Here is a 57,671-nt window from a genome sequence, read left to right as displayed (position 1 = left end):
CCACATGCACAAATAGAAAGGCAGCATCCAGCGCCGTTTTCGTATCAAGATGTATCACTTCTGATTACTTTTTTTACAAAGAAAGGAATGAAAGTGTTAGACCCATTTGGTGGGGTTGGTTCAACCGCAAAAGCTTGTGAACTTGAAGGTAGACATTGCACAAGTATAGAGCTACAAGAAAAATGGCATAACTTAGCGATAGAGCGGCTTGATACAGAAGTGTCTGAAGGAGCTTCTGCAAAACATACTTTTATACAAGGGGATTCTCGAATAATATTAAAACAGTTTGATGATTCTTCTTTTGATTTTATGGTGACCAGTCCACCATATTGGTCAATTCTTAATAAAAAAGCTGATCATAAAGTGAAAAAGGAACGACTGGCAAATAATTTAGCTACAAATTATTCAGAAGATGATAAAAATGATTTAGCAAATATTGAAAGCTATGAAGAATTTCTTAGGACCCTCGTAGATGATGTTTTTGTTGAATGTGGCAGAGTCCTAAGACCTAAGAAGTATATGTGCTTAATAGTATCAGATTTCAGAAATAAATCTGAATTTATCAGTTTTCATAGTGATTTGATCCAAGCATTAAATCATAGAGAGACTAAAGATGGGTATAAAATATTCTTACAAGGAGTAAAAGTTTTATTACAAAATCATAAAAGTTTATTACCATACGGGTATCCATTTGCTTATGTTGAAAATATTCATCATCAATATGTTCTGATATTTAGAAAGGATAAGAAGTGATAATTATGGAATACAATGGTGTAATTAATGGTGATTCGGATATCTTACTTAAGCAAATGCTAGACGATGGTATTAAAGTTGACTTGGTACTTACTGATCCACCTTATAACCTAAATAAGGATTTTGGTAATGATAGCGATAAATTGCCTTTAAAAGAGTTTCTCGATATTTCAAGAAAACGTATAGCACTATGCAGGGATTTATTAAAGCCACAAGGTAGTATTATATGGTTCGGTATACATCATTATATTGGTTTCATTCAAACTATAATGTATGAAGAGAATCTATATTATAGAAGAATGAATATATGGTATTATGAAAATGGATTTAGCAGACTAAGAACCGCACCTTTAACACAATATGAACCGTTTTTATGGTTTTCAAAATCACCTAAGAAATGGACATATAATGTTGATGATGTTAGAATACCTTACAAAAGTACCGAACGTCTGAAAAATCCTGTATATTATAAGAATTCAAAAGGCGAACGTGTAAAATGGGAGCCAAATCCACTTGGTGCAATGAGGGGCGACATTTGGGCTTTTCCAACGTTAGCTGGTAAAGTCTATCAGGATGAAAAGACAGAACATCCTACTCAAAAGCCGGAATCATTAATAACTGAAATTATTAAAGCATTTTGCCCCAAAAATAAAGATGGATTTTATGAGGGTGTTATACTTGATCCGTTTCATGGTTCAGGTACACTTGGTGTTTGTTGTGAAAAATTAAATAAGCAGGGTCACAAAATTCGATGGATTGGCATTGAACTTGAAGAAAAATGGTGTAATGTAGCAAAAGAAAGACTTTCTAAGATTAAATAAAATAAAATGAGGATGAATGGTTTTATTCCATTATCCTCATTTTTTATTTATTTAATAGGTTCCAAGATACCTAAGAATTTATCTGATAGATTTATTTTTCGGCCGATATGTCTTTCTAAAATTTTTCTTATATCCATATTATCGTAGTCAACATAATATGAAAAATCAGTGGGTTCAAAGTGTTTATGATTCCATAGTAAAATTAATAGAGCGCCAATGGTAATGGTATTAATCTGTATATTTTCTACAGCAAAAATGTCTTTAACAACCTGCCAATACCCTTGACGGGCATTTGGTAGCTGTAAACATACTACAACAGCCATATTATCATTTTTGGGGACTCCATATCTAGTATTTAGTACGGCTATATCATCTAGAATCCCACGCGATGCGTCTAGAGTATCTTTACCAAATTCAACTTCTATAGCCCCAAAGGAGTTTCTTTTTGATAAGTAAACAGCATCCATTCTAGTGTAGACATCGCCAATTCGTCTCATTGCGCAATTACAATTCAAACCGATAAATAGATTACGAACAACAGTATTGTGATAATTGCTTCTTAATGAAGTTAACTTATCATAAATAGATGTTAATAGAGTGTCAGTTTCACGAATAAAGCAACCTTTTCTCTCTAATGTAGATATAATATCTAATTGCTGTTCTTGTTTTACGAAATTATCTTGTGTAGCTGCTACAACATCTTGATATTTTGATTTTTCAGAAACCACTTTGATCGTACCATCATAGTAGAGAGCGCCAACAGGACATCTTTTTATGCATAATCCACAATTTAGACATTTGCTAGCATCAATTTTTGGATTCTCAGTTGTGAAATCCCATTCAATGGCATCAACAGGGCACACGTCAATAGATTTATCATTAGGGAAGTCCGGCAAATTACTACATTCAATTTCGTTATCATTATAATACATACAGGCCGGATTCTTACACCCGACACAAGCAGTGTTACACTTATCTCCATTTGAAAAAAGCATTTGTGCTGGAGCATTTTCATGATAAATTATAGAATCCGGCATTACATTGAAAGTTAATAGTCTTTTTCGACTTACATTTTCTTTAAATATTTGCATTCACTAACCCCTCCAATACATATAAATTTTCTTTATCAAACCCTTTTCCATCGACTAGTATACTAACTGCAATAGAAAGTAATGATTTTAAATCAATAACACCTATTTTATATCCATAGGTTTCCTTAAAATCAGAAATCAGCCTACTAACTTCAGCACGGTCATTAGGTAAATAATATCCAACAGCTAGTGTAGTAACTTCAGGAGAGGTTATGTGTGTTTTTCGTGATAATAAAATGATTTTATTTTCTAACGCTTGTCGTATAGCTTTTATTGATATGTGTTGTTCCTCAGTAGGAGATTTAATTTCTATAGGGATGCTTCTTGAAACATCGTCAATAATTGCATCCCATCTTGCGCCATTATCGCCCGGTCTAGAAAATGAACAGTTAAATCCCATTATTTTAAATAGAGTAGATATCAAGGGGTAAAACGTTGTCTGTGTAGCTGTAGCATTATTTTTAAATATCATATCTACAATTTCCTTACTCGAATTACCCGCAAGTTTTAGTTGATTGACTTCGTTGATAAATTCAATATCTTCAGCTTCAGTAAGAAGCTCCATGGCAGCTTCTTCAGAAACATTTAATGTCCATGTTTGTGCAATAGAAAGAGATTCTCTTTCATTTACTGTGCTTTCAAAAGTAGTAATGTTGTTTTGTGACGTTTCGCCTTTACCCATTTCGATTCCAAGGGCTTCTTCAATAAGATCTCTCTTAATTGTTTGATATGGAGAAAATAGTAATTCCTTTCCTTCCAAAATAGTAGAACACTTTTCTTTATCAGCTTGAATAATTGTTTCTACTTCAGTCATATCATAGCCGGAACGTTCTAACATAGAATAAATACCTAACCTTATAAGTGCCATTTGAATATCTTTTCCGTAAGACTTGAATTCATCTAAGCGTAAATCTTTCATTTCTCGTATTGCGTTGTAAGTATCAATACCATGTTGAGTGATTTTTAAACATGACAGTGATTTGTTATATAACTCACGTGTGGTATATGACTCCACAAAATTACAGCTCTTCATAAAAGCAATCGGTAGCCGGGTGCAATTATCTACTGGTGTGGTTTTCATTCCCAGACTATCTGCGAGATCCGAAAATGCAGTTTTAAGGTTTTGGTAGTTTCCACGTAACTCGGAAATTTTTTTTATCATTGCCTGGTATTCTATTTCATTTTCGTCATTTACACTCATTGGTCCTAAGCATAACTCGTGTTTGTACATAACACCACCAAGATCTATAAATGATCTCAACGCGCATTTGAAGAATCTTACTTTTTCATCATAACTCATACGGTCTGTAAGCTCAGTAGGGTTATTTATTCCTAATACACATTGTTCATATAACCTTGAGCAATCGCCCTTTGATAAAGCCACATGTATACCTATATATGTAAATACAAGTGGGTATGATTTTTCGCCATATGGTGTTACCCAACCAAGCATTCTAAATACTTCTGCATACATTTTGGCATTCATTAAAGCAGAGTTCATGCTTTCTTGGTCTGTATTACTGAGTCGTAAAGCATCGTCTCCGGCATATCCATAGGCAGTCATTAACTTTCCTTGTGCAATTACTATAGCCATATCTTCCAAAGTAAAATACGCCTGTGAGCCAAGACTATTATATAATTGCTTTATAACTTGTACTTGCGTAGAGTATTGTGTTCCTGGGTTTCTAAATCTTAACATTGTTGTACACCCCCGAATATTTTATTTTATAAGAGTTTTAGCCAGCTGAAAAACAACCAGTCATAAATTATAATCAATCATTGTCATCTACGATTTCCATAATATCTGAAATATCACAATTAAGAGCCTTACATACTTTTATTAAAATTTCAGTATTAACATTTTCATTTTTTCCGAGTTTAGCCATCGAGGCAGTACTAATACCAGCGGCTTCTCTTAAGTCCTTTTTCTTCATGTCTCTATCAATAAGAAGTTTCCATAGTTTTTTATAACTTATGGACATAATTGCCACCTCGCTTTGGTTACACATATTAGTTACAAATAAAAGTGTATCACAAAATCAGTGTTGCTACAATTAAAATTTGCGAACGCAAAATAAATATTGAGATGATCATAATATATGCTATAATTTACCTATGGGCTAATATTTTATCTGTTAAGATATATTTTCATATGGGGTGAGGAGGGAGTGCTTTGGCAGGTAATCGTTCATTTAAAGACTATGTGGCAGATAGATTCTATAATGAAGTATTTGCTGCTATACAAAGTTACACCGCGGATAACTACGATGATTTGGACTTAAGGCTATATAGGGTTCGAAATATTGGAGGCATAGAATTATCAGATATAGAGGTAAAGTTTGTATCTGTTAATGACTTGCCTGATATGAAAATAGAATTTGATGTTGTTGTGGAAGCCGAATTAGAAGTCCGTGAGTCGGACTATCATTATGATGAATCAGAAAACTGTAGACAGTGGTTTATACTGAAATGCACAGGTGATTTAGATTGCAATTTAGATGATTTTACAATCTCCAGTGTAACTGAGTATTCCAGCAAAAATAGGCAGCCCAAACCTATGTCGGACTCTCTGGTCCCTATCATTCACAAGGAACAACTGGAATCTGTTGCTACAGACTTTCTTCGCAGACATTACCCAGAAGCATTAAAAACCCCAATGGCAATTGAACCACAAGTACTAGCAGAAAATATGGGTCTTACAGTGGAAATGAGAGAAATTACAAAGGATTTCTCTGTTTTTGGACAGTTATACTTTCATGATTGCGATACAGAATTCTATGATAAAGACAGTGACGAAATGGTGCAGACCCATGTAGATGCCAGAACTATTATAGTTGATCCAAAAGCGTTCTTCCTACGCAATCTAGGATCGGTTAACAACACCATTGTGCATGAGTGTGTTCATTGGGATCAGCATAGAAAAGCATTTGAATTGGAGCGGCTATATAACAGCAGTGTCACACGAATCAAGTGTCAGGTAATTGGTGGCATAAAAGATAATAGTAGAGATGCTACTGATTGGATGGAGTGGCAGGCAAATGCCCTCACCCCGAAGATACAAATGCCAATTGCAATGTTTAAGACCCAAGCGTTTAAGTTTATTAAGCAATTTCGTGCGGAGCTGGGAACGTCTGAACTTATAGATGTAATGGAGCCAGTTATTGACGCTTTGGCTACTTTTTTCTGTGTTTCCCGAACCGCAGCTAAGATCCGTATGATTGATGCTGGGTATGAGGAGGCAATTGGAACCTTTACATATATAGATGGTCGTTATGTCAAGCCCCATAGATTCAAGAAAGGTGCACTTGAAAAAAACCAGACATTTTCCATTGGTGCGGAAGATGCGGCAATTCAGGGACTTACCAACCCTACATTAAGTGCTCTTGTAAGGGATGGTAGTTACCAATATGTTGATGCACATTTTGTTTTAAACCATCCCAAGTATGTAACTCAGGATATATTGGGGGAGACCGTACTAACTGACTATGCACGTAACCATATGGATGAGTGCTGCTTGATATTTGATTTATCAATAAAGTCGGGATGTAAGGAACGATATCATAGTGAATGTTTCTTAAATAGGGATGAAACTTCAGATATCGCCTTTGATATAGTATATGGAAGAGGATATCAGCATGCTTCGCCAGAAAAAAAGGCAGAAATGCTGGCAGCAAAACTTATGGAAGAGAATCGTATATATGGTGAACTGCCAACTAACTATCATACTAGTCTGAAAATAGTGCGTGAGTGGAAAGATGTAACATTTAAAGAATTAGCGGAGAGAACGATGGTTAACGAACGCACTATAAGGCGAATCGTTAATGGTGAAGAACAAGGGTCATTAAATTCAATCATTTTAATTTGCCTTGGATTACATCTCCCACCTAGAATCAGTTATCATATAATTAACAACTCTCCTTTTCGGTTGAATTTTCATAATAACAATAGTCATATCTGGTATGATTTTGCTCTAACATACCTTTACCCCCAAACGATGGACGAAATACGAGCTTTCTTACTAAAGCAAGGTGCAGATCCATTATAAAATTTCAAAATATTTTTGAAAAAGCGGACACGGAATGTCCGTTTTTTTAGCTGTTAGGCACATGAGCCATACATGAATCCTTTTAGGGGTTTGTGTATGGCTTTTTTTATTGCTGTTTTTAGGTATTTATGTGGAGAAAAGCATCATTTTGAGTCTGAAATTACCGGGCATGAGGTGTCCGCCAAGGCTGTCCATTTCTACCTTACAATAATATTAGACGAAGGAAAGGTCCTTCGTAAGTAGCTAGATTAAGACCGTCCCTCGTCTACAAAAAAATATCGAATGCCTGATTTGCAATAAGGGCAGAGGATACATATTGTTTCGCTCCAATCCGTAAGGATTGTTGCGGTGCAATAGAAGTACCTTACCTTATTGCGCTCATTTTCAGGATAAAAAGGTCTGTGTACTTCTGGTACAGGCCTATTTTTGTATCCTTTGCCGCCAATGCAATCCGGCGGAAAGGATGCAAAATGAAAATTAGAATTCAGCACGAAAACAAATCTATCTATCTGGAGGTACCAGACGAGGACTTTACCTTAATGATTGAGACGGATTATGAGGACAGGCTATCTTCTGCAGAGGACAAAGAAACTGTGACCCGGCGCTCTCCACAGGAGATAATGGACGAACGTTTCAACAAGCCGGAGTACAATAACTGGCATAAATTTGACAGACACAGAGGTATGCCAAAGAAACCATTCCGCAAGGATGACCAAGAGGTTGATGAAACCGACCATATGGACTACTTCCCTGACTACTCAGATGAAATTGATAGAGAGAAAGAAGAAGAGTATGAACATATCTGTGAAATTATTCGCAAGGCTCTCAAGGAAAAACAAGCAGAGCTACTGATTGCTATAGTCTTGGATGGTGTTTCGGTAACAGAGTATGCAGCACGTGAGGGAGTAAGTGTAAGTGCCATTTCACATCGCTTAGATACAGCTAAGAAGAATTTCAAAAAAATCTATCCAAAATCCTCAACTTTCCCCTCTTGCCATGGCTAATAGTTAGAGGGCAGCACATAAACGCTCTCGGAAAGAGGTGAATACATGAAGCACAACTTGAAAATCAGTGTTTCAAAAAAACCACAGTCTGGCGGGATTGTTTCCTGTCGAAACGTCACCATTAGGGAGCGTTTCCTTCGTTTCTTACTTGGTGATAAGCAGAAACTAACCATCCTTGTTCCGGGTGATACCGTACAGGAACTCGCCATCAGTGAGATTAAGGAAGGAGGAATAAGCCATGAGCAAGATCAAGCTACTCCTTGATGTGGTTTCCGATATGCGCTCTTTGGCAGACAGCATACAAGCGGTTGCTGATGTAATGGCGGGCAATGAACCTGTCGAAACAAAAGAACCGACTACAACTGTAAAAGAGCCTGAACCAAATAAAAAGGAAATCACTCTGGAGGAAGTCAGAGCAAAACTCGCTGAAAAGAGTCAAGCCGGTCTTACTGCCCAAGTAAGAGAAATAATCCAAAAATACGGTGGCTCTAAATTAAGCGAAGTGGACCCAAAACATTATGCAGATATGTTAAAAGATGCGGAGGTACTTGGGAATGAGTGATCATGCAGTTCTTTCCGCATCAGGCGCCCATAGGTGGCTGAATTGCCTTCCGTCTGCACGATTGGAACTGGAGTTTGTAAATAACGAATCCAGTGCAGCTGCCGAAGGCACCGCCGCCCATGCTCTCTGCGAACATAAACTCAAAAAAGCACTTCATATGAGAAGTAAGCGTCCTGTCTCAGTTTATAACTCCGATGAGATGGAAGAACACAGTGATGCATATGTGGAATTTGTAATGGAGCAGTTGGAGCTGGCAAAGCAGAGCTGCACAGACCCTTTAATACTAATCGAACAGCGTCTTGATTTTTCTTGCTATGTTCCACAGGGATTTGGAACCGGTGACTGCATCATTATTGCCGATAAGAAACTTCACATTATCGATTTCAAGTATGGCATGGGAGTATTGGTAGATGCGGTGGACAATCCACAGATGAAGTTGTACGCACTGGGTGCTTTAGAAATTTACGATAGTTTGTACGACATCGAGGAAGTTTCCATGACCATTTTCCAGCCACGCAGAGAGAATGTCAGCACATGGACAATACGGGTAGAGGATCTGAAAGATTGGGCAGAAAAAGAACTAAAACCAAGGGCTAAAAAAGCTTATGACGGTGAAGGTGAATATCTTCCGGGTGAGTGGTGTACTTTCTGTCGAGCGGCAGTTAAATGCCGTGCTAGGGCCGAGGAAAAACTGAAATTGGCACAATCGGAATTCAAGCTACCCCCACTACTTACGGACTCTGAAATCGAGGAAGTTCTATCTAAACTGTCCGATCTTACGAAGTGGGCAAATGAAATCATTGCTTATGCCACCGATGCAGCTGTTAATCACGGTAAAGAGTGGCATGGTTTTAAGGTTGTTGAGGGCAGATCTGTCCGCAAATTCAAGGATGAAGATGCTGTGGCTGAAGTAGCCAAAGCAAACGGTTATAAAGATATCTTTCGTCAGAGTCTCATCACTCTTACGGAAATGGAAAGGCTGATGGGCAAATCAAAATTTGAGAAGATACTCGGTGATCTTATATACAAGCCACCGGGAAAGCCGACTCTGGTCCCGTTATCGGATAAGCGTCCGGCTATGAACGTATCAAACGCAAAAAACGAATTTAACGAAATAACGGAGGAATGTGAATATGAATAATAAAAACAGAACGAAGGTTATTACTGGTGTAAACACACGTCTCAGCTACTTTCATGGCTGGGAACCGGTATCCATCAATGGTGGAGCAGAAAAGTATAGTGTATCGGTATTGATTCCTAAATCGGATAAGGAAACCATTAATGCCATCAATGCAGCAGTTGATGCTGCTATTGAAGAGGGCATTGCAAAGTTTGGTGGTAAAAAACCAAATAAGGCTGCTATCAAGCTGCCGCTTCGAGATGGTGATGTAGAACGAGATGATGAGGCTTATAAAGGACATTATTTTGTAAATGCCAACAGCACTACTCCGCCTCAGATTGTAGATAAAGCAGTCAAGCCCATTCTGGATCGCAACGAGGTATACAGCGGTTGCTATGCAAGAGTGTCACTTAATTTCTATGCTTTCAATTCTAATGGGAACAAGGGTGTGGCCTGCGGACTTGGTAACATCCAGAAGATTAGAGATGGAGAGCCTTTAGGCAGCAGAACCACAGCGGCTGATGATTTCACCACAATTGAAGATGATGATTTCCTAGCATAACAGCTAAAGTATGAATACAAACGGGGTGGTGGAAGTTGTTCTTCTGTCACCTCGTTTGCATTGGAAAGGGTGTAATACATGAATTCTATTTCAATTGATATTGAAACATTTAGTAGTGCCAATCTTCAAAAATGTGGAGTCTACCGTTATGCCGAGAGTGATGATTTTGAAATTCTATTGTTTGGTTATTCGGTTGATGGCGGTGCAGTTCAGGTGGTCGATCTTGCCTGCGGAGAGAAAATCCCAAATGAAATAATCAATGCTCTTATGGATAATTCCGTTACCAAATGGGCCTTTAATGTTATGTTTGAGCGTGTTTGCCTATCAAAATGGCTTAACCTTACTGATTATCTTGACCCTACATCCTGGAAATGTTCAATGATATGGTCGGCTTATATGGGACTTCCACTTTCACTTGAGGGCGTCGGTGCAGTCTTAGGATTGGAAAAACAAAAATTGACGGAAGGCAAAGACCTCATTAAATATTTCTGTACACCTTGCTCCCCTACTAAATCAAACGGAGGACGAGTTCGTAATCTGCCAAAACACGATATTGATAAATGGGAGCGATTTAAAGCATATAACCTCCGTGATGTGGAAGCCGAGATGTCAATACAGCAGAGACTATCTAAATTCCCGCTTCCAGAGAATATATGGTCAGAATATCATCTTGACCAGAAAATCAATGATCGTGGTATCGCTATTGACATGGCTTTTGTAAAACAAGCCGTCAAGATGGATGAACAGTCGCGGGAAAAGCTAATGGCTTTAATGCAGGATATAACTAATTTGGAGAATCCAAACTCTGTACAACAAATGAAAGAATGGCTTGCTGATAACGGATTGGAAACAGATAGTCTTGGTAAAAAAGCAGTTGCTGAGATGTTAAAGACAGCACCTGAACCACTAGGCACCGTTTTGGAACTTCGTCAGCAGCTTGCAAAATCATCGATAAAAAAATACACGGCAATGGAGAATGCAGTATGTAATGATGGTCGTGCAAGAGGAATGTTTCAGTTTTATGGAGCAAACAGAACTGGCAGATTTTCGGGCAGGCTTATTCAACTACAAAATCTCCCTCAAAACCATATGCTCGATTTGGAACAGGCTCGTGCTTTAGTTCGTAGCGGAAACTTTGATGCTCTTACCTTACTTTATGATTCTATCCCGGAGGTACTGTCGGAACTTATCCGTACTGCTTTTGTACCGCAGGAGGGCATGAAGTTTATAGTTGCAGATTTTTCAGCGATTGAAGCTCGCGTTATCGCCTGGCTTGCGGGAGAAAAATGGAGAATAGATGTATTCCAAAATGGCGGTGACATTTACTGTGCAAGTGCATCTCAGATGTTTAATGTACCTGTGGAGAAAAACGGTGTTAATGGACATCTTCGTCAGAAGGGAAAAATTGCTGAATTAGCCCTAGGTTACGGTGGATCTATTGGAGCACTGAAATCAATGGGTGCTTTGGAGATGGGAATTGAAGAAGAGGAACTTCAACCTCTTGTAACGGCTTGGAGACAATCCAATCCCAATATTACAAAACTATGGTGGGATGTTGACCACGCTGTAAAAACCTGCGTTAAGCAGAAAATTCCTACAGAAACACACGGCATTAAATTTATATATCAAAGTGGGATGCTCTTTATTGTCCTTCCTTCCGGCAGGCGGCTTTCCTATGTGAAACCTCGTATGGGAGAGAACGTATTTGGTGGTGAGTCAGTTACTTATGAAGGGATCGGCGGGACAAAGAAATGGGAAAGAATCGAAAGCTACGGTCCAAAATTTGTAGAGAATATTGTCCAGGCAATCAGTCGTGACATTTTGTGTCATTCCATGCAGACGTTAAAGAATTGTTCCATTGTGGCTCATGTACACGATGAAATTATAATCGAAGCGGATATGAGGATGTCACTTTCTACTATTTGTGAACAAATGGCTAGGACACCAACATGGGCAAAAGGACTGTTACTTAGTGCTGATGGCTATGAGTGTCAGTTTTATCAAAAAGATTAAATATATTTTTTCAAAATCCTCAACATTCATTACCTCCTGTGGCTATTAGGTAGAGGGGTTTCCTCTCTGACTATATTACAGGAGGTAATTCGTATGGACGAATTAGTAAGAATCAACTATGAAAAAGACCGCCCCACAGTACTTGGCCGTGATTTACATGCAGTTTTGGAAGTGAAAACACCCTATGATAAATGGTTTCCAAGAATGTGTGAGTATGGATTTGTGGAGGGTACGGACTTTTCGACATTTCTGTCGGAAAGTACAGGTGGAAGACCTGCTGTTGACCACCAAATAACAATTGATATGGCAAAAGAGCTATGCATGATACAGCGTACTCCAAAAGGAAAACAATGCCGCGGGTACTTTCTTGAAATTGAAAGACGATGGAACTCTCCAGAGGCAATCATGGCAAGGGCATTACAGTTTGCCAATCAGCAACTAAATCAAGTAAGGAATCAAAATAAATCACTTGAAGGTACGATTGCTGTTCAGAATCAGCAAATTGCGGAAATGAAACCGAAAGTCTCCTATTATGATGTAGTTCTAAATTGCAAAGACCTCATTTCTACATCAGCAATTGCCAAAGATTACGGTAAGTCAGCTATTTGGATGAACCGCTATCTTAATAAAAAGGGCATCCAATTTAAACAAGGTGGTATCTGGCTTTTATATCAGAAGTATGCAGAAAAAGGCTATACCAGCACCAAGACACATAGCTACATTGGTAGTAACGGCGAACTGCATACAAAAGTCCATACATATTGGACTCAAAAAGGCAGACTCTTCATATACGAACTGTTGAAGTCAGATGGTATTTTGCCCCAGATAGAAATGGAGGGTGTGTAATGGGAATCGATAAATTCAATCATGAAGGATACCATGACCCAACTCCCCATGAGGCACTGGCCAACATAATAAGAAAGAAAAAGGCAGAGAAAAAATCTGCCTTTAAGCCACTTGTATATATTTGTTCTCCCTATTCCGGTGATGTAGAAGGAAACGTTAAAAAGGCTTGCAACTTTTGTAGATTTGCCTTGGAGAATAATTGCATCCCAATTGCTCCCCACCTTATGTTTCCACAGTTTATGGATGATGAAAATCCAGAGGAACGGGAACTTGCCATATTTATGGACATCGTGCTTATGGGCAAATGCTCCGAGGTTTGGGTGCTAGGCAATACCATCTCAAGCGGGATGGCGAAGGAGATTGAAGTAGCCAAGAAACGCAGACAAACGGTCAGATATTTTAGTCCGGAGCATGAGGAGGTCGAAAGCTTATGAAAATCGCTGTGGGCAACAGCCGGATGGACAAGAAATGGAAAAACAAAGATATCTCGTGGGAGGATTTTTGTGCCCGTGTAAAGACAACACAACGTACTACGGAAACAGTAGATGAATATCGGAAATTAAAAAGAGGTCAACAAGATGATATCAAAGATGTGGGTGGTTTTGTCGGGGGGCATTTAAAAGGGGGAAGGCGAAAGAAGGGCAATGTTTTATGCCGTTCTTTGCTTACCCTTGATATGGATTACGGTAGACCAGACATCTGGGAACAAATCAGTATGCTTTTTGATTTCAAATGCTGTGTTTATTCCACCCATAAGCATACACCGGAAAATCCAAGACTTAGGCTAATCGTTCCTCTCGCTCGTGAAATCAGCGAAGAAGAATACGCAGCCGTTGGACGTATGGTGGCAAAAGAAATCGGCATAGATCTTTTCGATGATACGACTTATGAAGCCCATCGCCTTATGTATTGGCCATCCACTTCCTCTAATGGTGAATTTGTCTATGAAGAGCAGGATGGAGAACTGCTTGACCCTGATGTTTATCTTTCAAAATATCAAAACTGGCGGGATACATCAACTTGGCCAGTATCAAGCAGGCAGTCTGAAGTTATAAATCGCAGTCTTAAAGAGCAAGCGGACCCGCTTTTAAAGGAAGGTGTGGTAGGAACATTCTGTCGTGCCTATCCCGTTCGAGAAGCAATTGAGAAATTCTTAGGTGCAGTTTATGCCCCATCTGCTATGGAAGGACGATACGATTATATTCCAGCTGATAGTAGTGCCGGTGTGATTATCTATGATGATAAATTCGCATACAGCCACCATGCTACAGACCCAGCAAGTGGATTACTCCTCAATGCTTTTGATCTCGTTCGTATTCATAAATTTGGTTCTTTAGATGATAAAGCTTCTACCACTACAGCTCCTGGTAAGATGCCGTCTTTTGTGGCAATGTGCGAATTTGCTATAAAAGATGAAAAAGTAAAAGCTGAGTTTGCTAAGGAGAGACAGGCACAGGCTGAAGAGGAGTTTAGTGATGAGGATTGGCAGACAGCTTTGGAATTGGATAAGCAAGGCCGAATAAAAGACACTCTAGACAACATCGTTTTAATTATTCGTCATGACAAGGAATTACAGCATATAGCTTTTAATTGCCACCGTGATGGTATTGATGCCAAAGGTGGCCTGCCTTGGGAACAGATCAAGATGGGTTGGAATGATTCAGATAATGCACTTCTTAAAGTGTATTTAAGCAGCAAATACGGAGTCTATTCACCTACCAAGACCAAGGATGCTGTGTTAGCGGTAGCGGCTGAACGAGCCTACCATCCTGTTAAGGAGTATCTGGACTCCCTGCCAAAATGGGATGGAATTAGTCGAGTAGATAATCTATTAATTGATTATTTCGGTGCAACAGATAATTCCTATACAAAAGCAGTCATCCGCAAAACGATGGTTGCAGCGGTAGCCCGCATTTATAGACCAGGCACAAAGTTTGATAGTGTCCTTATCTTAAACGGCCCTCAAGGTATTGGTAAGTCAACCTTCTTTGCAAAACTTGCTGGAGATTGGTTTTCAGATAGTTTGACCATTACGGACATGAAAGATAAATCTGGAGCTGAGAAACTTCAGGGATATTGGTTATTGGAACTGGGTGAGCTTGCTGGTATGCGTAAGACGGATGTGGAAATTGTGAAGTCTTTTATTTCGAGGGCAGATGATAAGTACCGGGCAAGTTATGGAGTCAATGTGGAAAGCCATCCCCGTCAATGTGTGATTGTAGGTTCTACCAATGCAGAAAGCGGGTTTCTTCGAGATATAACTGGCAATCGAAGATTCTGGCCAGTCCGTATTAGTGGTAATGGTAAAAAGAAAGCTTGGCAGATGACTAAAGAGGAAGTACAGCAGATTTGGGCAGAGACACTAGTGCTATATGAAAAGGGCGAAAAACTCTACCTTGAAGGTGATGATGCATCCATGGCAACTAGTGAGCAGGCAGATGCCATGGAAACAGATGAACGAGAAGGATTGGTTCGTACCTATCTGGATACTCTTTTGCCGGATGATTGGGACACTATGTCTTTATACGAGCGTAGAAATTTCCTCGGCGGTAGCGAATTTGGCGGCGGCACCCGTGTTGGAACAGTAAAAAGAACCCTTGTCTGCAATATGGAGATTTGGTGTGAATGTTTTGGAAAAGATGCATCCTCAATGAGAACATCTGATTCTTATGCCATCGGTGCCATTATGAGAAAGATCGGTGGGTGGAACAAGTACACCGGGAACAAGAACGGAACAATCAATTTCCCTATCTATGGAAAGCAACGAGCTTATTCCCGAACCGAGGAACAAAGCTAGCTGTACCTTACCTTGTTCTCATGCTGGTTCTTTCCCCAAGGCTAGTAATCAAAAGGAAAATCTACGGTTCGGAACAAGTGGAACAAGAAGTATCCTATTTATTTATAAATAGTAAAAAAGAAGAAAGTGTAGCCTGTGCATACACGCATACGCGCGCGTATAGGAAAAATGGGTCAAAGTTGTTTTCTTGTTCCGAGCCTTTTTATATGGGAGGTATTTATGCTTGAAAAATATATCGAAAAGAAACTGGTGGCTGAGGTAAAAAAGATGGGAGGCATTGCAGCAAAGTTTGTTAGTCCGGGTTTAGATGGGATGCCAGACCGCCTAGTGCTTTTACCACTTGGAAAGATGGCATTTGTGGAATTAAAGGCTCCCGGAAAGAAACCTCGTCCACTACAGATTAGAAGAATAAAGCAATTACAAAAGTTGGGCTTTACCTGCTACGTCATTGACGATGTTGAGCAGATTGGAGGGATACTCGATGAAATACAATCCTCATAAATATCAAACATATGCTACGAATTTCATACTTGAGCATCCCATAGCAGCGGTGTTTTTAGAGATGGGTCTTGGCAAAAGCGTAATTACTTTAACTGCTATATTTGATTTATGTCTTGATAGTTTTGAAATTGGAAAGGTTCTGGTCATTGCCCCACTAAGGGTAGCAAGGGATACTTGGCCAGCTGAGATAAACAAATGGGAGCATTTAAAAGGACTGGAGTATTCAGTGGCTATTGGAACAGAACAGGAGCGGTTAGCAGCTCTTAGGAAACCAGCAAGTGTCTATCTTATAAACAGAGAAAATGTTGACTGGTTAGTAAACAAAAGTGGCATTCCTTTTGATTATGACATGGTGGTCATTGATGAATTGTCATCTTTTAAGTCCTATGGAGCAAAAAGATTTAAGAGTTTACTAAAAGTCAGACCTAGGGCGAAACGTATCGTGGGTCTTACAGGTACTCCATCCAGTAACGGGTTAATGGATTTGTGGGCAGAGTTTCGTATTCTCGACATGGGTAAAAGACTCGGCAGATACATAACTCACTACCGCAATTCCTTCTTTACTCCAGATAAACGTAATCAGCAGATTGTATTTTCATATAAACCGTTACCTGGGGCAGAAGATGCCATATATCGGCTAATTTCAGATATTACCATTTCAATGAAGTCGGTTGATTTTCTGAAAATGCCAGAATGCGTGATAAATGAAGTGTCGGTGTATCTAAATGATAAAGAACAATCAGTATACGATCACTTTCGTGAAGAGATGGTGCTTGAGCTTGCAAATGAGGAGATTGATGCCATGAATGCAGCAGTCCTTTCTGGCAAACTCCTGCAAATGGCTAACGGTGCTGTCTATGATGTTGATAAAAATACTCATATTATCCATGACCGCAAGCTGGATGCTCTTGAAGATTTAATCGAAGGTACAAACGGCAAACCTGTCCTTATTGCATATTGGTATAATCACGATTTAGAGCGTATTAAAGCAAGATTTAATGTTAGAGAAATTAAAACATCCAAGGATATCATGGACTGGAACAACGGTAATATTTCTGTGGCGGTTATCCATCCCGCATCAGCAGGACACGGTCTCAATTTACAAAGTGGTGGTTCAACACTTATTTGGTTTGGTCTTACCTGGAGTCTAGAGCTCTATCAGCAAACAAATGCAAGACTTTGGAGACAAGGACAAAATGAAACGGTGGTTATCCATCACATTATTACTAAAGGCACGATTGATGAAGATGTGATGAGAGCCTTGAAACGAAAGGAAAAGACACAGTCCGATCTTATTAACGCTGTCAAAGCAAATCTGGGGAAAGCGAGGGGTGTTGTATGATGGATGCATTTGAAAAACTGGCAAATGCCATTATTCTACAGGCGGTCAAGGATTATCGTTTTGCTCTGAAAAGACTAGCAAAATACCCTCGCAATGATTCTGCTAGATATACGAAACGTGAGATTGAGCGTTTCTTTCATTCCGGGTATTTCACTACCCTGACATCTCTCGATCCTGAGATGCTAATTCAAAAGCTACATGAGGAGGTGGTGCGATGACGGCAAAGGAATTCTTGAAACAAGCTTATCGCTTAAATGAGCTGATTAATTCCGATCTTGAGGAGTTGCAAAATCTAAGGGAACTCTCAAGAAGTGTTTCATCTCCTGTTCTTGAGGAAAAAGTCAGTAAAACAAAAAGTACTGATCCACCTTTTGAAAAATATGTGATAAGAATAGTAGATTTGGAGAAGCAGATACAACAAGAGGTGGAACGTTTAATAAAGCTTAAGTCAGATATTCGTGAAGCGATTAACCAGATGGAAAACGTGGATGAAAAGCTGCTTCTTCGCTACCGCTACATTAACTTTCTTAACTGGGAAGAAATTTGTGTCAACCTTAATGTTTCTATGAGAACAGTGCATAGACTCCACTCATCAGCCTTGCAGCATTTAAAAGTGCCTAAATAAAAGTTGGCACACTTTGGCACAGGTTGGCATACAATGACACTGTTTGTCCGTAGTGAAAGTTATATAATGGTAGTATGGAATATTAGCAAACAGAAGCCTTCACGGGAGCATTTCTCCTGCGAGGGCTTTTTCTATGGGCAAAAGGAGGTGTAGTATGCCAAGGAAACCTAAGCGACCATGCTCTTACCCTGGTTGTCCAGAGCTGACTGACAGACGTTTTTGTGAAGAACATGCTAAAAAGGAAGCCGCACGGTATGAAAAGTATGACCGCGATCCAGCAACTCGTAAGCGATATGGTCGTGCATGGAAAAGAATACGTGATCGCTACATTGCGGCTCATCCTCTTTGCGAGGAGTGTAAACGACAAGGAAAGCTGACCCCAGCAACCGAGGTGCATCACATTCTTCCTCTAGCAAGAGGTGGAACCCATGATAGAAGCAATCTGATGTCCCTTTGTACTTCTTGTCACTCTGCCATCACTGCAAAAGATGGAGACCGTTGGGGAACCCGGTAGGGGGAGTCAAATCTCCACAGCTTTTTAGATGTGCAACGGGCGTGGGGTAACGCGTGAAAATTCGCGGTTTCAAACAGGGTAATAGACCCATCAACGAAAAGAGGTGAGTGAATGGCCAAAGATGGAACAAATCGTGGCGGTGCCCGTATAGGCTCTGGTCAAAAAAAGAAACCACTTGCTGATAAAATTGCACAGGGTAATCCAGGTAAGAGAAAGCTAGAAATTATCGACTTCCAAAATACCGCTGATTTAAAGGGGCAGGAAATGCCAAAGCCAAGGGCCATGCTCTCAGCGGTGCAAAAGGACGGGAAAACCCTAGTAGCCAGCGAGATTTATGAAATTACTTGGAAATGGCTTGAGGAGCGAGGCTGTGCCCATTTGGTGCTCCCACAGCTTCTAGAACGATATGCCATGAGTGCGGCCAGATGGATACAGTGTGAGGAGGCGGTAACTGAGTTTGGCTTTCTTGCCAAGCATCCAACTACCGGCAATGCTATTCAAAGTCCTTATGTAGCTATGAGTCAGAACTTTATGAGTCAGACAAACAGATTGTGGATGGAGATTTATCAAATCGTTAAAGAGAATTGTGCTACAGAGTATTCTGGTTTAAACCCACAGGGCGATGTGATGGAGCGACTGCTATCTGCCCGCAGAGGAAAATAAAGATGAGGAGATATATAATGAGTAAAAGATATTTAACAGCTGAAAGTGTATGTGCTGGACATCCTGATAAACTATGCGACATCATAGCAGATAGCATTTTAGAAGCATGTTTACGTAAAGACAAAGCATCACGTGTCGCTTGTGAGGTAATGGCAACCAAAGGGAAAATTATCGTGGCGGGCGAAATCTCCTGCAGCGAGAAAATAGACATCCGATACATTGTTAGGAATGTCCTTAAAGAGATTGGATACAACCCTCTTAAATTCTTGATTTATGTATTTGTACACAAACAAAGTGTAGATATTGCAACTGGCGTGGATACTGCACTGGAAGTAAGAAATGGAATAAATGAACAGTATGGTTCGATAGGTGCTGGAGACCAAGGAACTGTGTATGGCTATGCTACAAAGGAAACGGGAGAAATGCTTCCCCTACCCCTTGTACTATCTCACAGGATTGTAAAGAGACTGGATGATTGCCGAAAAGGGAAACTGATAAAAGGTATTCACCCAGATGGTAAAGCACAGGTGACGGTGGAATATGAAGGGGACACTCCAGTGCGAATAAAGACTATTGTTATATCGGTACAGCATGATAAGAATAAAACACAGGAAGAACTTAAGACAGATATCCTTAATAATGTCCTATGGCAGTGCTTTGAGGATTTCCCATTTGATGATGAAACAGAAATTCTCATTAACCCCTCTGGTAGATTTGTCGAAGGTGGTCCCGCTGCCGATACAGGCTTAACTGGTAGAAAAATTATGGTTGATACCTATGGAGGACTTGCATCCCATGGAGGTGGCGCACTTAGTGGTAAAGACCCCACCAAGGTTGACCGAAGCGGTGCCTATATGGCTCGGTACATTGCAAAGCATATCGTCTGGTGTGGTTATGCAAAGAGATGTGAAGTTAGTATATCCTATGCAATAGGTAAGGCAAATCCTGTAGCCTTTTCTGTAAATACCCTTGGCACAGGTATTGTTTCTGACGAAATATTAACTCTTGCTGCACAGGAGATTTTCAATTTAAGACCTGCGGCAATCATAGAGAAGTTGCGTCTAAGGAATGTGATTTACTCTGATACAGCTGTTTATGGTCACTTTAATAGTTGTCTATTCCCGTGGGAGGATGTAAATAAGTACAGTGAATTTAGAAAGGCGGTGGAAAAGTATGTTGATAGAGAAGATAAAAACTAAACAACTCATCCCCGCTGAATATAACCCAAGGAAGGATTTAAAACCGGGTGATCCGGAATATGAGAAACTTAAACGCTCCCTTGAGGAGTTTGGATATGTAGAACCCGTAATATGGAATAAGACCACAGGCAGAGTCATCGGAGGTCATCAGCGTTTGAAAATCCTGCTGAGTATGGGCATGGATGAGATAGAATGCGTAGTTGTTGAAATGGATGAGCAAAAGGAGAAGGCGCTGAACATTGCACTAAATAAAATAAGTGGTGATTGGGATAAAGACAAATTAGCACTTCTCATCACGGACTTAAATGCTTCAGACTTTGATGTGTCTTTGACAGGTTTTGACCCGGGTGAGTTGGAGGATCTTTTCAAGGATTCCCTTAAGGATAATATAAAAGAAGATGATTTCGATGTAGACAGCGAGCTGAAAAAGCCCGCTGTTTCGCATTTAGGGGATATTTGGCTACTTGGACAGCATCGATTACTCTGCGGAGACAGTACAAAGAAAGACACCTTTGATGTCTTGATGGATGGGAAAACTGCTAATTTGGTAGTTACGGACCCTCCATATAACGTTAACTATGAAGGCACTGCTGGAAAAATCAAAAATGACAATATGGCTAACGAAGCGTTCTATGATTTCCTGCTTGCAGCATTTCAGAACACCGAAGCAGCGATGGCAAAGGACGCTTCTATTTATGTATTCCATGCGGATACCGAAGGACTCAATTTTAGAAGAGCATTCTCCGATGCAGGATTTTATCTTTCCGGTACTTGCATTTGGAAAAAGCAGTCCCTTGTTCTCGGTCGCTCCCCTTATCAGTGGCAGCATGAACCTATTCTCTTTGGGTGGAAAAAGAAAGGCAAGCATAACTGGTATTCCGATAGAAAGCAGACCACCATCTGGGAATTTGAGAAACCGAAGAAAAACAGTGATCATCCTACGATGAAACCAGTTGCACTTGTGGCCTACCCTATTTTGAACTCAAGCCTTTCTAATTGCATCGTGCTTGATCCTTTTGGTGGTTCAGGAAGTACACTGATTGCTTGTGAGCAGACAGATAGAATCTGCTACACCATTGAACTGGATGAAAAGTACTGTGATGTCATTGTGAAAAGGTATATTGAGCAAGTTGGAAACTCAGACAGTGTGTTTCTCCTAAGAGATGGTTCGAAAATAAGATATTGTGACCTGCCAGACGTTGCTACCGCCGATTAATGGAACAGTATTTTCTACAGAAAGATGCTCTAAATGACTTGATATTAACAGCCTTTAGAGTGATATATGTATGTACCGAAAATAGAAAGGCGGTATAAAAAATGCAGATAAACTATAATGTCACAGGAGAAAAAAGAAAAGAGCTAGTCAACGCAATCAGTCAAAAACTGAATGCTCCTGCAAGATATCTTGGAGCGCCTACATTTGCATATGAGGTGGCAGATTATAACATTGACAAAAACGGGGTGGTCAGAGGACCAGATAATTCTGAACTGGTTAATGATCTATTAGGCCTTCATGACTTTAAGGCGGTTACAGTAGAATTTGACACACCACTTCCAGCAGCAGAGCCTGTTCTTGAAAATATTCAAGTTCCCAATGAAGCGGCTCTTGGGGGTAGGGTAAGTCCAAATAGTGATTACGAAGAACCTCCCGTATACAGCGAATCAAATGAAACCGAAGAAGCTATTAGTTTGATTATTCAAATGCCGAGGGAGGGTTTTAGCGAAACTGCACTTGGTAACCTAAAAGGATTGGTAGAAAGCAAAGAAACCCTTATAAAGAAAGCACTTGATACTGACTCTATTCCCATTATCATAAATGAGGAATTTATAACCTTCCCTTGGTTCCAGAGTGAGTGTTCCGCAGAGGAGGTGAAGGCTTATACCCACTTTGTAACAGCACTTTGTGAAATGGCAAAGAAGCAGACCCGCGTCAACTCGACCGAGAAATCAGTGGAGAATGAAAAGTACGCTTTCCGTTGTTTCCTTCTAAGACTTGGATTTATCGGGCCAGAATACAAAACAGAACGAAAAATTCTCCTCTCCAAACTGTCCGGTAGCTCTGCCTTCAAAAGCGGAAGTGCCAAGCATGAGGAGGTGAGTGAATAATGAATATCATTTATCCAGAAATGCTAAAGCAACTTAGAAGTTATTACACTCCAGGAACTCGTGTCATGCTACTTAAGATGAATGACCCTTATACCAAGCTTCAGCCAGGAGATAAAGGTACGGTTACTAGTGTTGATGATATGGGAACTATCCACGTCAGTTGGGATTCAGGCAGTTCCCTTGGAGTGGTTTTTGGAGAGGATTTATGCAAGAAAATCGAAGAATAAACACACACATTTTAACCCCAATATGGCAGTAAATATGTAGATTTATATTGCAGAATTGTCTTGCTATATAAGCCTTTTAGAGTGATATATGTACATGCCGAAAGGACAAACACACTTTAAAAGGAGCGATACACGATGTTAAGTGCAAAATTCGGGATTGAGATTGAATTTACAGGGATTACAAGGGAAAGGGCAGCTAGAGTCGCTGCAGAATATTTGCAAGGCATTTACAGTGAAGGCGGGACTTACTACGACACCAAGAAGGTAAAAACTCCAGATGGTCGAGTGTGGAAGTTTATGTACGATGGGAGCATCAACTGCCAAAGAAAAGAAGGTAGAAGAAAAGTAGCTGCAGGTAGAGATTATAGCGTTGAGCTGGTTAGTCCAATCCTAACCTACCGGGAGGACATTGAAACTTTGCAGGAGCTAGTAAGAAAGCTTCGCAAATCTGGAGCCTTTACAAATACATCTTGCGGAATTCACATTCATCTAGACGGTGCTGAACATACCCCACGAAGCATTCGAAACTTTGTAAATATCATTGCAAGCAAAAACGACTTATTTTATAAAGCACTTCAGATTGCACCGCAGAGAATGAATTACTGCAAAAAGATGGACAGCATTTTGGTTGAGAAGATAAACCGTAAAAAGCCTAGAACCATGAGACAAATTGAGGACATTTGGTACGAGGGCTACAGCGAGAGTAGAAACACTCATTACCACAACAGCCGCTACCATTTCCTCAACCTTCACAGCTTTTTTACCGGAAACCATACAGTTGAACTTAGAGGGTTCAATAGCGAACTTCATGCAGGAAAGATAAGAAGCTACATTGTTCTAGCACTTGCCATCAACCACCAAGCCTTAACACAAAAGTGTGCATCAGCAAAGAAACCGCAGGTGGAAAACGAGAAATTTGCCATGAGAACCTATCTAAACCGGATTGGTTTCATTGGGGATGAATTTGCAAACTGCAGAGAACATTTGACAGCAGCACTTTCGGGTTCAGCTGCATGGCGGTTTCGGGCGGCCTGAGCTGCCCCTAACCCACAAAGCTAAGAAGGAGGATTACAATGAAGAATAAATTATACCTTGCCTATGGCTCCAACCTTAATCTAAAGCAAATGGCCGACAGATGCCCCACAGCGAAGGTGGTAGGAGCAAGTCAAATCAATGACCACCGCCTATTATTTAGAGGGGCACACGCGGGCGCTGTGGCGACAATCGAGCCTTTTGAGGGTGGCAACGTACCAGTTTTAGTTTGGGAGATTACACCGACCGATGAAGCGGCACTTGACCGTTACGAGGGATGGCCGTTCCTTTATCGAAAGGAAACAATAAAAGTGAAGTTGGGAAGCAAAACCGTCAAGGCGATGGTCTACATCATGAATGATGGTAGACCGCTTGGACAGCCGAGTTGTTATTATTACAGTACAATTTTAGAAGGCTATAAGAGTGCGGGCTTCGATGTGGAAATCCTGCGCAAAGCGACAACCGATTCAATAGAATCGGAGGAGGTAGCCAATGAATGAGATAATTAAGCAACAAATCCTTTCCATCCGAGAAAGTGGAGTCACAAATATGTTTGATGTGGACCGAGTACAGTATGAGGCAAATGAACGAGGGTTTTATGAATTGGTAGTCTATTTAATAGACCATAAAGCAGAATATGCCCATTTCATACTGACGGGTGAAGTGGATAAAAAGAAATAACTAAATCTAAATAGGATAGAGAAAAGGGCTTCATCTATAGGATTGAGGCTCTTTTCTTATGTCCTTTTCCATAAAAGGGGCGGTGTTTATGCGGAAACTGAAGAAATATAAGCCGACCGCCTTTATAGCTGAAGGGTCATATTACGATAAGGACGCTGCTGATTACGCTGTGGCTTTTATCGAAGCACTCTCCCATACGAAAGGTTCATGGGCAGGCAAGCCTTTTGAACTTATCGACTGGCAGGAACAAATTGTCCGTGATTTATTCGGTATCTTAAAACCTAATGGATACCGGCAGTTTAACACGGCTTATATAGAAATACCTAAAAAGATGGGAAAAAGCGAGCTTGCAGCAGCAATCGCACTTCTCCTCACTTGTGGAGATGGTGAAGAACGAGCAGAGGTATACGGTTGTGCCGCAGATCGCCAGCAGGCATCAATTGTATTTGAAGTAGCAGCCGATATGGTGCGGATGTGTCCGGCGCTGAATAAACGAGTGAAGTTGCTGGCTTCAACTAAACGACTGGTGTACCTGCCGACCAACAGCTTTTATCAGGTATTGTCGGCTGAAGCCTATTCAAAACACGGCTTCAATATACATGGTGTTGTTTTTGATGAACTTCATACTCAGCCAAATAGGAAACTATTTGATGTTATGACAAAAGGGTCCGGTGATGCGAGAACCCAACCGCTATATTTTCTTATCACCACTGCAGGGACGGATACCCAGAGTATCTGCTATGAAACACACCAAAAAGCGGTTGATATTATTGAGGGCAGAAAATACGATCCTACTTTTTATCCCGTAATCTACGGTGCCAAAGAAGAGGATGATTGGACTGATCCTAAAGTATGGAAGAAAGCAAATCCAAGCTTAGGAATTACAGTAAGTATCGATAAAGTTAGAGCCGCTTGTGAAAGTGCAAAGCAGAACCCTGCTGAGGAAAATAGCTTTCGACAGCTGCGTCTGAACCAGTGGGTTAAGCAATCTGTCCGTTGGATGCCAATGGCAAAGTGGGATGCCTGTGCGTTTCCAGTAAAACCAGAGAGCCTTGAAGGTAGAGTATGCTATGGAGGACTTGATTTATCCTCTACCACTGACATTACAGCCTTCGTGCTGGTGTTCCCACCGGAAGATGAAACAGATAAATATACCGTTCTCCCATATTTTTGGATGCCGGAGGATAATATTGACCTCCGAGTGCGACGAGACCACGTGCAATACGACCTTTGGGAGAAGCAAGGCTATATTTTAACCACCGAGGGAAATGTAGTCCATTATGGATACATTGAAAAATTCATTGAAGAACTGGGGGAAAAGTACAACATTCGAGAGATTGCTTTTGACCGCTGGGGCGCTGTTCAGATGGTGCAAAATCTTGAAGGGTTAGGCTTTACTGTAGTTCCTTTCGGTCAAGGTTTTAAAGATATGTCACCACCTACAAAGGAACTTATGAAATTGACATTAGAAGAAAGAATAGCACACGGCGGGCATCCAGTACTACGGTGGATGATGGATAACATCTATATAAAAACAGATCCGGCTGGAAATATAAAACCGGACAAGGAAAAAAGTACAGAAAAAATAGATGGAGCAGTGGCAACTATTATGGCACTCGACCGCGCCATCCGCTGTGGACCAGGTAATAGTGGAGACTCGGTGTATGACGAGAGAGGTTTAATAATTCTATAAATTTCAATGATTGTTTGTGGTGTAATTCTTTCAATTTGGAGGTGAGGCCTATGAATTTATTAAAAGGACTGTTTCGTTCAAGGGACAAACCGCAAAACCGTGTGGGTAGCGCATTTTCCTTCCTGTTTGGCGGTACATCATCTGGCAAAACAGTAAATGAGCGTACTGCAATGCAAGCAACAGCGGTGTATGCCTGCGTAAGAATACTAGCTGAAGCGATTGCTGGACTGCCACTACATGTATATAGATATCGTTCTGATGGAGGTAAAGAAAAGATTCCTTTCCACCCTTTGTATTACCTTCTTCATGATGAACCAAATCCAGAGATGACTTCATTTGTGTTTCGAGAAACACTGATGAGTCATCTTTTACTTTGGGGCAATGCTTATGCACAGATAGTTCGAAATGGTCGTGGCCAGGCAATTGCGCTTTATCCCCTACTTCCTAACAAGATGGAAGTAAGTCGAGCATCAAATGGTGAACTGGTTTATATCTACTACCGGGATACAGACGAAAGTGGCCTGAATCCAAAGGGAGGCTATGTCACACTTCGCAAAGATGATGTACTTCACATACCAGGCTTAGGCTTTGATGGACTCATTGGCTATAGCCCCATTGCTATGGCAAAAAATGCAATCGGTATGTCACTTGCTACTGAAGAGTACGGTGCGGCATTCTTTGCTAATGGAGCCAATCCCGGCGGTGTGCTGGAGCACCCGGGAGTAATTAAAGACATACAGAGAGTGAAGGATAGCTGGAATAGTGCTTACCAAGGCACAGCTAAGGCACATAAAATCGCTGTATTGGAAGAGGGCATGAAGTTTCAAGCCATCGGCATACCTCCAGAACAGGCTCAGTTTTTAGAAACACGGAAATTTCAAATCAATGAGATTGCGAGGATTTTCCGTGTGCCTCCTCATATGGTGGGAGATCTTGAGAAATCTAGCTTCTCCAATATCGAGCAGCAGTCGTTGGAGTTTGTAAAATACACTCTCGATCCGTGGGTGGTGAGATGGGAGCAAAGTCTCCAGCAATCGCTTATTTTGCCTTCTGAGAAAACATCAGTATTCATCAAGTTCAATTTAGATGGTCTGCTGCGCGGCGATTATCAAAGCCGAATGAATGGCTATGCTATTGGGCGGCAAAATGGCTGGATGTCAGCTAATGATATCCGTGAATTGGAGGACATGAATCGTATCCCAGCTGAGGAAGGTGGCGATTTATATCTGGTTAACGGAAATATGACGAAATTGGCTGACGCAGGAGCGTTTGCCAAAACCGAAGGAGGTCAGTAAATGAAGAAGTTCTGGAATTGGGTGCGAGATTCTGATGAAGGGCGCACTCTCTATTTAAATGGAGTGATATCCGAAGAAACGTGGTGGGGTGATGAGGTCACACCTAAGATGTTCAAAGATGAACTGCTGGCTGGCACCGGTGATATTACAGTGTGGATTAACTCTCCTGGCGGGGATGTGTTTGCAGCAGCTCAGATTTACAACATGCTTATGGACTATACAGGAAAGGTCACTGTAAAAATTGACGGGCTTGCGGCAAGTGCAGCTTCCGTTATTGCAATGGCGGGTGGAGATGTATATATGTCGCCGGTATCCATGATCATGATTCATAACCCTTCGACCATTGCCATCGGTGACAGCGAGGAAATGTTGCGAGCAAAGGCTCTATTAGATGAAGTTAAGGAAAGTATTATTAATGCCTATGAGTTAAAGACTGGTCTTTCCCGAACAAAGCTTTCTCATCTGATGGATGCAGAATCATGGATGAATGCAAATAAAGCCATCGAACTGGGTTTTGCAGATAAGATCATGTTTATGGAAAATGAAACACCGGATTTGACGGATAGCCTTATCTTTAGCAGGATGGCGGTTACCAACTCACTTATTAGCAAACTACCTAAAAAACAAAAACAAAAAACAGGTACACCTATAGAGTCGCTGGATAAGCGGCTTTCTTTAATTTCTCACTAATTTAAAGGAGGAAATAACAATGAGTAAAATTCTTGAATTGCGCGAGAAACGCGCTAAGGTTTGGGATGCGGCGAAGGCATTCCTTGATTCAAAACGTGGCGGTGATGGATTGTTATCCGCAGAGGACACACAAACCTATGAAAAGATGGAAGCTGAAGTTGTTGCACTTGGTAAGGAAATAGAACGTTTGGAACGTCAGGCGGTTATTGACTTAGAACTTTCAAAAGCCACGAGTAGCCCTATTACAAACACACCGTCCAAACATGCTGAAGATAAGACAGGACGCGCGTCTGCAGAGTACAAGAAAGCATTCTGGAATGCTATGCGTACTCGTGCAGGGGAAGGCCTTGATGTAAACGTAAGAAATGCCCTTCAAATTGGTACAGACTCCGAAGGTGGTTATCTTGTGCCTGACGAGTTTGAACGTACCTTAGTAGAGGCTCTTGAGGAAGAGAACATTTTCCGTTCACTGGCCAATGTTATCAATACATCTTCTGGCGATAGGAAGATTCCTGTTGTAGCTACAAAAGGTACTGCTTCCTGGGTGGATGAAGAAGGCACTATCCCAGATAGCGATGATAGCTTCGGACAGGTTTCTATAGGAGCTTACAAACTCGCTACCATGATCAAAGTTTCCGAGGAGCTTCTTAACGATTCTGTGTTCAATCTTGAAGCCTACATCTCTAAGGAGTTTGCAAGGCGTATCGGTAACAAAGAGGAAGAGGCGTTCTTTACCGGTGATGGATCTGGAAAACCGACAGGTATCCTTGCTTCTACAGGTGGTGCCCAAATTGGTGTAACTACTGCAGGTGCTACGGCAATCACTATGGACGAGGTTCTTGATCTGTTCTATTCATTAAAGGCACCTTACCGTAATAAGGCTGTATTCGTTATGAACGACGCCACTGTAAAAGCAATCCGTAAACTAAAGGATGGTCAAGGACAGTACCTATGGCAACCTTCCTTACAGGCAGGTACACCGGATACTATCCTCAATCGACCATTGTATACTTCTGCATATATGCCAACTATTGCTGCAGCTGCGAAGAGTATCGCATTCGGTGATTTTAGTTATTACTGGGTAGCTGATCGTCAGGGTCGTGTATTTAAGAGGCTTAATGAACTTTATGCTGTTACTGGTCAAGTAGGCTTTGTTGCTACTCAGCGTGTGGATGGAAAATTAATTCTACCTGAAGCCATAAAAGTACTTCAGCAGAAAGCTTAATGGAGGTGCGTTATGAGCTATAACACTAAGAATTATACCGAACAAGGCGGAGAAAAAACTGTTATAGGCGGAACACTTGAAATCAAGGAAGGAGCCTCGGTAACGGGGCTCTCCGCCGATCCGCTTCTCGTGGCAACAGAGGAGACTCTTGGTGGTGTAAAAGCCGCCGCTGCTGATGAGGGTGATACTGTCGAAATCAAAATTGGTGAAGATGGTAAGCTGTATGCTCCAACATATCTTACCGATGCTACGGAGTCGGTCTCTGGGCTGGTAAAAATGGCTGCTAATCAAGCCGACAGCATAGCTGAGGATACAGCCACTCTTGTCACGGATTTTAATGCTCTGCTCGCTAAACTAAAAGCGGCTGGGTTAATGGCTGCAGACGAAGAATGACCGGAAGGAGGCGGACGGCATGACAACTGATAATCTTCTCCCTAAAGTAAAAGCAAATCTGATCCTGACGCATGACGCAGACGATGGACTTCTGCTGCATTACATCAAAGCCGCCGTCTCTTATGCGGAAAGTTATCAGCATGTTGCTGAGGGTTATTACACTGAGAACATCATGCCCCCAACTACTGAACAGGCTGTAATCATGCTGTCGAGTCATTTCTACGAAAGCAGAGATGGCTCGACGGCTGGTTTCTTCGCCGATAGCGTACAAGCGGGGCAGCAGGTTTGGAACACAGTGAACCTACTTCTTAGACTAGACCGGGATTGGAAGGTGTAAATTATGAGTTTTGGAAAGATGAACACCTTTATTGATATCATCAGTACAGAGCCTATTAAAGACAAGGATGGTTTCGCTGCTATAGGCGATAACATACTTGCCAGTGTACGTGCCTACAAGGAAGATCGGCATGGCAGTGAGCGGTGGGCGAATAGAGCATCATTTTCTTCTGCAACTTCCCTATTTAGGTTTAGGAAAATTTCTGGCCTTAGGGTGACCAGTGAAATGGTCATCGTTTGTGATGATGGCAGATATCAGATTTTAAGTGTTGATGATGTAAGAAAACGAGGCATGTATGTCGAGGTTTTAGCAGAAAAGATAGAACCAACTGTGAGGTGATGGATATGGCAAAAGTGAATATAAAGATGCCAGAAGAATTCCTTTTAAAGGTATCACGATTAGCTGACCAGACCGATGTAATTCTTCCTAAGGTTCTGGAAGTTGGCGGTGAAGTGGTATTGGATAAAGTTAAGGGGAATCTAAGTAAAGTAATTGGTAAGAACACAAAATATCCATCCAAAAGTACTGGGGAGCTACTATCTTCACTAGGACTTTCAAGTGCAAAGCAAGATAGAAACGGAAACTTCAATGTTAAAGTTGGCTTTTCCGAGCTACGTTCTGATGGTGAGAGCAATGCTAAAATTGCTACAATCATTGAATATGGTAAGCATGGTCAGCCTGCAAAACCCTTCCTAAAGCCTGCGAGAACTGCATCTAGAAAACCTTGTATCAATGCGATGATCGCAAAGCTAGAGGAGGAGATTGATAAAATATGAATATCTTAGAGGAGCTAAATACACTTCTGACAGCAATACCTATCCCCGTAGAAACCGGGGTTTTTTCAGGTTTGGCACCGGATGAGTACGTGGTGATACTCCCACTTTCGGATGTTTTTGAAGTTCATGCGGATAACCGCCCTGGCTTTGATGTGCAGGAAGCACGGATATCACTATTTTCCAAGAGCAATTACTTAGAGAGAAAGAGGCAGATTACAACGGCTTTGTTAAACGATGATTTTACAGTGACTGAGCGTAGGTATATTGGTCACGAGGATGATACTGGATATCATCATTACGCCATCGACGTGGCGAAAAACTATGGAATGGAGGAATAACATATGGCAACTATCGGTTTGGATAAACTGTACTATGCAAAAATAACCGAGGACTCAAATGGCGAGGAAACCTATGGTGTGCCTTCGGTACTCGCAAAAGCCATTACTGCCGAACTTTCGGTAGAATTGGTGGAAGCAATTCTGTATGCCGATGATGGTGCTGCCGAGGTTGTGAAGGACTTTAATAGCGGTACACTCACTCTCGGTGTAGATGACATTGGCCCGACAGTAGCAGCAGATCTAACTGGTGCGTCCACCGACGACAACGGGGTATTAATTTCTGCAAGTGAGAGTGTAGGTACACCTGTTGCAGTGGGGTTTCGTGCGCAAAAGGCCAATGGAACATATCGATATTTTTGGTTGTATCGCGTTAAGTTTGGACTACCAGCGACCAACTTACAGACAAAAGCGGATTCCATTACCTTTTCTACACCTACTATTGAAGGAACAGTTATGCGCAGGAACAAGCTGGATGGGTTGGGCAAGCACCCATGGAAAGCAGAAGTCACAGAAGGTGACCCCGGTGTTTCATCGTCCACCATAACAGGCTGGTTCACTGAAGTTTATGAACCGGTATATACACCTGAACCATAGGAGGAGAAATGATGGATAATGAGAGAAGTGCCACAATCAAAATAGGTGACAAAGAGTATGAACTGGTTTTAACTACACGTGCAACAAAGGCAATTGCTGGTCGTTACGGTGGTCTTGAAAATCTTGGAGAAAAACTGATGAAATCAGAAAACTTTGAGATGGCACTGGACGAGATAGTTTGGCTAATCACATTGCTTGCAAACCAGTCCATTTTAATTCGTAATCTTAAGAATAAGAACGCACCAGAAGAATTGTTGACAGAGGAAGAAGTGGAGCTTCTTACCTCACCGCTTGATTTGGCGGAATATAAAAGTGCAATCACCGAAGCAATGTTCAAAGGTGCTAAGCGCAACGTGGAAAGTGAGGAAGAAACTCAAAAAAACATGGAAGTCGGGTAACGGACGCTGAAGTCTTTACCCGACTTTATTATTATGGAACAGTTCAGATGGGCATGGATGCAGAGGAATTCTGGCTTATGCCAATTGGACTGTTTTTTGATTTATGGGCTTGCCACAAGCAATGGCATGGGATCGAAAAGCCGAAGAAAACTCGAACGATTGACGATATTATCCCACCAGGCATATAGGAGGAGGTGAAGGTATGGCGGACAATTTTGGATTGAAAATAGGCGTCGAGGGCGAGCGTGAGTTTAAGAACGCCCTGCGAGATATCAATCAGTCCTTTAAAGTGCTGGGCAGTGAAATGGCACTTGTGACCAGTCAGTTTGATAAAAACGATAAATCCATCCAGTCTGTCACTGCTCGTAATGCGGTTTTGAATAAAGAAATCGACGCACAGAAAGAAAAGATTTCAACCCTTAAGGCCGCTCTTGATAATGCCACCTCCTCTTTCGGTGAAAATGACCGCCGCACTCAAAACTGGCAGATTCAGCTGAACAGAGCTCAGGCAGAACTCAATAATATGGAGCGTGAACTTCAGCAGTCTGCGGTTGAAGCAGATAATCTCGGTGAAGAGTTAGACAACTCAGGCAAAAGTGCGGAAGATTCTGGAGGTAAATTTGAAAAGCTTGGTGGTATACTCAAGGGCATCGGTGTGGCTATGGGCACAGTTGCAGTTGCTGCTGGAGCTGCTGCTATAAAATTGGGTAAAGAGGTAGTTACCCAGTTTGGGGAATTGGAGCAAAACCTAGGTGGCTCAGAAGCAGTCTTTGGAGTGTATGCTGCTTCAATTCAAAAGACCGGTGAAGAAGCCTATAGAAATCTCGGAATTTCCCAAAGTGAGTATTTGGCAACAGCTAATAAAATGGGTGCATTGTTCCAAGGCTCTGGCATTGAACAGCGAAAAAGTCTTGAATTGACAGAAAAAGCGATGCAACGTGCAGCAGATATGGCATCCGTTATGGGTATAGATATGTCCGCTGCCATGGAAGCGGTTACGGGAGCGGCAAAAGGCAACTTTACCATGATGGATAACTTAGGTGTTGCCATGAATGCTACAAACATCGAAGCTTATGCTCTTGCTAAGGGACTAGATTTCACTTGGAATACCGCTACACAAGCGGAAAAAGCGGAAGTCGCAATGCAGATGTTTTTTGAAAACACACAGCAGTATGCCGGAAACTTTGCGAGAGAGTCAACTGAGACCATTTCTGGTTCTATTGGGTTATTACAAGCTGCACTTGGCTCTTTTACAGCAGGACTCGGTAACGCTAATGCAGACATGACAAATTTGACGGAAAATCTTGTGGATGCATTCCGTGCAGTCGTTAAAAATATCGTGCCTGTTTTAGAAAACATCGTAACCGCACTCCCACCTGCGTTCGATGCGATTTTAACAGCAATAGGTGACCTGCTTCCGATGTTATTGGAAACTGTCACGAGCCTGTTCACGCAGGTGTTGGAGACACTCTTGAACTTACTGCCTGAACTGATTCCAGCGGCAGTAGATGCAGTAATGACAATTGTTGGTGCGTTGATTGATAATCTGCCACTGCTCATAAATGCAGCAATAGAACTGGTAACCGCACTTGTGGAGGGTATTGGCATGGCTCTACCACAACTCATACCCGCAGCAGTTTCAGCGGTCACGCAGATTGTTCAAGGATTAATGGATAACCTACCACTTATTTTGGATGCCGCTTTGCAGTTGATTATAGGATTAGCACAGGGATTGGTAGATGCAATACCTCAACTAACATCATCCTTACCTGTCATCATAAAAGCAATAGTGGATTTTATAGTTGAATCCATTCCACAGATTATTGATGCAGGTATTCAATTATTGACTTCATTGGTTACAGCACTGCCTACTATCATCACTGCAATCGTGGAAGCAATCCCGCAGATTATCGATAGTATTATCAGTGCAGTTATTGGGTCAATTCCATTGATTATAGATGCGGGCATACGACTATTAATATCACTCATACAGGCACTCCCGCAAATTATCACTACTGTGGTTGGGGCTATTCCGGAAATAATAACATCTTTGGTAAACGCTATTGTAGGTAACATCGACAAGATCATCTTGGCCGGTGTCCAGCTGTTTGTGGCATTAATTGCGAATCTTCCAAGGATAATCGTAGAGATCGTCAAGGCTGTTCCTCAGATTATCTCAGGATTGGTCAATGCTTTTACAAGTTATATAAGCCAGATGGCTAAAGTAGGTGGAAACTTAATCAAAGGTCTGTGGCAAGGTATTTCAGATGCAGGTGCATGGCTATGGAGTAAAATCTCTGGATTTTTCGGCAATGTTGTATCAAAGATTAAGAATTTCTTCGGCATCAGTTCACCTTCAAAGCTATTTGCTGGAATTGGCCACAATATGGGTGAAGGGATCGGTGTAGGTTTTGAGGATGCAATGACAGCAGTTTCAAGGGATATGCAAAATGCTGTACCAACTAGTTTTGATTTTAATTACAGAGGTTTATCTGGGCAAGGGAATGCCAATGGTACAAGTATCACTCAAAATATCTCTGTTGTGTCACCAAAGCCTCTATCTGAAAAAGAATTAGCCAGGGAATTCAAAAATCTGTCTCGCAAACTGGCACTAGAATATTAAAGGAGGTCTGGCAGTGGAACTTACTTATATTAACTCAAGTGGTGAGAGTATCACCCTAAAACAAAGCCGCCCGTATTTTCTTACCAAGATAGACGGAACAGGCAACATACGCCAGACCGTTAATACATTTAAGGCACCGGATCAAGACGGTGCTTTTTATATTTCCTCCACACTGGATATGCGTAATATCACGCTAGAAGGTACGGTCGTAGCGGATTATCTTGACGAGGCTTATGTACGGAGACAGAGATTTCTTAAGATATTTACTCCAAAAATGCGAGGAACTCTTTTGTATCGTGGACGGCAAATTGCTTGTGTGGTAGAGGAAGCAGGATTTACTGTTTCTACTAGACAACGCATACCAAACTTCTTTGTAAGTTTACTATGTCCATCCCCTTTCTTCGAAACATTGGATGAGGTGAGAGAGGAACTGGCATCATGGATACCTCTATTTGAGTTTGAACTGGAGATACCAGTAAGTGGTATGGAGTTTGGAATGCGTCAGCCGAGCCAAATCATCACAGTAGAAAACATTGGTGATGTATCTTGTGGATGCGAAATCGTATTTCGAGCACTGGGTACGGTTACCAACCCTGAACTACTAAACATAGTCACGGGAGAATATATCCGGCTTCTCACTACAATGAGTGCTGGTGATGAACTTCGTGTGTATACCCATTTCGCTGGTAAGCGTGTGGTCCAGGTTGTAGGGTCAACGGTTACAAATGCTTTTTCACTATTGGACACCAATTCAACGTTTTTCCAGCTTGCTGCAGGTACTAACACACTGCGCTATGACGCTTCAGTTAATATGGAACTGTTGGAGGTCAGTATTTACTTTCGTCCACAATTTCTGGGGGTGTGAGTATGGAACTATATATCTTTAATACAAACCGGGAGCTTGTGGGCATCGTGGAATCTTTCGAATATCTTCGATGGACGCGGCGTTATTCTCAGTGTGGTTCATTTGAATTAAAAGCCATAGCCACACAAGAGAATGCCGAACTTCTAAAAGAAGGAAATATCATTTGGAAGAACGATGATGAAGAAGCTGGGATTATTGAGCATCTTTCCTTGTCTCAGACGGATCAGGAATTTATTACGGTAAGTGGTCGCTTTGCCACGTCCTTTCTTGCTAGACGCATTGTATGGCAAACGGAGAAATTGTCCGGTGACATTTCTGATTGTGTGGAGCAACTTATAGAAAATAACCTTATCAATCCTTCTGATGTAGCAAGAAAGATCAGCGGTATATCCTTTTCATCCCCAAGCCTGGATATACCCATTAGCACCCAAATTTCGTACCGCAACTTGATGGACGCAGTGACGGAACTATGTGAAGTTTCGGAGGTTGGTATCAAGACTATTTTTACTCCTGAAACAGGGGTTTTTACAATAATGCTGTATAAGGGGACTGAATCACAGGCAGTGTTCTCTAAGGAGTATGAGAACCTAACTGAGCAGGTTTATACAGTAAGTGCAGCAGATTTTGCTAACACTGCTCTTGTTGGTGGGGAGGGCGAAGGTGCAGAGCGGACATTTGTAGCAATTACAAGTGGATCGGGAGAAACTCGACATGAGATTTTTGTGGATGCTAAAGACCTACGGGCAGAAGATTTTGGAGTGGATTATATCAATACGCTGATTTTTCGTGGGCAGAGCAAGCTAAATGAGCAAGTAATACGTTATTCCTTTGATATATCAGTTAACCCACATGGCAACCTGACTTATAAGGTAGACTTTGACCTTGGCCAGGTTGTTAAGGTTATTTCCAAAGCATGGGGTGTATCTATGACAACACGAATCGCTGAAGTGGAGGAGACTTATGACGCGGACGGTCAAAGCATCAGCGTAGTATTCGGAAAGAGCGAGCTAACAATAGCTCAAAAAATTCGCTCTGATATGAGTGAGGTTAAAACTGCATTATCTGCCCCAACTGGCATCTCTGATATTGCAGAAGCATTAGGCAATGTGTCAGAAACACTTGGAGATATTCATGATCTTGACCCCAATATCCAAGGAGATACTGTTACCGATAGTATCAACAATCTGTTTGGGAAACTGCCCTCACTTGAGGTAATTGTTGGAGAAGGAGCTATATCGATCGGTCAGTATGCCCTGCACCATATGAGCCCTGGAGATGCTTTTTATTTCACCTCGTGGAGCGGCAACAAATTCAGTGATCAGCCAAGCGATGACGGGCATGTCTTTTTGGTAAAGCATAGCGGGGATAACACGGGAAACGGATATCAGCGGGCAATGGGATTTTTTATATCTCGCAACACAATGACGTTTTATGTGATATCTGTTTTTGTATTTAACAATCCGTCTGGTGAAGCGAACTGGTTGAATATTAATAACGATCCAATAACTACAGCACGGATTGCAAATGGAGCGGTCACTGGTGCCAAGATTGCAGAACGAACGATTACAGCAACTAAAATCTCCTCTGCGTTTACTGATTACTCTATGACAGAACAAAACACAGGGCGTCTATGGATAGATGGTAAGGCAATATATCGAAAAGTAGTAAACCTCGGCTCCCTTCCCAACGCTACTCCTGGGAGTGTAGCCCATGGCATAGCAAACCTAAGTACAGTTGTTAGTTTATCCGGCTTTGCAACAAATGGCACCAACTTCTTGCCACTACCGCTTGCACGGTATAACAACTTCGCTTCACAAATCGGTCTTTATGTGGATAAAACAAATGTCGTTGTTGAACCAGGTATTGACCGGACAGATTATACGGGCTACGTGGTTATCGAGTATACGAAAACCATCTAGGAAGGAGGAATTTTTGTATGGAGAAAAGCGGATTTTTCAATTCATCCGATGGAGATAGAGTCTATGATGCCACGGATTTTGCAGCATACTTTGGAAGTCTTGTTTCAAACGGGATATTTTATAAAACAGCTACAAATCTGCAGGTATCACCAGGGATGGGATTGGCAGTAAGCGTGGCGGCTGGAAGTGCGTGGATTAATGGATATAGATATGAGAATACAGATGCGTTAAATATGCCTCTCACTACAGCGCACGGTAGCAATCCACGCATTGACCGGATTGTTGTTCGCTTAAGCCAAATCAGCAGGAATATTCAGCTTGCAGTTGTTACAGGGACTCCAGCTGCTACACCAGTGGCCCCAGACTTAACAAGAACCAGCGATGTATATGAACTCGGTATTGCAGACGTTCTTGTACCTGCTGCAGCTACATCAATAGCAGCAAATAACATTACTGATACCAGATTAAACACCAGCCTTTGTGGGTTAGTGAACTCATTGGTATCGGCGGTTTACGAGTGAGGTGAATTTCTATGGCAACCTATCAAGCGATAAATGCTTGTACATGGCGTAATGGCAGTTGGATTGCGGGTGTAACCGACTACGTTCGACAAGGGGTTTATGCCCCAGCCAATAATTATGAGAATGTTGGTGCCATGTTATTTGACCTTACAAGTATTCGAAATACCTATGCAAACTATTATCCTACCTCTGCCAGTATTCGTCTTGTTAGGATAGCTGCAGGTGATTGGGGTTCAGCCAGAACGATAACACTATATGCTGGAAATGCATATGGTTTGCCATCTCCTAGTTCGGGTACCAGCATATCCGGGAGTAGACCTACGAAAGTTACTTCTGGATATAGCTATACTGTTTCTGCCGGACAGGGTACAAAGGATATCGCAATTTCCACCGCACTCATTGATTCCATCGGTAGTGGAGCTAGTAATTGTTTATTCATGGATGCTGGCTCCAGCACACTAAACTATATGGGATTTCGAGCCAGAGATGATTTAAGCCAGATAGTGTTAACCATTAACTGGGCAATAAGAACCACAGCTTGTAGTGCTCCGACATCCTGTTCATTGAGTGCAACCCTCTCGGAGGACAATGTTACATTATCATGGAGTGGTGCTTCCGGTGGTACAAATAATGCCATCTCCTCCTACGAGATACAGTATAGTGATTCTGCTGACAATTTGAATTGGGGATCGTGGACAGCACTAACTACAGTAACCACCACGGCCACTAGTGGCAGCTTGTCAGTTGCACCACCATCAACACGGGGTAATTATCGTAGGTTTCGGGTGCGAACTCGGGGGACAGCAGGAGCAAGTTATTATTCAGGCTGGAGAGTATCGTCGAACTCTGTTCGCAGAAACACAGTTCCTAGCCCACCAACTACAGTGACTGCTACTCCAATCAATTATAGTGATGAAACAATCACGCTTACTTGGAGCGGTGCTTCTGGAAGTACGAGTGCAATCAAGGGATACCAGATTGCCAGTAGAACATCTACGGATAACAGCACATGGAGTCCATGGAACGTTCTAACCATATTGGCCTTATCGGCCAGTGGAGGTAGTTATAATCCTAACGTGTCACGAGTTCCAGGAACATATACTCAATTTGGTGTATGGACGATAGATAATCTCGATGTCTATTCCTCGGAAAAAATCAGTAATAGCATTTACTGTGATATCACGGCTTGTGGAGCACCGACTGCTTGCTCGGTAAGTTCAACTTTAGCTGAAGGAAATGTTACTCTTTCGTGGAGTGGCGCATCCAGTGGAGCAGGCAACACCATCACATCCTATGAGATTCAATATAGTGACTCGGCAGATAACAGCACATGGGGAGCATGGACAGCATTAACAATAGCGGTTACCTCAACAACAAGTGGCAGCGTAGTTGTTAGCCCACCGACAACTCGCGGTTATTACCGTAGGTTTAGAGTTAGGACACGTGGCACGGTTGGAGAGAGTTTTTATTCTGACTGGACTATATCTAGCAACACTGTCCGCAGAAATACACTGCCCATTCCGCCTACTTCTTTCACTGCTACTCCTCCAATATATGAGACGAATACAGTAACTCTTATGTGGAGCGGAACGATACCGGGAACCAGTGCCATCAAGCAATATGTTATTCAACAAGCTACATCAACAGACGGTATAAATTGGTCGGTATATGAAGCATTGACTACTATTATTTCAAGTGCTACTTCAGGTAGCCATCAGGTAAATGCTTCCCCGGTACCTGGAATGTATACCCGCTATCGAATAAGCGTAACAGATACACTTGATGCAGTTTCAAGCCATGTGGTTAGTAACACGGTAAAGAAAAACAGTCCGCCTGCTGCTCCGATCATCGTCAGTCCTATGACCGGAAAGTCTACTTATAACACTACACCACGCTTTATGATTACTACAGGCACTGAACCAGACGGTCAGACACAGATTGTGGAAGTAAAGATTGATTCAGGTGAGTGGGTTAATAGTGTGGATAATTCTGAGAGATTTTCTACGAGTGGCTATCTGGGAAATGGTGTTAGTACGGTGTACCAAGCGGAACCGCTTGCAGTAGGAAACCATACTGTAACCTTCCGCTGTCTTGATAGTGATATTGAGTCGGCAAGCACAGAAGTTGTCAGGACATTTACTATATTACCGCCACCTTTTGAAACGATTACTGCAAATGAGACTGTTGTAAAGGCAGCACATATTCAGACGCTTCGAACCGCTTTAAATATAGTGCTAAGTTATTACAACTTATCCCCTGTAATTTGGAGTGAAGAGATTATTGCGGGAAGAACAACAGTTAAAAAATGGCCATTTCACATTACTGAAATCCGAAAGGCTATTGATACTATCATTACAGTGGTTAATGGTTTTGACTCTTCTGCAGCATTTGATATACCACCTGTGACATGGCTCCCTATTGGAACAGGGCGTCCAAAGGCGGATGTGATGCAACAAATCCACGATCTTATACTGATGCTGTAAGGTGCGTGATACGGCAACAGCACTCTTGTATTTTACAGGGGTGCTTTTTTAAATACACAAATTAATGTAATGGAGGTGTTTACAGTGAAAGAGATTTGGAATTGGATACAGTTAGCTTTTGCGGCTGTTGGTGCTTTTCTTGGATGGTTTCTCGGTGGGTTTGACGGATTTCTATATACACTGGTCACTTTTGTAGCTATTGATTATCTGACAGGTGTCCTTTGTGCGATTACAGATAAAAAGCTATCCAGCGAAATTGGTGCCAAGGGAATTTTCAAAAAGGTGCTCATCTTTGTAATGGTAGGTATCGCTCATATTCTTGATACACAAATTTTGGGGAGTGCAGGATACGATGGCAGCGCTTTGCGAACAGCGGTAATCTTTTTCTACCTAAGTAACGAGGGTGTATCCATTTTGGAGAATGCAGGTCATATTGGACTACCCATCCCAGAAAAACTAAAGGCGGTTCTTAAGCAACTACATGGTCGTGATGAGGAACCTCCTAAGCCAGGTGATGAAATATGATTGACTTAACGAAAGCGGTAACGGTATTCATTGGTCGACGCGGTGAACACAATTACCGAAATATTGAGTTTGATGTATCAAGCCTACTGGAAGATAACTACCCAAGTGCCTCCTTAAATGCGATTTACAAAAGGCCTGATGGGGTTGCATATCCGGTAGTCACGAACTACGCTGATGGTGTCCTTACATGGCAGCCCAATGCAACGGACACATCATTTGTTGGTGTTGGTCGGCTTGAAATAAGGGTTACTTATGGTGATGTGGTTGGAAAGAGCGCAAGAATACTAACCATAGTCGAGGATGCTCTTGTGGATGGAATTGCTGAACCACCAGAACCTCCAGCACAGGAATGGTTAAATAAAGTGCTTTCAGCTTTAGCTGAACTGGATATTGATGAAATAAATAATCTGCTCAACCTCACTTACAATCTATTAAACAACAACTATGATTTGCTAAATACAACACACAATTTGGTTGAGGATACCCGCGAAAATTTATATATGCGGACAGGTATTCTACTAAACCATTTGCATCCAATAGAAACAGCTAGTGCACCGGATATGATTAGCCGGAGGGCAGCCATCACATTTAGCAATATAGCAAATGGAAACAATGTAGTGATTGGCATGATAACATATACCTTCGTTACAGCTTTGGGTAGTCCAGCTGCAAATAATGTGCAGGTTCTAATTCAAGACACCCTTCGTAATACAGTTAAGACACTTGCTAGAGCTATAAGGGGCATTGATGACGAAATGAATATTGCCTATGGAATTGGGACTGATCCAAATCCAATTTGTACAGCTTACTGGACAAGTCAAAGGTTTTCCATAGGTAGTACTACCGTTGAGGCAGGTGAGAGCCTTTTTCTACTTGAAAGAGCAGAAAATGTGACTTCCGCAATACCTCTCTCATCCACTGCAACCACTATTATTAGTGACTTCACCCGTTCGGCCTATTCAAGATATATTTTGTCGGGTAATGTCTCGGGTTCAGGCGGTGCAAACAGTGTCCGTGGTCCTTTGCACACGATATTACCTATTAATAGTGTGGTTATTGGCGGTCAGGGCGGAGAATTGTATACGACGGCTTATGATTGCCATTTGATAACTCTTTGTCGTCAATCGGATACTAGTGAAAAGGAACTGGACTTGTATATTTCTAATGATGAGGAGACGTTCACCAGAATTCAACGGAGTACACCTGTCGGATCGAATACTTCAGCAGAATCCTTGCACATTCATATTCAAATGCGGCAGGCCAGAGTTCCAGCCGGTTATGGACTGTATATCTGTATGGGAAGTGATGGAACATCATCAAATGCTTATTGTGATTTAAAGTTTACCTATCACCTGTACCCTGTCCATCTTACACCTGAGCCAAATGATTAAATGTTGAGGTGATTATAATGAAATTATACAAACTAATACTTACGAACAATGCCTGCTACAAAGCAGGCAAAACAATAAAACCGAAGGGTATAATGGTTCATTCAACAGGGGCTAACAACCCATGGTTGAAGAGATATGTTGGTCCAGATGATGGTTTGCTCGGAAAGAACCAATACAACAATCATTGGAATCAGGATAAACCCGGAGGTCGTCAAGTTTGTGTCCATGCTTTTATTGGTAAGTTAGCAGATGGCTCCATTGCCACATACCAAACATTGCCTTGGAATCATCGTGGTTGGCATGCTGGAGGGGATGCGAATAATACCCATATAGGTTTTGAAATTTGCGAGGACGGTCTAACCGATGCCTCGTATTTTTCTGCTGTTTATAATGAAGCAGTAGAGCTTTGTGTACATCTTTGCAAACTCTATGGACTAAGTGAGAAGGATATCATCTGTCATAGTGAAGGCTATAAGCAAGGTATAGCCAGTAACCATGCGGATGTTATGCACTGGTTTCCTAAGCATGGCAAGACCATGGATACCTTTAGAGCAGATGTTAAGAAACTTCTAAGCGAAGAAGAAAAATCAGCAAAACCAGCAAAAAAGAAATACTATCGTGTACAAATAGGTGCATACACTGTCAAAGCAAATGCTGAGGCACAGCTTGCCAAAGCTAAAAAGGCAGGATTTACGGATGCATTTATTAAGTATGATTGATCAAAGGGAGCGAGTAAAAAAGCATTTTTGCTTTAGCTTCACAGAGTTTCCCTAAAAAATTAACTATTAGTTGTATATAGCCTGTGGGGGTTATTCCCTTGCAGGCTCTTTTTTTATGCTCTGATTTAATTTAATTATTACAAATCCTCAACTTCGACCTGTTCCCGCGGCTATTAGGTAGGAGGTGATTCTAAGTGAATCAGAATGAGGATAAAAAAGTCATGAAGATCTCGGACGAGGTTATAGACAAAAGCATCGAGTTAAAGAAAATGTCACAGGAGCAGCTACAGCGTGAGTTTGATTATATTCAGGCAGAGAAATTACTTAAAAAGATGCTTCAAAAAGGTTTAATAACAGAGGCAGAATTCAACAAGATAGACGCACTCAACCGCCAAACTTTCTCTCCTTTTTTAGCAGAAATAATGCCCTGAAGTCGTTGATATATAAGGGTTTCAGAGGTAATATGTGACCTACCAAGAAGGAGGTGAGGCGATGAAAAAGATAACGAAAATAGAAGTAAATCAAGATTATATTTTTAAGCCAAAAACACGAGTAGTTGCCTACTGTCGAGTTTCTACAGATAGCGATGAACAACTAGTCAGCCTGCAAGCACAAAAGGCTCATTATGAGACCTACATTAAGGCAAATCCAGAATGGGAATATGCAGGCTTATACTATGACGAGGGTATCAGTGGTACGAAAAAGGAGAATCGTTCTGGCTTACTTAGAATGTTATCAGACTGTGAAACCAGAAGCATTGACTTAATTATTACAAAGTCCATCAGTAGGTTTGCTAGAAATACTACAGACTGTTTAGAGATGGTTCGCAAACTGATAGACCTTGGGGTTCATATTTATTTTGAGAAGGAAAACATCAATACGGGGTCAATGGAAAGTGAATTGATGCTCTCCATTTTAAGTGGCCTTGCAGAGAGTGAGTCAATTTCTATTTCAGAAAATACTAAATGGGCAATTCAAAGACGATTTCAAAACGGAACATTTAAAATTTCCTACCCACCCTATGGCTATCAAAACATTGACGGTCGCATGATAGTAAATGCTAAGCAGGCTGAAATTGTGAAGTATATTTTTGCAGAAGTATTATCAGGCAAAGGTACACAGAAAATTGCAGATGATCTTAATCGAAAGGGTATCCCTTCAAAAAGAGGTGGTCGTTGGACAGCTACTACCATTCGTGGAATCTTGACCAATGAAAAATATACTGGCGATGTTATTTTGCAAAAGACCTATACTGACAGCCATTTTAACAGGCACACCAATTACGGTGAGAAAAATATGTATCTAGTAGAAAATCATCATGATGCAATTATCAGCCATGAAGATTTTGAAGCTGTGGAAGCTATTCTCAATCAGAGGGCAAAGGAAAAAGGAATCGAAAAGCGCAACAGTAAATATCTAAACCGATATTCTTTTTCCGGTAAGATTATTTGCTTGGAATGTGGCAGTACCTTTAAAAGACGGATTCATTCATCTGGAAGAAGAGAGTACATTGCTTGGTGCTGTAGTAAGCATATAAGCCATATAACGGAATGTTCCATGCAGTTCATACGAGATGAAGATATAAAGACTGCATTTCTTACGATGATGAATAAACTCATTTTTGGTCACAAGTTCATATTAAGACCACTTTTGAATGGGCTACGCAGCCAGAATAATGCAGAGAGTTTTCGTAGAATCGAAGAGTTGGAAACCAAGATTGAAAACAACATGGAGCAAAGTCAGATGCTGACGGGCTTAATGGCCAAAGGATATCTGGAACCTACTCTGTTTAATAAAGAAAAGAATTCATTGGAAGCAGAAAGAGAAAGTCTTTTTGCGGAAAAGGAACAACTTACCCATTCTGTCAACGGAAATTTTACAAAAGTAGAGGAAGTTGACCGACTGCTTAAGTTTACGACTAAGTCCAAAATGCTCACAGCCTATGAGGATGAGCTGTTTGAAAATTATGTAGAGAAGATTATTGTCTTTTCACGGGAGGTAGTTGGGTTTGTATTAAAATGTGGAATCACACTGAAAGAAAGGTTGGTGAATTAGATGGGTCACACACCCTTTGGATATAGAATTGAAGATGGAAAGGCTGTTGTAGATGATATAGCAGCAGAACAAGTAAAAGAGTTATTTTCAGGTTACTTGTCAGGATTATCCTTGAAGAATGCTGCAATAAAAGCTGGGATAGATTGCTACCATGCCACAGTAAGTAGGATGCTACAGAACAAGCAATACCTTGGAGACGAATTCTATCCTCCAATTATTGATGAGGAGATATTTGAAAAAGCAAGGTTAGAAAAACAAAAGCGAGCAGAAAAACTCGGAAGGATATGGGAGCCTAAAGATGTACCAAAAACGGATTATCCTGTAAAGTTCAAAGCAAAACCTCTGGTACAAAAATATGACGATCCATATAAGCAGGCAGAATATGCTTACAGTTTAATAGAAAGTGAGGTGTAACCAGTGGCAGTAAGTAGGAATGTAACAGTAATTCCAGCAATTAAACGAATCGGAAATAATAAAAATAGTGAGAGTAAACCCAAAATACGAGTGGCGGCTTACTGCCGAGTTTCAACGGATAGTGAGGAGCAGGCCTCAAGTTACGAAATTCAGATTGAGCATTATACAAACTATATTAAGAGGAACAAGGAATGGGAATTAGCAGGTATTTTTGCGGATGATGGCATCACTGGTACCAATACGAAAAAGCGTGATGAATTTAACCGAATGATTGAGGAGTGTATGGCAGGCAATATTGACATGATTATCACAAAATCAATCAGCCGATTTGCCAGAAACACGTTGGATTGCCTTAAGTATATCCGTCAGTTAAAGGATAAAAACATTGCTGTGTTCTTCGAGAAAGAGAATATCAACACCATGGATTCTAAGGGTGAAGTTTTACTGACTATCATGGCATCCCTTGCCCAGCAAGAAAGCCAATCCCTAAGCCAGAACGTTAAGCTGGGTATTCAGTATCGATACCAGCAAGGTGAAGTTCAGGTCAACCACAAGCGTTTCCTTGGTTACACCAAGGATGAAAACAAGCAATTAGTGATTGATCCAGAGGGTGCTAAAGTTGTTAAACGGATTTATAGGGAGTACCTAGAGGGAGCCAGCCTTTTGCAGATAGCAAGAGGACTAGAAGCAGACGGTATTCTAACAGCGGCAGGCAAAGCCAAATGGAGACCAGAAACACTGAAAAAGATACTGCAGAATGAAAAATACATCGGTGATGCTCTTCTGCAAAAAACATATACGGTTGATTTCCTTTCTAAAAAGAGGGTCAAAAATAACGGCATCGTTCCCCAGTATTATGTAGAAAACAGCCATGAGCCTATTATTCCACGCGAGCTTTTTATGCAGGTTCAAGAAGAGATGGTTCGAAGAGCGAATATCCGAGGAGGTAAAGGTGGTAAAAAGAGAGTCTATAGTAGTAAGTATGCTTTATCAAGTATTGTTTACTGTGGGCAATGCGGTGATATTTACCGACGAGTACATTGGAATAACCGAGGTTACAAGTCTATTGTTTGGAGATGTGTTAGTCGTTTAGAGGAAAAAGGCTCTGAATGTACGGCACCTACCATAAATGAGGAAACATTACAGGCAGCAGTGGTTAAGGCTATTAACGAACTTTTGACTAACAAAGAGCCCTTCCTCTCAACGTTACAGAAAAACATAGCTACCGTCCTCAATGAAGAAAATGATAATACCACCGATGATATTGATAGAAAACTGGAAGAGTTACAACAACAGCTCCTTATACAAGCAAAATCAAAAAATGACTATGAAGATGTGGCTGATGAAATATATAGACTTCGGGAGTTAAAGCAAAATGCAATTGTAGAGAATGCAGATCGAGAAGGGAAAAGGCAACGAATCGCTGAAATGAGTGATTTCTTGAATGAGCAATCCTGCGAGTTAGAGGAGTATGATGAGCAATTAGTAAGGCGGCTAATTGAAAAAGTTACGGTATTTGATGAAAAGCTGACCATTGAATTCAAATCAGGTATTGAAGTAGATTCATAAATATATGCTTGGATGGCCAAATCGTCAATCAGGAGAGACATTTTCTTGATTGATGATTTTATTTTGTAATTGACTAAAGTTGGTAATATGTATATAATCTTATCAACAATGTTGTCAATATTGTTATTGGTAAGGAGAGAACAACGTGATTGATGTTAACGAGCTATTAGAAGAAGCTATTAGAGAAACAGAAAATTTGAATGAAGGTGAGGTCTTTCTTGTTAAAGATTTGTTCAAGGGCTATATATGGAACAGGATACCAAGAAAGGATCGGCTTCTGCTTGGAACTTTATTTCTTAACCGAGTTAGCAAAATGAAGGGCAATATAAAGGCTATTGAAAAGACTTCTTCAAATCAACAGAAGTATAAAAAAGTCTAAAGTAACAGTTATAAAAGGTAGTGAAGAACTATTAATATTATAAGTCTGGATAGGGGTGAATGATTAAATGGAGCAAGCTAATACTGTTGAAGATTATTTAAAAAAGCTATCGCGCTACGATATTTATAATAATGTATTTTATAGAGGACAGTCAGAAAAATATAAAAATATCACATCGAGTGTTTCCAGAGATGTAGGTTATACAATGAATGAAAGCTCTATCTACACGGAAGCTATAAAAATGAGAACTATGGAGTTTGATGGCTTAACTTCTCCAATTGAGTGCTTATCGAAAATGCAACATTATGGAATTCCAACGAGACTAGTAGATTTGACAATTGATCCTTTAATAGCACTCTTTTTCGCTGTCCAAAAAGTGGACTGTAAATCACATGGGAACGTATATGTATTTGTTCAACCAGAGCATTCCTTAAATGATAAGAGAGTTAAGCTGTTGTCACATCTTGCAACATTAAAATCACTTAAAATTGATGTGATAAAAAGTTCCTATATAGAACGCTATTCAGAAAATATAACAGAAGATGAAATATTAGAATTTGCTTCAAAAGGAGCATTTATAAAGCACTCCGTAGAACTTCAAAAATCAAACGAAAGACTATTCTGCCAGAAAGGGACTTTTGCAATCTGTGGTAATGAAATAATAGGTAGAGAGATAAAAAAAACTGTATTACCTCTTAATTCAATTGAACCAACAATGGTTATAAGGATTCCTTTTGAACATAAACAAGCAGTAAAAAAAGAGCTGGATGAAAAGTATAATATTAATGAGACAACAATATATCCTGAGTTACCGTCGGTTGCTGATTATTTGAAGGAAAAATATAAAAAAGTAGATTTTGATCTGGAGGGTACATATAGCATTCTTGAAGTAAAAGACATGTCTAATTCAGGTGCTAGACGCTGTTCTATAGTAGCAGTATTAAATAAAGTTTTGCGCATTGAAGAAATAAAAAATATTGGAATTCAGATTATTGATCAATATAAAAGTGCAAACGATGTTGTTTGGGTGTATATTGCAAAAAATGGCGACGATTATATTATGCGAAACTGGATGATAAGAGGGCAATGGATTAGAGAATCCTTAGACCCTAGATGCAAGCCACATCTTATTGGAGATATGGATGAATTAGGGTATATTTGGCGCTTTGAAAAGTCCTACAGTACACTGGCAGATTATTATGATGAATATTCCTTTACAGATGATAAAATTCTTTATACTCAAAATATGAAAACATTTGAAAAATTTGAACCTCACTATAAGTTTATGTTAAATGCCTTTGAGAGTGGAAATATGAAGGACTTAGAAGAGTATGCTATTGATAATGCAGGAGATATCACTAAGTTATTTCTAAAGTTTGGTGATTATGGCCACTCGAGAAATAATGAGTTTGACAAATACTTGAACAGTTTTCAAGAAGTGGCGTTACATTTGGATAACATAGTCTTGTGGGTGAAAAAGGAAGAATTAAATTCACATACTAAAAGATACCTGATTTCAAATTGTTTTAGAGATGCTAAGTTGCATTTTAATAGAATAAAGGAACAAGCTATGTATTGGAAAAAAACCATTAATCTTTCAGAGGACGAGTACAATAAAATTGATCCCGAAAAAATAAAAAGACAAGAATATCAGTATAAACAAACAATACCACTAAACCCGGATGGTTTGGATGTTACCTTTAATCTTGATATTTCTCAAAACATCGACAATACATTGAATATAAGAGGAACGACTAATCTTTTTGATAAAGCATCATTAATGATATCTTTGAGAAATTCTAAAGGCTTACTATTAGCACAGAATAAATCATTAGTGGAAAATGGAATATTTGATTTTGGTAAACTTGGAAAGAAAGGTATTGGCTTCGATAAAGGAAAGTATAAAGTAGATATTACTCTTGCAATTCCCTCAGTTCAAAACGAAGAATTTTTGCTTAAAGCAGGATTAGAGTATGAGAATTTAAAAGGAAAATATGTTGATAGAACCGGTATAGGACCAACGATTAGCTATACGGAAGAGTTCGAAATTTAGTTTGTTTGAGCCTATTTAGTGAAGTGGAGGATAAAATATGTCCGATGTAAAGAATGCATATGATCAGATTATTGATTTTTTAAGCAATGAAACAGAAAAAACATTATTGCTAAGAGGTATTGCTGACAAGGAAAAACATCAGGCTCTTCTTAAGGCCTTGAATGCTCATGGAAACTTGAAAGGGCTGATTAATTTAATTCATACAACAAAAGATGGAATGGAGAGCTTCTTCCGTTGGGCCGAACTCTATAAAGTTAACGTACCGAAAAAATATGGACAAGGAATGAAGTTATCAAATCTTACAATTTTCTTTGATAATTTAACCACTAAAAGCAATAGTGAAAAATACGATGATTATGCATTTGACTTTATGATTATATGGCCAATTCAAAGTGTAACAAAAAATGAAAAAGAGATTCAGATGTTAAAAGAAATGGCTGAACGTCAAAAAACCAAAAAGATCATATATTAGTGTTAGTATAGTTTTGTAGACACAGAAATTCGAACGATTTAAAATAAGAAGTGAAAGGAAGTGTCTACAATGGGAAGAGGTCAAAAACATTACACCAAAGAATTTAAAGATACTATAGTAGAGCTATATAATTCAGGAAAGCCGCTAGCAGATTTAGCTCGTGAATATGGCATACCAAAATCAACAATGGTGACATGGTTAAACAAAGCCAAACCAGTAGTAATTGATAAAGATAAAACCGTGACAACAGCCGACTATCAAGTCATGTTAAAGAAGATAGCAAGGCTAGAAGAGGAAAATGAAATACTAAAAAAAGCCATGGCCATATTCGCGAAAAAGTAGATTCTATATTTAAATTCATAGATGATAACAAGGACAAGCATGATGTTAAACTAATGTGTAAACTGCTTAAGGTTTCAAGAAGCTCTTATTACAAAAGCCTTAACCAAGTTGAAAGTAAAAGAAGCATTGAGAATAAAAGGTTAAAAGAAGAAATTCTTAAAATATATAATGATAACAAAAAACGTTATGGAGCTCCGAAGATCCATAAAATACTAATAAGACAGGGGGAATCTATAAGTTTAAAGAGAGTTCAAAGGTTTATGAATGAATTAGGGATAAAGTCAATAGTTTGTAAGAAGTACAAGCCCTATTCATCAAAAAACAAGGTTGAGGAAAGGGAGAACATCTTAAAAAGAGATTTTTCCACAATTACAATCAATGAAAAGTGGGTTACTGATATTACATATATCCATACACTGCGTGATGGATGGTGCTACCTAGCTTCTGTGATGGACCTTCATAGTAGGAAAATCATAGGCTGCGCCTTTGATAAGGTTATGGATACTGATTTAGCCATTAGAGCTGTAAAGAATGCCTATGAATGTCAAAAGCCTAATAAGCAGGTTATATTACATAGTGATTTAGGATCACAGTATACAAGCTCTAGATTCTCAGAATATATATCAGAAATTAAATTCATTCACTCATTCAGTTCTAAGGGAAATCCCTATGACAATGCCTGTATTGAGTCTTTTCATGCTGCCCTAAAAAAGGAAGAGGTTAACCTAGTAACCTACTACGATTTTAATGCTGCAAGACTGGCAATTTTTGAATACATAGAATCCTGGTACAACAGAAAGAGAATCCATGGTAGCATTGGGTATATTACCCCTCAGCAATGTGAGGATATGGCTAGAAAATCAGCATAGTAAATCCGAGTTTTTGTGTCTAAAATATTGACATAGGTCCATATCTTACAATAAAGGAACCTTGGTACAACCCAGATTCTTTAGAACCTATTTCCGACCGAGTAATTAAACTAGATTGTGAGAATGATGATCCAAAAGAGTACCAGCGAATTTTAGCTGCCTACGAAGAGGATATGAAAAGGCGCTATTAAGTGAGATTAAATGAATTAACAGTATTACTTGGGAGGAATTTAGCATGGCTACTTTTCAGGATTTTATGAAATTAGATAGGAATTTGAACGGAGGGATTGCATGGTAAGCAAAACAGATGCTATTGAGATAATAACATACGCTGAAGAAAGTGGAATTAACATATGGATTGATGGTGGTTGGGGGGTAGATGCATTATTAGAAGAAGAAACAAGAGTACACAATGATATTGATTTATTTGTGGAAGAAAGTAATAGTAAAAAGTTTATTGAAATTATAAAAGAAAAAGGCTTTGCTGAAGTTACAGAAGCATATACCACCACATCTCACACAGTTTGGAAGGATACTAAAGGTAGGATAATTGATCTTCATATATTTAAATTCAACGAACAAGGATACATTGTTTTTGAAGGAGAAGCATATCCCCCAAAAGTGTTTAGTGGTATTGGGAAAATAGGCGATAAAATGGTTAGATGTATTGATGCTGAAAATCAAGTATTATTTCATCTGGGATATGAGCATGATGAAAATGATATACATGATGTAAAACTATTGTGCGAGAGATTTAATATTCCTGTTCCGGGTGAATACAAGTAACTGACAAATTCCAATTTGTCTATCAATAGTGCAATAAATTAGAGTTAAGAGGAGGAATAGATGTGGCACGTTCTATTAGAGATTCCCTTTCGGGATTTGGAAGTGAACTGTTGGAACGAATAAGAGAAGATAGCAATGCAAGGCTAGATGAAGCTGCCTTTGAAGAAAGAGTCATTGGGATTGAAAAGGCAACTGCGGCTCTGAAGGAAGCCAAAGTTGAAGATGAGAAAATCATTTACCTTTTGCAAAAATATTGGGATTTACGCCTTAGCGAGGCAAAGGAATTTTTGCAGCAAGAAAGATACACTGAAGAGAAGTAAAGGATTCCTGTAGGTAAACATCTCAAAGATAAATTCAGTTTAACGATACTAACTACATGAAAGGGAATCGACAATACTGTGCACAGATTGTCGGATGGATAAATGCATCCTCTGATAATATTGATGATGAAAGGAGGTTGTTTGATGGATTCTTTAAGAAGTATGAATAATGCATTGGAGTATATTGAAGAGCACTTAACAGAGGAAATTGATTATAGTGAAGTATCTAAAATCGCATATTGTTCAGAGTATCATTTCAAGCGGATGTTTTCTTTTTTAGCAGGCATAAGTTTATCAGAATATATTCGGAGAAGAAGACTGACGTTGGCTGCACTTGATTTGAAAGATAGGGATTTGAGAATAATTGATGTAGCCGTCAAATATGGCTATAATTCGGCTGATTCATTTTCCCGTGCTTTTCATTCCCTGCATGGCATTCTCCCTTCTGAGGCAAGGAGTGAGAATACACAATTAAAAGCTTATCCTCGAATGACCTTTCAATTATCAATTAAAGGAGGATGCGAAATGAACTATCGTATTGTTGAGAAAGGACCTTTTAAGTTAGTAGGATTTAAGAAGAGAGTTCCAATTATGTTTGAAGGTGTCAATCCAGAGATTGCAAAAATGACTGAACTTTTAACCCCTGAGGTTATTAAAGAATTAAAAGCACTTTCAAATGTAGAACCAACAGGGATTATTAGTGGATCTATTAATTTCTCGGAAGGAAGAATGGAAGAAAAGGGTGAGCTGGATCATTACATTGGGGTAGCAACATCAAGTGATGAGACAGCGGAATTTGATGTATTGAAAATAGATGCTTGTACCTGGGCAATATTTGAATCCATCGGTCCATTCCCAGAAACACTTCAAAATGTATGGGGGAGGATCTATTCAGAGTGGTTTCCATCTTCAGGATATGAAGCAGTTGAAGGTCCTGAAATTTTATGGAATGAGAGTCCAGACACTGGAAATCCAAAGTATCGAAGCGAAATCTGGATTCCAGTAAAGAAAAAAGACTATTAATTACATTAATGTTTATTATTGAGGGCGCTCCTAGTAAGAGTGCCCTTTTCGTAAACGGGTACGATTGGTGGATATGTTCCCGTCTACCGATAGCTCCAAAAACGCAGTGGATATGTTTCCGAGAACGGGCAGGTTCAAATGACATTCATTCTGTCCTCTCGAGCCACGTGGAGACGGTAGTCTTGATGTCAAGGGTTGAGAAATAGAAGTGTTCAAAAGACAGATAAATAAAGGGTTTTCAAGGTTGGAAGATTTTCTGCCTGATGTCTGGCAGTGCCTTTTAACCTTCGAAATCCTTATTTTTGTTTATGAGGAAATAGTTCAACTGTAAAAAATGTGTGTAGGGTTGAGTTGACAGGTTAGATAACGTTTATTTTTGTAGGGGTTGTGGAGACAGGATAGATGTGAAGTTTTTGATGTAAGGTATTTTTATCTTAATAAAAATTACTTTTTACAATAAAAAATTATATATTTTCAGTCCTTGACAACTAAACTTTCAAACCTATGTATGGCTTTATGCCATATTTCTTCTGCTTCGTCTCCCATGCTTTTTGCAAGCTGAAGTTTTGATCTTATTTTGGAAAGAATATTTTTTTTGCTCATCTATATTAACTTCTGGAACTAGAACGCGAAGTACATCATTTTCTTTATTAATTGCTGGGTATCCAGAACCACTACAAAACCTTTCAAATTGAGCAGTTACGATTTCGCTTCGGAGCATGTTGAAGTCGTAACACTGCTTACGAAGTAAGTAGATGTACGTCTCATGCCAGAAGTTCACAAGAAAGTGAGAAGAAGACGAAGCTTGATTGTTAGAACTTTACGGCTGAGTCAGTAGTATTGATTAAAAGAAAACACAGCTAAGAAATGTTGAAATTTCAATAGAAATAGAAGTTTTATAAAAAATGAATATGTTACCTTTAACGAGGATAGAAAACGGAAAGCTTAAAATTAAAAAAGAACAAGCTCTAAGTAGCCATCATTTTTATTTTAAGGTGGGGGTTATTTGAGTTTTACGAAAAATTTGACATGGGTTTATTCTTTAGTATTGCCCAGAAGATGACGGTGTTTGAAGGAGAAAAAATTATTGTAAGCCTACTTGATGGAACCGAGGTTGAAGTTGTAATTGAATAAAGGATTTAAGATGAGCCAGTTAGAGTGATGTATGGTCACTTTGACTGTTTTTTTTTGTTTTAAACAATAATATTCTGTCAATTTGTGTCGGAAAATATTTACAATGAAATTATTGACAAATTTGGAATGGGGGGTAGAATAATTATTGTAAGCAAGCTTGTTTATAGATTTGAAAGAATTATCTAAGGAAAAGTTCAAGGGGTGATTAAATCATGAAAAAATTGACAAGAAAAATTATTAGTTTTATACTTATGATACTGATGGTATCTAATATAAGTATTTCAGCTTTTGCAAGTGAAACTGAATTAAGTTCTAAAAATACAAATATTAATAAATGTAATATTGTTATTACTAATGATGGAGTGTATATTAATGATGTTTATTATACACAAGAACAGTTTGTGAAACTTCTTAATACTGCAGTAGAAGTAGATATAACTGAATTAAAAAACGATACTATTAAGAATAATAGTGCAATGAGAAGTGTTGGTGTGCAGAGTGCTACAGGAGCTCTTATTGCAGGTACATGGTGGATTCCAGGAGTTGGAGAAGTAGTGATTACTGCTGCTGGAGTAGTAATTATAGGTGGTACAGTAATAGCAGCAGGTACTTGGTTATATAACAAAGTTGTTGATTGGTTTGAAGCTAGAGCGGAAATAAAAGCTGTTAAACAAAAAATTCCTGAGCGTTTAAAGAACAAAAAAGGTGAAGTTGATTTAGGAAAGTTCAAGCAAAAAGTAAAAGGTAAAACTGCATATAAAGAAAAGGGAGGATGGACAATAGAGAAAGATACAGCACAACATGGAGGTAGAAAATGGAAATTAAAAGATAATTCGGGAAGAAGAGTTGCTTCTTTAGATGAGAATGGAAAGGTGTTAGGAAAGTAATGGAAAAGATATTAGAGTTTATTGAAATATTACAAAGTAGTGAATCTTATCATTATATTGATTGTTTACCCGAGAAAATCAGCAGTGATAGATATTTTGAATTGGAAGAATATCTTATGATAAATTACTTAGATGATTTTAGCCAAAAGATTTGTCGAATAATAATGAAAATGATTACATATTATGATGCTGAAATTTATTTAACAGAGTTTCCTGAAGAAAAGAGTAGATTTAAGTTTTATGAGTATGAATATAAAAATATTCGATCAAAATCGTTGCAAGAGATTCATAAAATAATTTCATATATCATAAAAAATGATATTTCATCAGCTCAAATAATCTTTCCCGAAAAAAATATTCTTGTTAGTATAGATGGTGGATTTTCTGTAACTATATATGGCAAGAATGATGAAGTATTAAAATTAGTTGAAAAACTTGTTAAGCAAGAGAATTTATTTCTAAAATTTGCTTTTTAGTTATTAATTGTGATAAACAATATATAAAAATAAATATACTATATTAGAATAAGTCCAGTAGATAGTAAATTTATAGGTTCTACTGGACTTTGAAATTTTAATATTTATTTTAATAAACCACAGAAAATTTTGTAAAATAAATAATATGATCAAAAACTATATTGTTGATTAATTGAGAAACAGTATCTGTAACATAAAAAATAAATGATAGTATATGGGGAATTATAGATATATAGGTAAATAATAAATAGAATAATATTTGAAAGGTTATGATGTACAATGGATTTAGATAAGTTAGAGAGAATTATAAAAAATGAAAAATGGGAGGAACTTATAGTTTTTTTCGATGCTATTAATGAATATTATTTAAAAACAGTTGAGAAATATGATCTTTTCAGAATTTCTTTTTACACTTGGTATGTTATGGCTGAATGGGGAAGATTATCACCAAAATTAGAAAAATGTTTAAACCAAGCAGAAAATATATTACTAGATGCCTTTAAAATAGCAACTGAGAAATATTCAAATGACGGAGATTATTTGTGGTTTTATGGTTATTTAATTAGTGTTTTTCCGGAACACTTTGTATCAGTATATTCTGATTATTTAAAAGCAGAAAATACAGGAAAACAAATGTTAAATGTGGCTTCACAAATGCAATATACTTTAGCAATTATTTTTAATGAAAAGTTTTCGGAAAAAGATGTTTTGGAAAGTGGGAAAAAAGACTTAGAAAACATATTTGATAAAAGTACAGAAGTATATAATTATTTTATTAAAATGATAGAACTGATAGAGTCTGAGAATAAAAAATAGAATATTTCAAATAGAAAAATATATAATGTTTCTGTTAAAGCAAAGTTATAAGCGTTCATCTTGAATTCATAGGGGGTAAAATTAAAATACTCCCTTATTTTTCTGTGAAAATTTATCACCTTTCTATCAAAACACATGTTGAGTGCGTCACATTGATGTCAAGGGTTTAGAAATAAAGAACAGAAAAGCTTGTAAATAAAGGGTTTCCAGACATTTAGTTTTTCCCGAGGCCGATCTGCCGGATGTGGCAATGTCAGGAAACCCTTATTTTGGTTGCTTGAGGGAACATATCAACCGTCCAGAAAATTAATAGTTGAGTTACCAGATTAGATAACCCCCTTTTTTACAGGGGGTTGAGGGTGCAGGATGGATGTATAATTTAATCTTCTCGCTCAGCATCCGTATCAAAAATTCTATCAAGTTCCTCGTTTGATGTAATGCCACGAACTTTATTTCTAACAGCTACTTTTGCCATATCAAGTCTATAGAAATGTTCACGACCGTCTAATCCTTTCTTTTGCCGGATAAGTTGAATTCTTCCAAATTTATCCCAATGTTTCTCTGCGAATTTTGCTAGGCCAACTGCCTTGGGATAATTGTCCTTACGGCTGGGGTCGTGTGGTTCTAGAATATCAAAAATGTAACCTTGTACATCAGCTCTCTCATAAGCCCCTAAATTGATTTGGACAATTGCCTATACATTTATTATAATGTAGAAAGTGATTGGAGGTAAGCCATGAGAGGAAGAACTTATACAAAAGAATTGAAGGAAGAAATATTAAGAGAA

At 39.7% G+C, this 57,671-nt stretch carries 61 protein-coding genes (1 of these 61 running past the window's edge); 57 read left to right on the top strand and 4 right to left on the bottom strand.

Annotated elements, in window-relative coordinates; all coding sequences use genetic code 11:
* Window positions 1-753, top strand: partial view of a DNA methyltransferase gene (locus CPAL_RS05160; RefSeq protein WP_106024221.1) — the 3' portion only. 384 nt of this gene lie to the left of the window's left edge; only the last 753 of its 1,137 coding nucleotides appear in the window; the start codon falls outside the window, past its left edge; its stop codon occupies window positions 751-753.
* A 5-nt stretch (window positions 754-758) separates the two neighbouring features.
* A complete protein-coding gene (locus tag CPAL_RS05155; RefSeq protein WP_106024220.1) occupies window positions 759-1,574 on the top strand; it encodes a DNA-methyltransferase in 816 nt (271 codons plus the stop codon).
* Window positions 1,575-1,621: 47 nt separating this feature from the next.
* Here CPAL_RS05155 and CPAL_RS05150 read toward each other — a convergent pair whose 3' ends face one another.
* The 3 genes from CPAL_RS05150 to CPAL_RS05140 form a co-directional block, all read right to left on the bottom strand.
* On the bottom strand, window positions 1,622-2,665 hold the full coding sequence (locus CPAL_RS05150; RefSeq protein WP_106024219.1) for a 4Fe-4S binding protein: 1,044 nt from the start codon (window positions 2,663-2,665) through the stop codon (window positions 1,622-1,624).
* Window positions 2,652-4,364: a hypothetical protein gene (locus CPAL_RS05145; protein WP_106024218.1), complete on the bottom strand. Its 1,713-nt coding sequence runs from the start codon at window positions 4,362-4,364 to the stop codon at window positions 2,652-2,654. The genes CPAL_RS05150 and CPAL_RS05145 overlap by 14 nt, the downstream gene beginning before the upstream one ends.
* A gap of 73 nt (window positions 4,365-4,437) precedes the next feature.
* Window positions 4,438-4,647 (bottom strand): helix-turn-helix domain-containing protein, encoded by a 210-nt coding sequence (locus CPAL_RS05140; protein ID WP_106024217.1) that lies wholly within the window; start codon window positions 4,645-4,647, stop codon window positions 4,438-4,440.
* A gap of 191 nt (window positions 4,648-4,838) precedes the next feature.
* Between CPAL_RS05140 and CPAL_RS05135 the strand changes: the two genes are divergently transcribed.
* From CPAL_RS05135 to CPAL_RS04875, 52 genes are all read left to right on the top strand, one after another.
* The gene (locus CPAL_RS05135) at window positions 4,839-6,710 is read left to right on the top strand and encodes a helix-turn-helix domain-containing protein (RefSeq protein WP_106024216.1); all 1,872 of its coding nucleotides are present in this window, start codon (window positions 4,839-4,841) and stop codon (window positions 6,708-6,710) included.
* A 470-nt stretch (window positions 6,711-7,180) separates the two neighbouring features.
* On the top strand, window positions 7,181-7,714 hold the full coding sequence (locus tag CPAL_RS05130) for a sigma-70 RNA polymerase sigma factor region 4 domain-containing protein (RefSeq protein WP_242976287.1): 534 nt from the start codon (window positions 7,181-7,183) through the stop codon (window positions 7,712-7,714).
* A 238-nt stretch (window positions 7,715-7,952) separates the two neighbouring features.
* Complete coding sequence (locus tag CPAL_RS05120) at window positions 7,953-8,276, top strand: rRNA biogenesis protein rrp5 (protein WP_050355253.1); 324 nt, start codon at window positions 7,953-7,955, stop codon at window positions 8,274-8,276.
* Window positions 8,269-9,417 carry a DUF2800 domain-containing protein gene (locus CPAL_RS05115; protein ID WP_044036309.1) on the top strand — a complete coding sequence of 383 codons (1,149 nt, stop codon included), beginning with the start codon at window positions 8,269-8,271 and terminating at the stop codon, window positions 9,415-9,417. Before CPAL_RS05120 ends, CPAL_RS05115 begins: the two co-directional genes overlap by 8 nt.
* Complete coding sequence (locus CPAL_RS05110; protein ID WP_044036310.1) at window positions 9,410-9,958, top strand: DUF2815 family protein; 549 nt, start codon at window positions 9,410-9,412, stop codon at window positions 9,956-9,958. The genes CPAL_RS05115 and CPAL_RS05110 overlap by 8 nt, the downstream gene beginning before the upstream one ends.
* A 78-nt stretch (window positions 9,959-10,036) precedes the next feature.
* Window positions 10,037-11,971, top strand: coding sequence for a DNA polymerase (locus CPAL_RS05105; protein ID WP_106024214.1), 1,935 nt, complete (start codon window positions 10,037-10,039; stop codon window positions 11,969-11,971).
* A 93-nt stretch (window positions 11,972-12,064) separates the two neighbouring features.
* Window positions 12,065-12,817, top strand: a complete 753-nt coding sequence (locus CPAL_RS05100) for a phage antirepressor KilAC domain-containing protein (protein ID WP_106024213.1) — start codon at window positions 12,065-12,067, stop codon at window positions 12,815-12,817.
* A complete protein-coding gene (locus CPAL_RS05095) occupies window positions 12,817-13,251 on the top strand; it encodes a DUF7768 domain-containing protein (RefSeq protein WP_106024212.1) in 435 nt (144 codons plus the stop codon). Before CPAL_RS05100 ends, CPAL_RS05095 begins: the two co-directional genes overlap by 1 nt.
* The gene (locus tag CPAL_RS05090) at window positions 13,248-15,614 is read left to right on the top strand and encodes a virulence-associated E family protein (protein ID WP_106024211.1); all 2,367 of its coding nucleotides are present in this window, start codon (window positions 13,248-13,250) and stop codon (window positions 15,612-15,614) included. The genes CPAL_RS05095 and CPAL_RS05090 overlap by 4 nt, the downstream gene beginning before the upstream one ends.
* A 219-nt stretch (window positions 15,615-15,833) precedes the next feature.
* A complete protein-coding gene (locus CPAL_RS05085; RefSeq protein WP_106024210.1) occupies window positions 15,834-16,115 on the top strand; it encodes a VRR-NUC domain-containing protein in 282 nt (93 codons plus the stop codon).
* Entirely contained in the window at window positions 16,096-17,457 is a 1,362-nt protein-coding gene (locus CPAL_RS05080) for a DEAD/DEAH box helicase (RefSeq protein ID WP_242976286.1), read from the top strand. Before CPAL_RS05085 ends, CPAL_RS05080 begins: the two co-directional genes overlap by 20 nt.
* A complete protein-coding gene (locus tag CPAL_RS05075; protein WP_207654917.1) occupies window positions 17,454-17,675 on the top strand; it encodes a hypothetical protein in 222 nt (73 codons plus the stop codon). Before CPAL_RS05080 ends, CPAL_RS05075 begins: the two co-directional genes overlap by 4 nt.
* A complete protein-coding gene (locus tag CPAL_RS05070; protein ID WP_035150326.1) occupies window positions 17,672-18,082 on the top strand; it encodes a DUF1492 domain-containing protein in 411 nt (136 codons plus the stop codon). The genes CPAL_RS05075 and CPAL_RS05070 overlap by 4 nt, the downstream gene beginning before the upstream one ends.
* 154 nt (window positions 18,083-18,236) lie before the next feature.
* Window positions 18,237-18,596 carry an HNH endonuclease gene (locus CPAL_RS05065; protein ID WP_074050016.1) on the top strand — a complete coding sequence of 120 codons (360 nt, stop codon included), beginning with the start codon at window positions 18,237-18,239 and terminating at the stop codon, window positions 18,594-18,596.
* Between the two features lie 111 nt (window positions 18,597-18,707).
* Window positions 18,708-19,259: a P27 family phage terminase small subunit gene (locus tag CPAL_RS05060; protein WP_106024207.1), complete on the top strand. Its 552-nt coding sequence runs from the start codon at window positions 18,708-18,710 to the stop codon at window positions 19,257-19,259.
* Between the two features lie 17 nt (window positions 19,260-19,276).
* On the top strand, window positions 19,277-20,458 hold the full coding sequence (gene metK / locus CPAL_RS05055; RefSeq protein ID WP_024400904.1) for a methionine adenosyltransferase: 1,182 nt from the start codon (window positions 19,277-19,279) through the stop codon (window positions 20,456-20,458).
* Window positions 20,433-21,674: a site-specific DNA-methyltransferase gene (locus tag CPAL_RS05050; protein ID WP_106024206.1), complete on the top strand. Its 1,242-nt coding sequence runs from the start codon at window positions 20,433-20,435 to the stop codon at window positions 21,672-21,674. The genes metK and CPAL_RS05050 overlap by 26 nt, the downstream gene beginning before the upstream one ends.
* A gap of 101 nt (window positions 21,675-21,775) precedes the next feature.
* Window positions 21,776-22,564 carry a virulence protein gene (locus tag CPAL_RS05045; protein ID WP_106024205.1) on the top strand — a complete coding sequence of 263 codons (789 nt, stop codon included), beginning with the start codon at window positions 21,776-21,778 and terminating at the stop codon, window positions 22,562-22,564.
* On the top strand, window positions 22,564-22,791 hold the full coding sequence (locus tag CPAL_RS05040) for a DUF4314 domain-containing protein (RefSeq protein ID WP_106024204.1): 228 nt from the start codon (window positions 22,564-22,566) through the stop codon (window positions 22,789-22,791). The genes CPAL_RS05045 and CPAL_RS05040 overlap by 1 nt, the downstream gene beginning before the upstream one ends.
* Window positions 22,792-22,926: 135 nt before the next feature.
* The gene (locus CPAL_RS05035; protein ID WP_106024203.1) at window positions 22,927-23,826 is read left to right on the top strand and encodes an amidoligase family protein; all 900 of its coding nucleotides are present in this window, start codon (window positions 22,927-22,929) and stop codon (window positions 23,824-23,826) included.
* A gap of 38 nt (window positions 23,827-23,864) precedes the next feature.
* Window positions 23,865-24,323 carry a gamma-glutamylcyclotransferase family protein gene (locus CPAL_RS05030; protein ID WP_018664387.1) on the top strand — a complete coding sequence of 153 codons (459 nt, stop codon included), beginning with the start codon at window positions 23,865-23,867 and terminating at the stop codon, window positions 24,321-24,323.
* Complete coding sequence (locus CPAL_RS05025) at window positions 24,316-24,504, top strand: DUF5049 domain-containing protein (protein WP_018664388.1); 189 nt, start codon at window positions 24,316-24,318, stop codon at window positions 24,502-24,504. Before CPAL_RS05030 ends, CPAL_RS05025 begins: the two co-directional genes overlap by 8 nt.
* An 88-nt stretch (window positions 24,505-24,592) precedes the next feature.
* Entirely contained in the window at window positions 24,593-26,197 is a 1,605-nt protein-coding gene (locus CPAL_RS05020; RefSeq protein ID WP_041700827.1) for a terminase large subunit, read from the top strand.
* A 50-nt stretch (window positions 26,198-26,247) separates the two neighbouring features.
* Complete coding sequence (locus tag CPAL_RS05015) at window positions 26,248-27,492, top strand: phage portal protein (protein WP_106024202.1); 1,245 nt, start codon at window positions 26,248-26,250, stop codon at window positions 27,490-27,492.
* Entirely contained in the window at window positions 27,493-28,182 is a 690-nt protein-coding gene (locus CPAL_RS05010) for a head maturation protease, ClpP-related (protein WP_092561612.1), read from the top strand.
* Window positions 28,183-28,201: 19 nt separating this feature from the next.
* Window positions 28,202-29,407: a phage major capsid protein gene (locus CPAL_RS05005; protein WP_012102984.1), complete on the top strand. Its 1,206-nt coding sequence runs from the start codon at window positions 28,202-28,204 to the stop codon at window positions 29,405-29,407.
* Between the two features lie 12 nt (window positions 29,408-29,419).
* On the top strand, window positions 29,420-29,800 hold the full coding sequence (locus tag CPAL_RS14170; protein WP_106024201.1) for a head fiber protein: 381 nt from the start codon (window positions 29,420-29,422) through the stop codon (window positions 29,798-29,800).
* Window positions 29,801-29,819: 19 nt separating this feature from the next.
* On the top strand, window positions 29,820-30,137 hold the full coding sequence (locus CPAL_RS04995) for a head-tail connector protein (protein WP_012102982.1): 318 nt from the start codon (window positions 29,820-29,822) through the stop codon (window positions 30,135-30,137).
* 3 nt (window positions 30,138-30,140) lie between these two features.
* On the top strand, window positions 30,141-30,476 hold the full coding sequence (locus CPAL_RS04990; RefSeq protein WP_106024200.1) for a head-tail adaptor protein: 336 nt from the start codon (window positions 30,141-30,143) through the stop codon (window positions 30,474-30,476).
* Between the two features lie 5 nt (window positions 30,477-30,481).
* Window positions 30,482-30,913 (top strand): HK97 gp10 family phage protein, encoded by a 432-nt coding sequence (locus tag CPAL_RS04985; protein WP_106024199.1) that lies wholly within the window; start codon window positions 30,482-30,484, stop codon window positions 30,911-30,913.
* Window positions 30,910-31,251, top strand: coding sequence for a hypothetical protein (locus CPAL_RS04980; RefSeq protein WP_035150356.1), 342 nt, complete (start codon window positions 30,910-30,912; stop codon window positions 31,249-31,251). Before CPAL_RS04985 ends, CPAL_RS04980 begins: the two co-directional genes overlap by 4 nt.
* A gap of 3 nt (window positions 31,252-31,254) precedes the next feature.
* Window positions 31,255-31,845 carry a major tail protein gene (locus CPAL_RS04975; RefSeq protein WP_012102978.1) on the top strand — a complete coding sequence of 197 codons (591 nt, stop codon included), beginning with the start codon at window positions 31,255-31,257 and terminating at the stop codon, window positions 31,843-31,845.
* 11 nt (window positions 31,846-31,856) lie between these two features.
* Window positions 31,857-32,243: a hypothetical protein gene (locus CPAL_RS04970; RefSeq protein ID WP_106024198.1), complete on the top strand. Its 387-nt coding sequence runs from the start codon at window positions 31,857-31,859 to the stop codon at window positions 32,241-32,243.
* A gap of 202 nt (window positions 32,244-32,445) precedes the next feature.
* Entirely contained in the window at window positions 32,446-34,866 is a 2,421-nt protein-coding gene (locus CPAL_RS04965; RefSeq protein ID WP_106024197.1) for a phage tail protein, read from the top strand.
* Between the two features lie 13 nt (window positions 34,867-34,879).
* Window positions 34,880-35,731, top strand: a complete 852-nt coding sequence (locus CPAL_RS04960; RefSeq protein WP_106024196.1) for a phage tail family protein — start codon at window positions 34,880-34,882, stop codon at window positions 35,729-35,731.
* 2 nt (window positions 35,732-35,733) lie between these two features.
* Entirely contained in the window at window positions 35,734-37,650 is a 1,917-nt protein-coding gene (locus CPAL_RS04955) for a siphovirus ReqiPepy6 Gp37-like family protein (RefSeq protein ID WP_106024195.1), read from the top strand.
* Window positions 37,651-37,811: 161 nt separating this feature from the next.
* Window positions 37,812-38,171 carry a hypothetical protein gene (locus CPAL_RS04950; RefSeq protein WP_242976285.1) on the top strand — a complete coding sequence of 120 codons (360 nt, stop codon included), beginning with the start codon at window positions 37,812-37,814 and terminating at the stop codon, window positions 38,169-38,171.
* An 11-nt stretch (window positions 38,172-38,182) separates the two neighbouring features.
* A complete protein-coding gene (locus CPAL_RS04945) occupies window positions 38,183-40,654 on the top strand; it encodes a phage tail protein (protein WP_106024193.1) in 2,472 nt (823 codons plus the stop codon).
* A gap of 84 nt (window positions 40,655-40,738) precedes the next feature.
* Window positions 40,739-41,179: a phage holin family protein gene (locus CPAL_RS04940; protein WP_106024192.1), complete on the top strand. Its 441-nt coding sequence runs from the start codon at window positions 40,739-40,741 to the stop codon at window positions 41,177-41,179.
* Window positions 41,176-42,570 carry a hypothetical protein gene (locus CPAL_RS04935; protein WP_106024191.1) on the top strand — a complete coding sequence of 465 codons (1,395 nt, stop codon included), beginning with the start codon at window positions 41,176-41,178 and terminating at the stop codon, window positions 42,568-42,570. Before CPAL_RS04940 ends, CPAL_RS04935 begins: the two co-directional genes overlap by 4 nt.
* Before the next feature lie 17 nt (window positions 42,571-42,587).
* Window positions 42,588-43,289, top strand: coding sequence for an N-acetylmuramoyl-L-alanine amidase (locus CPAL_RS04930; protein WP_106024190.1), 702 nt, complete (start codon window positions 42,588-42,590; stop codon window positions 43,287-43,289).
* Window positions 43,290-43,483: 194 nt separating this feature from the next.
* Window positions 43,484-43,720 (top strand): SHOCT domain-containing protein, encoded by a 237-nt coding sequence (locus tag CPAL_RS04925; RefSeq protein ID WP_106024189.1) that lies wholly within the window; start codon window positions 43,484-43,486, stop codon window positions 43,718-43,720.
* A gap of 61 nt (window positions 43,721-43,781) precedes the next feature.
* Entirely contained in the window at window positions 43,782-45,344 is a 1,563-nt protein-coding gene (locus tag CPAL_RS04920; protein WP_106024188.1) for a recombinase family protein, read from the top strand.
* Entirely contained in the window at window positions 45,345-45,758 is a 414-nt protein-coding gene (locus CPAL_RS04915) for a recombinase family protein (protein WP_106024187.1), read from the top strand.
* Between the two features lie 3 nt (window positions 45,759-45,761).
* A complete protein-coding gene (locus CPAL_RS04910) occupies window positions 45,762-47,327 on the top strand; it encodes a recombinase family protein (RefSeq protein WP_106024186.1) in 1,566 nt (521 codons plus the stop codon).
* Between the two features lie 145 nt (window positions 47,328-47,472).
* Entirely contained in the window at window positions 47,473-47,706 is a 234-nt protein-coding gene (locus CPAL_RS04905; RefSeq protein ID WP_041844905.1) for a single-stranded DNA-binding protein, read from the top strand.
* A gap of 67 nt (window positions 47,707-47,773) precedes the next feature.
* Window positions 47,774-49,759 (top strand): FRG domain-containing protein, encoded by a 1,986-nt coding sequence (locus CPAL_RS04900; protein WP_052514477.1) that lies wholly within the window; start codon window positions 47,774-47,776, stop codon window positions 49,757-49,759.
* A 37-nt stretch (window positions 49,760-49,796) separates the two neighbouring features.
* A complete protein-coding gene (locus tag CPAL_RS04895) occupies window positions 49,797-50,231 on the top strand; it encodes a hypothetical protein (protein WP_207654916.1) in 435 nt (144 codons plus the stop codon).
* A 69-nt stretch (window positions 50,232-50,300) separates the two neighbouring features.
* Window positions 50,301-51,442 (top strand): IS3 family transposase gene (locus CPAL_RS04890; RefSeq protein WP_242976284.1). Its coding sequence is split into 2 segments (ribosomal slippage): window positions 50,301-50,547 and window positions 50,547-51,442, totalling 1,143 coding nucleotides; the frame shifts between segments, so codons are not numbered across the junction.
* Between the two features lie 291 nt (window positions 51,443-51,733).
* On the top strand, window positions 51,734-52,228 hold the full coding sequence (locus CPAL_RS04885) for a nucleotidyltransferase domain-containing protein (protein ID WP_041844907.1): 495 nt from the start codon (window positions 51,734-51,736) through the stop codon (window positions 52,226-52,228).
* Between the two features lie 62 nt (window positions 52,229-52,290).
* On the top strand, window positions 52,291-52,548 hold the full coding sequence (locus tag CPAL_RS04880) for a cell division protein MraZ (RefSeq protein WP_095142714.1): 258 nt from the start codon (window positions 52,291-52,293) through the stop codon (window positions 52,546-52,548).
* Window positions 52,549-52,692: 144 nt separating this feature from the next.
* A complete protein-coding gene (locus CPAL_RS04875; RefSeq protein ID WP_095142715.1) occupies window positions 52,693-53,571 on the top strand; it encodes an AraC family transcriptional regulator in 879 nt (292 codons plus the stop codon).
* Between the two features lie 514 nt (window positions 53,572-54,085).
* Here CPAL_RS04875 and CPAL_RS13745 read toward each other — a convergent pair.
* Window positions 54,086-54,292, bottom strand: coding sequence for a restriction endonuclease subunit S (locus CPAL_RS13745; protein ID WP_133241820.1), 207 nt, complete (start codon window positions 54,290-54,292; stop codon window positions 54,086-54,088).
* A 625-nt stretch (window positions 54,293-54,917) separates the two neighbouring features.
* On the opposite strand from CPAL_RS13745, the gene CPAL_RS04865 reads away from it, so the two are divergent.
* The 3 genes from CPAL_RS04865 to CPAL_RS04855 all read left to right on the top strand — a co-directional run bounded on the left by CPAL_RS04865 (window position 54,918) and on the right by CPAL_RS04855 (window position 56,884).
* On the top strand, window positions 54,918-55,592 hold the full coding sequence (locus CPAL_RS04865) for a hypothetical protein (protein ID WP_106024185.1): 675 nt from the start codon (window positions 54,918-54,920) through the stop codon (window positions 55,590-55,592).
* Window positions 55,592-56,068 carry a hypothetical protein gene (locus CPAL_RS04860; protein WP_061858700.1) on the top strand — a complete coding sequence of 159 codons (477 nt, stop codon included), beginning with the start codon at window positions 55,592-55,594 and terminating at the stop codon, window positions 56,066-56,068. The genes CPAL_RS04865 and CPAL_RS04860 overlap by 1 nt, the downstream gene beginning before the upstream one ends.
* A gap of 279 nt (window positions 56,069-56,347) precedes the next feature.
* A complete protein-coding gene (locus CPAL_RS04855) occupies window positions 56,348-56,884 on the top strand; it encodes a hypothetical protein (protein WP_061858701.1) in 537 nt (178 codons plus the stop codon).
* Window positions 56,885-57,671 lie beyond the last annotated feature (787 nt).

Origin of the sequence: Clostridium thermopalmarium DSM 5974 (genome assembly GCF_002995795.1) — a bacterium.
Taxonomy (GTDB): Bacteria; Bacillota; Clostridia; order Clostridiales; family Clostridiaceae; genus Clostridium_H; species Clostridium_H thermopalmarium.
The sequence above is the reverse complement of the archived record's forward strand: the minus strand, read 5'-3'. Positions and strand labels throughout refer to the sequence as shown.

Excerpts from the sequence above, each read along its gene's own strand:
- CPAL_RS05100 (WP_106024213.1), top strand. The coding sequence starts at position 12,065 with ATGGACGAATTAGTAAGAATCAACTATGAAAAAGACCGCCCCACAGTA.
- CPAL_RS04945 (WP_106024193.1), top strand. The coding sequence starts at position 38,183 with ATGGCAACCTATCAAGCGATAAATGCTTGTACATGGCGTAATGGCAGT.
- CPAL_RS04975 (WP_012102978.1), top strand. The coding sequence starts at position 31,255 with ATGGCAACTATCGGTTTGGATAAACTGTACTATGCAAAAATAACCGAG.
- CPAL_RS05050 (WP_106024206.1), top strand. The coding sequence starts at position 20,433 with ATGTTGATAGAGAAGATAAAAACTAAACAACTCATCCCCGCTGAATAT.
- CPAL_RS04935 (WP_106024191.1), top strand. The coding sequence starts at position 41,176 with ATGATTGACTTAACGAAAGCGGTAACGGTATTCATTGGTCGACGCGGT.
- CPAL_RS05010 (WP_092561612.1), top strand. The coding sequence starts at position 27,493 with ATGAAGAAGTTCTGGAATTGGGTGCGAGATTCTGATGAAGGGCGCACT.
- CPAL_RS05120 (WP_050355253.1), top strand. The coding sequence starts at position 7,953 with ATGAGCAAGATCAAGCTACTCCTTGATGTGGTTTCCGATATGCGCTCT.
- CPAL_RS05085 (WP_106024210.1), top strand. The coding sequence starts at position 15,834 with ATGCTTGAAAAATATATCGAAAAGAAACTGGTGGCTGAGGTAAAAAAG.
- CPAL_RS04900 (WP_052514477.1), top strand. The coding sequence starts at position 47,774 with ATGGAGCAAGCTAATACTGTTGAAGATTATTTAAAAAAGCTATCGCGC.
- CPAL_RS05080 (WP_242976286.1), top strand. The coding sequence starts at position 16,096 with ATGAAATACAATCCTCATAAATATCAAACATATGCTACGAATTTCATA.
- CPAL_RS05110 (WP_044036310.1), top strand. The coding sequence starts at position 9,410 with ATGAATAATAAAAACAGAACGAAGGTTATTACTGGTGTAAACACACGT.
- CPAL_RS05070 (WP_035150326.1), top strand. The coding sequence starts at position 17,672 with ATGACGGCAAAGGAATTCTTGAAACAAGCTTATCGCTTAAATGAGCTG.
- CPAL_RS05090 (WP_106024211.1), top strand. The coding sequence starts at position 13,248 with ATGAAAATCGCTGTGGGCAACAGCCGGATGGACAAGAAATGGAAAAAC.
- CPAL_RS04895 (WP_207654916.1), top strand. The coding sequence starts at position 49,797 with ATGTCCGATGTAAAGAATGCATATGATCAGATTATTGATTTTTTAAGC.
- CPAL_RS05015 (WP_106024202.1), top strand. The coding sequence starts at position 26,248 with ATGAATTTATTAAAAGGACTGTTTCGTTCAAGGGACAAACCGCAAAAC.
- CPAL_RS05130 (WP_242976287.1), top strand. The coding sequence starts at position 7,181 with ATGAAAATTAGAATTCAGCACGAAAACAAATCTATCTATCTGGAGGTA.
- CPAL_RS14170 (WP_106024201.1), top strand. The coding sequence starts at position 29,420 with ATGAGCTATAACACTAAGAATTATACCGAACAAGGCGGAGAAAAAACT.
- CPAL_RS04865 (WP_106024185.1), top strand. The coding sequence starts at position 54,918 with ATGAAAAAATTGACAAGAAAAATTATTAGTTTTATACTTATGATACTG.
- CPAL_RS04980 (WP_035150356.1), top strand. The coding sequence starts at position 30,910 with ATGAATATCTTAGAGGAGCTAAATACACTTCTGACAGCAATACCTATC.
- CPAL_RS05040 (WP_106024204.1), top strand. The coding sequence starts at position 22,564 with ATGAATATCATTTATCCAGAAATGCTAAAGCAACTTAGAAGTTATTAC.
- metK (WP_024400904.1), top strand. The coding sequence starts at position 19,277 with ATGAGTAAAAGATATTTAACAGCTGAAAGTGTATGTGCTGGACATCCT.
- CPAL_RS05060 (WP_106024207.1), top strand. The coding sequence starts at position 18,708 with ATGGCCAAAGATGGAACAAATCGTGGCGGTGCCCGTATAGGCTCTGGT.
- CPAL_RS04885 (WP_041844907.1), top strand. The coding sequence starts at position 51,734 with ATGGTAAGCAAAACAGATGCTATTGAGATAATAACATACGCTGAAGAA.
- CPAL_RS13745 (WP_133241820.1), bottom strand. The coding sequence starts at position 54,292 with ATGCTCCGAAGCGAAATCGTAACTGCTCAATTTGAAAGGTTTTGTAGT.
- CPAL_RS05140 (WP_106024217.1), bottom strand. The coding sequence starts at position 4,647 with ATGTCCATAAGTTATAAAAAACTATGGAAACTTCTTATTGATAGAGAC.
- CPAL_RS05115 (WP_044036309.1), top strand. The coding sequence starts at position 8,269 with ATGAGTGATCATGCAGTTCTTTCCGCATCAGGCGCCCATAGGTGGCTG.
- CPAL_RS04990 (WP_106024200.1), top strand. The coding sequence starts at position 30,141 with ATGAGTTTTGGAAAGATGAACACCTTTATTGATATCATCAGTACAGAG.
- CPAL_RS05105 (WP_106024214.1), top strand. The coding sequence starts at position 10,037 with ATGAATTCTATTTCAATTGATATTGAAACATTTAGTAGTGCCAATCTT.
- CPAL_RS05025 (WP_018664388.1), top strand. The coding sequence starts at position 24,316 with ATGAATGAGATAATTAAGCAACAAATCCTTTCCATCCGAGAAAGTGGA.
- CPAL_RS04920 (WP_106024188.1), top strand. The coding sequence starts at position 43,782 with ATGAAAAAGATAACGAAAATAGAAGTAAATCAAGATTATATTTTTAAG.
- CPAL_RS05005 (WP_012102984.1), top strand. The coding sequence starts at position 28,202 with ATGAGTAAAATTCTTGAATTGCGCGAGAAACGCGCTAAGGTTTGGGAT.
- CPAL_RS04930 (WP_106024190.1), top strand. The coding sequence starts at position 42,588 with ATGAAATTATACAAACTAATACTTACGAACAATGCCTGCTACAAAGCA.
- CPAL_RS04915 (WP_106024187.1), top strand. The coding sequence starts at position 45,345 with ATGGGTCACACACCCTTTGGATATAGAATTGAAGATGGAAAGGCTGTT.
- CPAL_RS05145 (WP_106024218.1), bottom strand. The coding sequence starts at position 4,364 with ATGTTAAGATTTAGAAACCCAGGAACACAATACTCTACGCAAGTACAA.
- CPAL_RS05020 (WP_041700827.1), top strand. The coding sequence starts at position 24,593 with ATGCGGAAACTGAAGAAATATAAGCCGACCGCCTTTATAGCTGAAGGG.
- CPAL_RS05030 (WP_018664387.1), top strand. The coding sequence starts at position 23,865 with ATGAAGAATAAATTATACCTTGCCTATGGCTCCAACCTTAATCTAAAG.
- CPAL_RS05095 (WP_106024212.1), top strand. The coding sequence starts at position 12,817 with ATGGGAATCGATAAATTCAATCATGAAGGATACCATGACCCAACTCCC.
- CPAL_RS05150 (WP_106024219.1), bottom strand. The coding sequence starts at position 2,665 with ATGCAAATATTTAAAGAAAATGTAAGTCGAAAAAGACTATTAACTTTC.
- CPAL_RS05065 (WP_074050016.1), top strand. The coding sequence starts at position 18,237 with ATGCCAAGGAAACCTAAGCGACCATGCTCTTACCCTGGTTGTCCAGAG.
- CPAL_RS04995 (WP_012102982.1), top strand. The coding sequence starts at position 29,820 with ATGACAACTGATAATCTTCTCCCTAAAGTAAAAGCAAATCTGATCCTG.
- CPAL_RS05075 (WP_207654917.1), top strand. The coding sequence starts at position 17,454 with ATGATGGATGCATTTGAAAAACTGGCAAATGCCATTATTCTACAGGCG.
- CPAL_RS04855 (WP_061858701.1), top strand. The coding sequence starts at position 56,348 with ATGGATTTAGATAAGTTAGAGAGAATTATAAAAAATGAAAAATGGGAG.
- CPAL_RS05035 (WP_106024203.1), top strand. The coding sequence starts at position 22,927 with ATGTTAAGTGCAAAATTCGGGATTGAGATTGAATTTACAGGGATTACA.
- CPAL_RS04965 (WP_106024197.1), top strand. The coding sequence starts at position 32,446 with ATGGCGGACAATTTTGGATTGAAAATAGGCGTCGAGGGCGAGCGTGAG.
- CPAL_RS04860 (WP_061858700.1), top strand. The coding sequence starts at position 55,592 with ATGGAAAAGATATTAGAGTTTATTGAAATATTACAAAGTAGTGAATCT.
- CPAL_RS04970 (WP_106024198.1), top strand. The coding sequence starts at position 31,857 with ATGGATAATGAGAGAAGTGCCACAATCAAAATAGGTGACAAAGAGTAT.
- CPAL_RS04955 (WP_106024195.1), top strand. The coding sequence starts at position 35,734 with ATGGAACTATATATCTTTAATACAAACCGGGAGCTTGTGGGCATCGTG.
- CPAL_RS05045 (WP_106024205.1), top strand. The coding sequence starts at position 21,776 with ATGCAGATAAACTATAATGTCACAGGAGAAAAAAGAAAAGAGCTAGTC.
- CPAL_RS04875 (WP_095142715.1), top strand. The coding sequence starts at position 52,693 with ATGGATTCTTTAAGAAGTATGAATAATGCATTGGAGTATATTGAAGAG.
- CPAL_RS05155 (WP_106024220.1), top strand. The coding sequence starts at position 759 with ATGGAATACAATGGTGTAATTAATGGTGATTCGGATATCTTACTTAAG.
- CPAL_RS04985 (WP_106024199.1), top strand. The coding sequence starts at position 30,482 with ATGGCAAAAGTGAATATAAAGATGCCAGAAGAATTCCTTTTAAAGGTA.